Annotated in this window: 37 protein-coding genes and 1 pseudogene; 14 read left to right on the forward strand and 24 right to left on the reverse strand. The window is 71.8% G+C overall.

All coding sequences use genetic code 11. From position 1 onward, the window contains the following. Positions 1–85: 85 nt before the first annotated feature. On the reverse strand, positions 86–2,878 hold the full coding sequence (locus Q5530_RS37155) for a BTAD domain-containing putative transcriptional regulator (RefSeq protein WP_415367622.1): 2,793 nt from the start codon (positions 2,876–2,878) through the stop codon (positions 86–88). A gap of 151 nt (positions 2,879–3,029) precedes the next feature. On the opposite strand from Q5530_RS37155, the gene Q5530_RS37160 reads away from it, so the two are divergent. Then, positions 3,030–3,614, forward strand: coding sequence for a nitroreductase family protein (locus Q5530_RS37160; RefSeq protein WP_415367623.1), 585 nt, complete (start codon positions 3,030–3,032; stop codon positions 3,612–3,614). A 10-nt stretch (positions 3,615–3,624) separates the two neighbouring features. On the opposite strand, the gene Q5530_RS37165 is transcribed toward Q5530_RS37160, so the two are convergent. From Q5530_RS37165 to Q5530_RS37210, 10 genes are all read right to left on the reverse strand, one after another. Further along, a complete protein-coding gene (locus tag Q5530_RS37165; RefSeq protein ID WP_415367625.1) occupies positions 3,625–4,281 on the reverse strand; it encodes an HAD family hydrolase in 657 nt (218 codons plus the stop codon). 38 nt (positions 4,282–4,319) lie between these two features. Then, the gene (locus tag Q5530_RS37170; RefSeq protein ID WP_415367659.1) at positions 4,320–5,417 is read right to left on the reverse strand and encodes a M20/M25/M40 family metallo-hydrolase; all 1,098 of its coding nucleotides are present in this window, start codon (positions 5,415–5,417) and stop codon (positions 4,320–4,322) included. Between the two features lie 40 nt (positions 5,418–5,457). Next, a complete protein-coding gene (locus Q5530_RS37175) occupies positions 5,458–8,775 on the reverse strand; it encodes a serine hydrolase (RefSeq protein ID WP_415367626.1) in 3,318 nt (1,105 codons plus the stop codon). A gap of 176 nt (positions 8,776–8,951) precedes the next feature. Then, positions 8,952–10,181 carry a cytochrome P450 gene (locus tag Q5530_RS37180; RefSeq protein ID WP_415367627.1) on the reverse strand — a complete coding sequence of 410 codons (1,230 nt, stop codon included), beginning with the start codon at positions 10,179–10,181 and terminating at the stop codon, positions 8,952–8,954. Continuing rightward, the gene (locus Q5530_RS37185; RefSeq protein WP_415367628.1) at positions 10,178–11,539 is read right to left on the reverse strand and encodes an NAD(P)/FAD-dependent oxidoreductase; all 1,362 of its coding nucleotides are present in this window, start codon (positions 11,537–11,539) and stop codon (positions 10,178–10,180) included. Before Q5530_RS37185 ends, Q5530_RS37180 begins: the two co-directional genes overlap by 4 nt. After that, on the reverse strand, positions 11,536–11,736 hold the full coding sequence (locus Q5530_RS37190) for a ferredoxin (protein WP_380638861.1): 201 nt from the start codon (positions 11,734–11,736) through the stop codon (positions 11,536–11,538). The genes Q5530_RS37185 and Q5530_RS37190 overlap by 4 nt, the downstream gene beginning before the upstream one ends. After that, entirely contained in the window at positions 11,736–12,410 is a 675-nt protein-coding gene (locus Q5530_RS37195; RefSeq protein ID WP_415367629.1) for a TetR/AcrR family transcriptional regulator, read from the reverse strand. The genes Q5530_RS37190 and Q5530_RS37195 overlap by 1 nt, the downstream gene beginning before the upstream one ends. Positions 12,411–12,533: 123 nt before the next feature. Beyond that, positions 12,534–13,202, reverse strand: a complete 669-nt coding sequence (locus Q5530_RS37200) for a TetR/AcrR family transcriptional regulator (RefSeq protein WP_415367630.1) — start codon at positions 13,200–13,202, stop codon at positions 12,534–12,536. Continuing rightward, positions 13,196–14,401: a cytochrome P450 gene (locus Q5530_RS37205; RefSeq protein ID WP_415367631.1), complete on the reverse strand. Its 1,206-nt coding sequence runs from the start codon at positions 14,399–14,401 to the stop codon at positions 13,196–13,198. Before Q5530_RS37205 ends, Q5530_RS37200 begins: the two co-directional genes overlap by 7 nt. A 118-nt stretch (positions 14,402–14,519) precedes the next feature. Beyond that, positions 14,520–15,092: a TetR/AcrR family transcriptional regulator gene (locus tag Q5530_RS37210; RefSeq protein WP_415367632.1), complete on the reverse strand. Its 573-nt coding sequence runs from the start codon at positions 15,090–15,092 to the stop codon at positions 14,520–14,522. Between the two features lie 132 nt (positions 15,093–15,224). Between Q5530_RS37210 and Q5530_RS37215 the strand changes: the two genes are divergently transcribed. After that, on the forward strand, positions 15,225–15,995 hold the full coding sequence (locus Q5530_RS37215) for an SGNH/GDSL hydrolase family protein (RefSeq protein ID WP_415367634.1): 771 nt from the start codon (positions 15,225–15,227) through the stop codon (positions 15,993–15,995). A gap of 169 nt (positions 15,996–16,164) precedes the next feature. On the opposite strand, the gene Q5530_RS37220 is transcribed toward Q5530_RS37215, so the two are convergent. Continuing rightward, the gene (locus tag Q5530_RS37220) at positions 16,165–16,854 is read right to left on the reverse strand and encodes a M15 family metallopeptidase (protein WP_415367635.1); all 690 of its coding nucleotides are present in this window, start codon (positions 16,852–16,854) and stop codon (positions 16,165–16,167) included. A 396-nt stretch (positions 16,855–17,250) separates the two neighbouring features. Next, positions 17,251–18,108, reverse strand: a complete 858-nt coding sequence (locus tag Q5530_RS37225; RefSeq protein WP_415367636.1) for a phosphotransferase family protein — start codon at positions 18,106–18,108, stop codon at positions 17,251–17,253. Between the two features lie 116 nt (positions 18,109–18,224). On the opposite strand from Q5530_RS37225, the gene Q5530_RS37230 reads away from it, so the two are divergent. Together Q5530_RS37230 and Q5530_RS37235 are read left to right on the forward strand one after the other, a co-directional pair. Beyond that, positions 18,225–19,190 carry a GlxA family transcriptional regulator gene (locus tag Q5530_RS37230; protein ID WP_415367637.1) on the forward strand — a complete coding sequence of 322 codons (966 nt, stop codon included), beginning with the start codon at positions 18,225–18,227 and terminating at the stop codon, positions 19,188–19,190. A 73-nt stretch (positions 19,191–19,263) separates the two neighbouring features. Next, on the forward strand, positions 19,264–19,869 hold the full coding sequence (locus Q5530_RS37235; RefSeq protein ID WP_415367638.1) for an HD domain-containing protein: 606 nt from the start codon (positions 19,264–19,266) through the stop codon (positions 19,867–19,869). Positions 19,870–19,939: 70 nt separating this feature from the next. Here Q5530_RS37235 and Q5530_RS37240 read toward each other — a convergent pair whose 3' ends face one another. Together Q5530_RS37240 and Q5530_RS37245 are read right to left on the reverse strand one after the other, a co-directional pair. After that, positions 19,940–20,926, reverse strand: a complete 987-nt coding sequence (locus tag Q5530_RS37240; protein ID WP_415367639.1) for a cellulase family glycosylhydrolase — start codon at positions 20,924–20,926, stop codon at positions 19,940–19,942. Between the two features lie 637 nt (positions 20,927–21,563). Next, positions 21,564–22,742: a serine hydrolase domain-containing protein gene (locus Q5530_RS37245; protein ID WP_415367640.1), complete on the reverse strand. Its 1,179-nt coding sequence runs from the start codon at positions 22,740–22,742 to the stop codon at positions 21,564–21,566. A gap of 257 nt (positions 22,743–22,999) precedes the next feature. Between Q5530_RS37245 and Q5530_RS37250 the strand changes: the two genes are divergently transcribed. The 4 genes from Q5530_RS37250 to Q5530_RS37265 all read left to right on the forward strand — a co-directional run bounded on the left by Q5530_RS37250 (position 23,000) and on the right by Q5530_RS37265 (position 25,891). Continuing rightward, a complete protein-coding gene (locus Q5530_RS37250) occupies positions 23,000–23,443 on the forward strand; it encodes a hypothetical protein (protein WP_415367641.1) in 444 nt (147 codons plus the stop codon). Positions 23,444–23,539: 96 nt separating this feature from the next. Beyond that, a complete protein-coding gene (locus Q5530_RS37255) occupies positions 23,540–23,788 on the forward strand; it encodes an AfsR/SARP family transcriptional regulator (protein ID WP_415367642.1) in 249 nt (82 codons plus the stop codon). Further along, on the forward strand, positions 23,751–24,527 hold the full coding sequence (locus Q5530_RS37260) for a helix-turn-helix transcriptional regulator (protein WP_415367643.1): 777 nt from the start codon (positions 23,751–23,753) through the stop codon (positions 24,525–24,527). Before Q5530_RS37255 ends, Q5530_RS37260 begins: the two co-directional genes overlap by 38 nt. Further along, positions 24,524–25,891 (forward strand): permease prefix domain 1-containing protein, encoded by a 1,368-nt coding sequence (locus Q5530_RS37265; RefSeq protein ID WP_415367644.1) that lies wholly within the window; start codon positions 24,524–24,526, stop codon positions 25,889–25,891. The genes Q5530_RS37260 and Q5530_RS37265 overlap by 4 nt, the downstream gene beginning before the upstream one ends. A gap of 54 nt (positions 25,892–25,945) precedes the next feature. Here Q5530_RS37265 and Q5530_RS37270 read toward each other — a convergent pair whose 3' ends face one another. The 7 genes from Q5530_RS37270 to Q5530_RS37300 all read right to left on the reverse strand — a co-directional run bounded on the left by Q5530_RS37270 (position 25,946) and on the right by Q5530_RS37300 (position 32,252). Next, positions 25,946–26,317 (reverse strand): hypothetical protein, encoded by a 372-nt coding sequence (locus tag Q5530_RS37270; protein ID WP_415367645.1) that lies wholly within the window; start codon positions 26,315–26,317, stop codon positions 25,946–25,948. A 597-nt stretch (positions 26,318–26,914) separates the two neighbouring features. Beyond that, positions 26,915–29,203: a recombinase family protein gene (locus tag Q5530_RS37275; protein WP_415367646.1), complete on the reverse strand. Its 2,289-nt coding sequence runs from the start codon at positions 29,201–29,203 to the stop codon at positions 26,915–26,917. Next, positions 29,155–29,289 carry a hypothetical protein gene (locus tag Q5530_RS37280; protein WP_415367648.1) on the reverse strand — a complete coding sequence of 45 codons (135 nt, stop codon included), beginning with the start codon at positions 29,287–29,289 and terminating at the stop codon, positions 29,155–29,157. The genes Q5530_RS37275 and Q5530_RS37280 overlap by 49 nt, the downstream gene beginning before the upstream one ends. A 588-nt stretch (positions 29,290–29,877) precedes the next feature. Next, on the reverse strand, positions 29,878–30,864 hold the full coding sequence (locus Q5530_RS37285) for a hypothetical protein (protein ID WP_415367649.1): 987 nt from the start codon (positions 30,862–30,864) through the stop codon (positions 29,878–29,880). Next, complete coding sequence (locus Q5530_RS37290; RefSeq protein WP_415367650.1) at positions 30,861–31,106, reverse strand: helix-turn-helix domain-containing protein; 246 nt, start codon at positions 31,104–31,106, stop codon at positions 30,861–30,863. The genes Q5530_RS37285 and Q5530_RS37290 overlap by 4 nt, the downstream gene beginning before the upstream one ends. A 7-nt stretch (positions 31,107–31,113) precedes the next feature. Then, complete coding sequence (locus tag Q5530_RS37295) at positions 31,114–31,380, reverse strand: zinc finger protein (protein ID WP_415367651.1); 267 nt, start codon at positions 31,378–31,380, stop codon at positions 31,114–31,116. Next, complete coding sequence (locus tag Q5530_RS37300) at positions 31,380–32,252, reverse strand: helix-turn-helix domain-containing protein (protein ID WP_415367652.1); 873 nt, start codon at positions 32,250–32,252, stop codon at positions 31,380–31,382. Before Q5530_RS37300 ends, Q5530_RS37295 begins: the two co-directional genes overlap by 1 nt. 124 nt (positions 32,253–32,376) lie before the next feature. On the opposite strand from Q5530_RS37300, the gene Q5530_RS37305 reads away from it, so the two are divergent. The 4 genes and pseudogenes from Q5530_RS37305 to Q5530_RS37320 form a co-directional block, all read left to right on the forward strand. Then, entirely contained in the window at positions 32,377–33,582 is a 1,206-nt protein-coding gene (locus tag Q5530_RS37305) for a helix-turn-helix domain-containing protein (protein WP_415367653.1), read from the forward strand. A gap of 38 nt (positions 33,583–33,620) precedes the next feature. Then, positions 33,621–34,100 carry an NUDIX domain-containing protein gene (locus Q5530_RS37310; RefSeq protein ID WP_415367654.1) on the forward strand — a complete coding sequence of 160 codons (480 nt, stop codon included), beginning with the start codon at positions 33,621–33,623 and terminating at the stop codon, positions 34,098–34,100. Positions 34,101–34,198: 98 nt separating this feature from the next. Further along, positions 34,199–34,480 (forward strand): helix-turn-helix domain-containing protein, encoded by a 282-nt coding sequence (locus Q5530_RS37315; protein WP_415367655.1) that lies wholly within the window; start codon positions 34,199–34,201, stop codon positions 34,478–34,480. Between the two features lie 12 nt (positions 34,481–34,492). Next, positions 34,493–34,699: pseudogene (locus Q5530_RS37320) on the forward strand (hypothetical protein); the annotation flags it as partial. An 84-nt stretch (positions 34,700–34,783) separates the two neighbouring features. Here the strand turns inward: Q5530_RS37320 and Q5530_RS37325 are convergent. Continuing rightward, positions 34,784–35,185 carry an Imm1 family immunity protein gene (locus tag Q5530_RS37325; RefSeq protein WP_415367656.1) on the reverse strand — a complete coding sequence of 134 codons (402 nt, stop codon included), beginning with the start codon at positions 35,183–35,185 and terminating at the stop codon, positions 34,784–34,786. A 2-nt stretch (positions 35,186–35,187) separates the two neighbouring features. Continuing rightward, positions 35,188–35,955 (reverse strand): DddA-like double-stranded DNA deaminase toxin, encoded by a 768-nt coding sequence (locus Q5530_RS37330; protein ID WP_415367657.1) that lies wholly within the window; start codon positions 35,953–35,955, stop codon positions 35,188–35,190. A 609-nt stretch (positions 35,956–36,564) separates the two neighbouring features. On the opposite strand from Q5530_RS37330, the gene drmD reads away from it, so the two are divergent. Then, positions 36,565–39,876: a DISARM system SNF2-like helicase DrmD gene (drmD, locus tag Q5530_RS37335; protein ID WP_415367660.1), complete on the forward strand. Its 3,312-nt coding sequence runs from the start codon at positions 36,565–36,567 to the stop codon at positions 39,874–39,876. After that, positions 39,873–43,182 (forward strand): Eco57I restriction-modification methylase domain-containing protein (locus Q5530_RS37340; protein ID WP_415367658.1); only part of this gene is annotated, 3,310 nt, incomplete at its 3' end. The genes drmD and Q5530_RS37340, both read left to right, overlap by 4 nt.

Here is a 43,182-nt window from a genome sequence, read left to right on the forward strand (position 1 = left end):
CCCGCCCCACACCACCCCCGCTCAGCACCCGCGTCTCCCTGCCGCCCGCATCTCCCTGCCACGTCCCACATCACCCGGTAGCGCGTCACCCAGTCGTGTGCCCGCCCAGCGCGTCGAGCTCCCGCCGAACCCGGTCGGCATCGTCGTCGCGCTCCTGCGCGCGGAACAGCTCCAGCGCCTCCTCCCACGCCGCGCGGGCCTCCTCGTGCTGCCCGAGGGCGGCGTGCGGGTGCCCCAGGTGCTCCAACGTGTCTCCTACCTGGACCGTGTTGCCGATGTCCCGGAACAGCGCCAGGGCCTGCCGGTAGTGCGCCACCGCCTGCCGGTGCCGCCCGGTCCGGTGGTCGATGTAGGCGAGGCTGTCGAGGGTGTCCGCCTCGCCCTCGGGGTTGTCGTGGCGGCGGTGCAGGTCCAGCGCCGCCCGGCAGTGCTCGCGGGCCCGGTCGTGCTCGCCGTTCTGCGCCGCGTACCAGCCGACCATGTTGAGCGCGTTGGCCTCCCACGCCGGGTTGCCGAGGTCGCGGTAGGACTCCAGGGACCGGGTGGCGTGCTCCAGCGCCCGCGCTTCGTCGCCCTGCCGCGACCACGTCCAGGCCAGCACCTGGTGGATGTGCGCCCGCGTGGTCGGCTCGTGCCGCTCGGCCAGCGCGAGCGCCCGGTCCAGGTGCCCGACCGCCTCGTCGTGCTGCCGCAGCGCGGCGTGGGTGCGGCCGAGGAGGCGGTGCACGCGCAGGCGCGCGGAGGGGTCGTCGAGCCGCTCGGCCGCGACCAGCCCGGCCCGGCAGACCGCGAGCTGCTCGGCCAGGTGACCCCTGCGGTTGTGGAAGGTGGTGAGCGTCCAGGCCAGGAGCCACACCGCCCGGTCCCACCCGTGCGCGGCGGCGGTCTGCTGGGCGGCGAGCAGGGCGGCCTGTTCGAGGTCGAGCCAGGCCAGGGCCTCGGCGGTGTCGGCGGGCGCGAGGGGCGCGGCGGCGGCCGGGTCGAGCGGGACGACCTCGCGGTGCGGGTCCAGGCACAGGTCGGCGGCGTGGGCGGTGTGCAGGTAGAAGTCGACCACGCGCCGCAGCGCCGCGGTCCGCACCTCGCGCGGCTGCTCCCGGGCGGTGTCGGCGGCGTAGGCGCGGATGAGGTCGTGCATCGAGTACCGGCCGCGGGCGTCGCGGCTGATCAGTGAAGCCTGCTCCAGCCCGCGCAGCACCTTCCCGACCGCGACCGGCGACAGCCCGGTGAGGGCGGCCGCGGCGGGCAGGCCGGTGTCGGGGCCCGGCGCGGTGGCGAGCAGGCCGAGCACCAGCTGCTGCTCGGCGGTCAGCGCCCGGTAGGACCAGGACAGCACGGCGGGCAGGCTGGCGGCGGGGTCGCTGTCGGCCAGCGCGTCCAGGCCGAGTTCGCGCAGCTCCGCGGCGAAGGTGGCCAGGGGCAGGTCGGCGTGGGTGTGCGCGCGGGCGGCGATGACGCCCAGCGCGAGCGGGAAGCCCTGGCAGGAGGCGATCAGCTCGTCCACCGCGCCCGCCTCCGCCGCCACCCGCGCGGCGCCGAGCCGGCGGGCCAGCAGCACGCGCGCCTCCTCGTCGGTCAGCACGTCGAGGTTGAGGTGGCGGGCGCCGTGCGCGGTCATCAGGCCCAGCAGCCTGCTGCGGCTGGTGACCAGCACGGTGCAGGTGTCGCCGCCGGGCAGCAGCGGCACGACCTGGCCGGTGTCGGCGGCGTTGTCCAGCACCATCAGGAGGCGCTTGTCCACGACCGTGCTGCGCAGCAGGGCGGACTGGGCGTCCGGGTCGGTCGGGATGCGGCCGGGGTCCACCCCGAGCGCGTCGAGGAACCCGCGCACCGCCACGGACGCGGGCATCGGCTCGCTGTCCGGGCTGAACCCGCGCAGGTCCACGAACAGCTGGCCGTCCGGGAACCGGTCCGCGTGCCGGTGCGCCCAGTGCAACGCCAGCCACGTCTTGCCGATGCCGCCCGCGCCGCCGATCGCGGAGATCACCACCGCGCCGGCGGGCACGTCGTCGAGGGCGGTGGTCAGCGCGGACAGCTCGTCGGCGCGGCCGATGAACGACCGGGGCGGGGCGGGCAGCTGCCTCGGCGCCCCGGCGGTCGGCACGGGGGCGGCGGGGGCGGTCGCGGCGGGGCGGCCGGCGAGCACGGCCGGGTCGGCGGCGAGGAGCCGCTGGCGCAGGTCCCGCAGCGCCAGGCCGGGATCGGCGCCCAGCTCGTCCGCCAGCCGCGCGCGGACCTGCTCGTAGTGGCTCAGCGCGGCGGCCTGGCGACCGCTCCGGGCCAGCGCGAGCACGTACTGGGCGGCCAGGCGCTCGTCCAGCGGGTGCTGCCGGGTGCGGGCGGCCAGCTCGGGCAGCAGGTCGGTGTGGCGGCCCAGCTTCAGCGCCAGGTCGGTGCGCTCCAGCTCGGCGGTCCACCGCTCGACGGCCAGGGTCTCGCGCCCGGTGACGGCCCACGGGGTGACCAGGCCGGTGAACGCCTCGCCCCGCCACAGGTCCAGCGCCCGGTCGACCGCCGCCAGCCCGTCGACCGGGTCCGGGGCCGAGCGGGCGCGGGCGAGCAGGCCGCGGAACCGGTGCAGGTCCACTCGGTCCGGGTCGGTCTCCAGCGCCCAGCCGCCCGAGCGGTGCACGATGGCCACGTCACCCAGGTCGGCCAGCGCGGTGCGCAGGCGGGAGACGTAGGAGTGCAGGCCGCCCTTGCCGCGCAGCGGGACCTCCGCGCCCCACACGCGGTCCACCAGCTGGTCGACCGGCACCACCCGGTTCACGTCGACCAGCAGCGCGGCCAGCACGCACCGCTGCCGGGCGTGCCCCACGTCCAGCCGGCGGTCCCCGGCCCACGCCTCGACGGGTCCCAGCACCCTCAGCTCCACCACGACCGACCTCTCCTCGACGGGCACCCGCGCGCGGGGTCAGGGATACCAGGCCCGGCCGCGCTCCGGGGCGGGAACCGGCTGGTCGTGTCCGTGCTCGCGGTCGCCGCCCGGCCCTGGACCGCCGGCCTACGATCGGGGCGGGGGTGGTCGCGTGGAGTTCCAGGACGTGGTGCGGCGCAGGCGGATGGTGCGCCGGTTCACCGACGAGCCCGTGCCCGACGAGAGCGTGCGGCGGATCATGCGCAACGCGCTGCGCGGCCCGTCCGCCGGGTTCACGCAGGGCCAGGCGTTCCTGGTGCTGCGGGGCGCGGAGCTGGCGCGGTTCCACGAGGTGGTCCGGCTCTGGACGCTGGAGTCGGTCCGGACCGCGCCGGTGGTCGTGGTCCCGTTCGCGGTGAAGGACGCCTACCTCGACCGGTACGCGCAGCCCGACAAGGGGTGGACCGACCGCGCCGAGGAGCGGTGGCCGGTGCCGTTCTGGTACGTCGACACCGGCATGGCGGTGCTGCTGATCCTCCAGACCGCGGTCGACGAGGGGCTGGGCGCGGTCTACTTCGGCATCGGCGCGGACGACTTCGACCCGCTGCGCGCGGAGTTCGGCGTGCCCGGGGACCACGTGCCGATCGGGGCGGTCGCGCTCGGGCACGGGGCCGAGGACGACGTGTCCGAGGGCGCCTCGCCGCGGACCCGCGCCCGCCGGCCGTTCGACGAGGTCGTGCGCTTCGGGCGCTGGTAGCCGCCCCGGGTCACCCGCCGGGCCGCTGGTCCAGGGCCCAGCGGATCGCCTCGGACAGCGTCCGGGCCACCGGGACGCCCAGGTCCCGCGCCCCGGTGCGACCGACCGGCACCCGCTCGTCCGGGCGGTGCAGCACCGGCCGCGCGCCGCAGGTCCGGGCCGCGTGCAGGTCGTCCACCCGGTCGCCGATGACGAGCACCTCCCGCGCGTCGACCCCGACTGCGGCGAGGTGGCCGCGCAGGTGGGCCGCCTTGCCCGGGGTCTCGACGGTCCGGAGGCCGTCCACGTGGGAGAAGAAGCGGGCGATGTCGGCGCGCCGGGCGGCCGCGAGCAGGTCGGCGTGCGGGCGGGACGACAGCAGCGACTGGGTGCGGCCGGCGTCCCGCCACGCGGTCAGCGCCCCGACCGCGTCCGCGACGGCGGGCCGCGCCCGGTCGGGGCGGACGTGCTGGTCCGCAGCGGACCGCCCGGCCCCGGTCGAGGTCCACCCCGCCGGCCGGTCGTGGTGGTCGGCGGGCGGCCAGGTGAGCAGGCTCGCCGGGGTCGTCCCATCGGGCCAACCGTCGCGCGCGAACGCCTCGTCGGTGGCGGGTGCCACCGACGGGACGCCGTCGAACAGGGCGCCGTCGAACAGGGCACCGTTCCAGTCCCACACGATGTGGCGCATCCGCATCCGTTCGAACCCCTCCACCGCCGGCGGCCGGGTCAGGGCGCGGGCCGGGCGAGGAGGTCCGCGACCAGCGCCGACACCAGCGCCGCCCGGGGCGCCAGGTGCTCGATCAGCACGTGCTCGTCGTCGGCGTGCGCGCCACCCCCGACCGCGCCCAGGCCGTCGAGGGTCGGGGTGCCCACCCCGGCGGTGAAGTTGCCGTCCGACCCGCCGCCCACGGCCACCCCCGCCAACGGCGGCAGGCCGAGCGAGGCGGCGACCTCCTGGGCGCGCTCGAACAGCACGGCGGACGAGGAGGCGGGCATCGGCGGGCGGTTGGGGCCGCCGACCACCTCCAGCTCCGCGCCGTCGAGCACGGGGCGCAGCCCGCGCATCGCCGCGTCGACCCGCTGCTGCTCGGCGGTGTCGCGAGCGCGGGCGTCCACCGCGAACGCGCCCGCCGCGGGCACCGTGTTCGCGGACGCGCCGGCGGACGCCAGGGTCGGGGTCACGGTGGTGCCGCGCCCCGGATCGCCCAGCCCGGACACCGCGAGCACCTGGTGCGCCAGCTCGACTGCCGCGTTGACGCCGCGCTCGGGCTCCAGGCCCGCGTGGGCGGCCAGGCCGCGGACCCGCACCTCGTAGCGCGACACGCCCTTGCGCTCCAGCTTGAGCGCGCCGCCCGGCGCGGACGCCTCCAGCACCAGGGCGGCCGCGCAGCCCGCCGCCTCGGCCTGGACCAGCTCGCGCGAGGACGGCGACCCGATCTCCTCGTCCCCGGTGACCAGCAGCGCCACGCCGGAGCGGTCGGGCAGCGCGGCGAGGGCGTGCAGGGCCAGGACCAGCCCCGCCTTCATGTCGAAGCAGCCGGGACCGCGCAGCACTCCCCCGGCGGTGGTGAACGGGTGCGTGGCCAGCGAGCCGAGCGGCCACACCGTGTCGTGGTGGCCCAGCAGCAGCACGCGCGTCGGCCCGTCGCCGAACCGCCAGCGCAGGTGCGTCCGGCCGGCCACCACGACCCGGTCCGGGGCCGCGCCCAGGCGTCGCCCGCCGACCCGGGCGACGACGTCCGCGCTCGCGGCCACGGCCGCCAGGTCGCCGGACGGCGACTCGCACGTCACCAGTTCCTCGACGTCGGCCAGCACCGCGGGCAACGCCGACCGCAGGCGCCCCACGAGGTCCAGGGGGTCCACCTCAGCCCACCTCCGGGACGGCGCGCAGCAGGAAGTGCGCGCACCGACGCCCGTCCGGCAGCGCGGAGAACGTCACCGGGACCCAGTCGCGCGACCGCGGTTCCCACACCAGGAACACGTCTTCCTCCCGGGGGATCAACCCGTACTCCCGGACCCGGTCGGGCACCAGGTGGGCCATCGGGCCCGTCATCGTGACGCGCAGCCTCGGGCCGCCGTCCTCGAACACCTCCAGGCGCGTGCCCGCGCGCTCGTAGACGCCCACGTGCCGCCGGGCGTCCACGCGTGCCGGGTCGGCCGCCGGGCGCGGTCCGCGCGGCACGGCGACGTCCGCCAACTCGGCGAAGACCTCCCGGAACAGCTCGTCCGCGAGGGGCTGGGAGCTGTCGCCGTTGGTCAGCAGGACCACCGCCAGCCCCTCGTCGGGCAGCAGCCGCAGGAAGGCCCGCTGGCCCGCGGCAGCGCCGTTGTGGCCGAGGGAACCGCGCCCGTCCCACTCGTCGCGGAACCAGCCCAGCCCGGCGGAGCACCCCGGCTCGACCGCGCCGCGCCGGTCCGCCTGGTGGGCCGCCATGGCGGCGGCGCCCGCCGCGCTCAGCAGCCGGGTGCCGTCGGGCGCCAGGCCGCCGGTCAGGTGCAGGCGGGCGAGGGCCAGCACGTCGGCCGCGGTCGAGTGGACCAGCCCGGCCGGGCCCACCGAGCGGGGCAGGGCCCAGGTGGCGAGGCGTTCGGTCCCGTCGACGTCGAAGTGGCCCACGGCGGTGCGGTGCAGCAGCGCCTCCTCCGGCAGGGTGCCGGTGCGCGCCAGGCCCAGCGGGGTGATCAGCAGGTCCCGCAGCGCGGCGTCCCAGGTGCCGCCGGTCAGCTCCTCCACCAGCCGGCCGGCCAGGACGAAGCCGGAGTTGCAGTAGGACCAGGTGGCGCCCGGCGGGTGGAGCTGGGCGACCTCGGACAGCCGGTCCGCGTACCGCGCCACGCAGTCGTCGCCGCGGCCGGTGTCGGTGAACACGTCGCCGTCGAGGCCGCTGGTGTGGGTGAGCAGGTGCCGCGCGGTGATCCGCGCCCCGGGATCGGGCAGCCGCAGGCCGGGCAGCACGTCGGTGACCGGGGCGTCGAGGTCCAGCAGGCCGTCGTCGGCCAGCCGCGCCACGAGCGTCGCGGTGAACACCTTGGTGATCGAGCCGATCAGGAACACCGAGTCGGCGGTGGCCTCCACGCCGGTGTCCCGGTTGAGCACCCCGTACGCGGCCCGGACCAGCTCGTCCTCGCCGTCCGGGCGCAGCCGCAGGACGCCGAGCACCGCGCCGGGCACGCCGTGCCGCCGGGTCAGCGCGGACAGCCTGCGCCGCCAGTGCGCGGCGTCCAGCGGCGGTCTGACCCGGCCGGTCCCGTTCGGCCGGGACCCGACCGCGTGCCGCCGCACCCAGTCCGCCACGCGCCGGTTGAGGTCGACGCGGTGCGACGGCGTGCCGTCGAGGAAGAACAGGTGGCTGCCGCCCGGGTAGAGCACCAGCCGGGTCGGCACGCCGCGCTCGCGCAGCGCGGTGTGCCACTGCCGGGCCTGCCCGACCGGGCAGCGCAGGTCGTCCAGGCCGTGCAGGAGCAGGGTGGGGGTGCGCACGTGCTCGACGCGGGCCAGCGGCGACATCGCGGCGTAGTCGCGCTCCCAGTGCCGCCCGCGCAGCTCGTGGGTGCCGATGAAGTGGCCGCCGTCGGAGACGCCGACCATGCTGGTGAGGTCGCTGATCGCGCCACCGGCGACGGCGGCGGCGAACCGGTCGTCCCGGCTGGTCAGGTAGCAGGTCATGAAACCGCCGTAGCTGTAGCCGGCCACGGCCAGCCGCTCCGGGTCGGCCAGCCCCTCGGCGACCAGCTCGTCCAGCGGCTCCAGGAAGTCCCGGGCGTCGCCGGTGCCCCACGCGCCGAGCGCGGCGAAGCAGAACTCCTCGCCGTAGCCGTCGCTGCCGCGCGGGTTGAGCAGCAGCACCACCCAGCCCTCGGCGACCAGTTCCTGGTGGTAGAGGTGGTGCTCGTCGGCGGCGCCGCACCAGGCGTTGTGCGGGCCGCCGTGGATGTCCAGCAGCAGCGGTCGAGGCCCCGTGAACGACGGGTCGCGCACCAGCCAGCCCGGCACGACGGTGCCGTCCGAGACGGTGAACTCGCGTTCCTCCCGCGGGTGGGGCTCGGGCGCGCCTGCGCCGTGGTCGGTCAGCACCACCTCGGCGCCGGTGGCCGGGTCGACGCGGACGAGTTCGCCGAAGGAGGTCGGCGTGCCGAGCACCACGACCACCACGCCGCCCGCGACGGCCATCCCGGACACCGACCGGCCGGCGCCGGTGAGGACCGGGGCCGGCGCGCCGCCGTCGACCGGGACCGCCCAGACGTGGGTGCAGCCGCGGTCGCGGACGCAGAACAGCACCGCGCGGCCGTCGTCGGACAGCGCGGGCGGCGCGCCGGGGTAGTTGGGGCTGCCGGGCATGACGTTGCGGTCCAGGGCCGCGCCCAGGTCGACGGGTGCGCCACCGGCCGACGGCAGGCGCAGCAGGCGGTCGAAGCCCACCGGGCCGTCGGTCGTGCCCACGGCCAGCAGCGCGGTCCCGTCCGCGGTCCACCCGACGCGCAGCACCGTGCCGCCGGGTGGGCCGACCTGCTCCGGCGGGGACGTGCCGAGGACGTCCACGACGTGCGCGGGGGTCCGCTCGACCAGGTCGGCGTCGGGGGCGGTGGCCGCGGCGAAGGCGAGCCGGGTGCCGTCCGGGCTCCACGCCGGCGCGCCCGCGTGCCAGTCGCCGTCGGTGACCTGGCGGCACTCGCCGGAGGCCGCGTCGACCACGTGCAGGTGCCGGCGCACAGTGCGCAGCAGGCCCACGCCGTCGACCTGGGAGTCCAGCCGGTCGACCACCACGGGCGCGGTCGCCCGGTCGTCCCCCGCGTGCCGGTCGACCGGGGCGCTGAACGCGAGCCGCGTGCCGTCCGGGCTCCACTGCGGCGGGCCCGCGCCCAGCGGCAGCGAGGTCAGCGGCGTGGCCTCGCCACCGGCCGCCGGGAGCAGCCAGACCTGGGCGGGGCCGTCCTCGGCGCGCAGGAACGCCACGTGCCGCCCGTCCGGCGACCAGGCGGGCGAGGTGTCCGACCGGCCGCGGGTGAGCCGCTCGGGCCGACCGCCCCCGGTGCCGACCCGCCACAGGCAGCGGGTGGTCACGTCGGCGTCGACGTCGCTGGTGCGCAGCACGTACGCGGCGTGGGCGCCGTCGGGCGACAGCGCCGGCTGCTCGGGCACGGCGAGCGAGGTCAGGTCGTCGATGCGCGCGCGTCGGGTCAACGGTCGCTCCCGGGGTCCGGTGGTGGGCGGAGTGGCGCTCGCCACTGTCTACCGGCTCGGGAGGGCCGGGACCGCCGGATTGACCGGAGTTCCGGGATGCTCGTTCGGGGTCACCCCGTCGTGTCCGTCGGACGGCGACGCCGGGCGGTGGGCCGGCACGACCCCCCGGACCCGCGTCACCAGGTCACGGGCAGCTCGTACACCCCGTAGACGAAACCGTCGTGCTTGAAGGGGATCTCGGCGAGGTCCGCGGCCAACCGGAGGCCGGGCAGCCGCCGGTACAGGGTGCGGTAGACGACCTCCAGCTCCAGCCTGGCCAGGGGCTGGCCCAGGCACTGGTGCACGCCGAACCCGAAGGCGACGTGGTGGCGCGCCTCGCGGGTGAGGTCCAGCCGGTCGGGGTCGGGGAACGCCCCGGGGTCGCGGTTGGCGATCTCGTTCGGCAGCACGAAGCCCTCGCCCGCGCGGACCGGGCAGCCGGCGACCTCCATGTCCTCCCGGGCGAAGCGCCGGCGACCGCCGTGGGTGATGTTGAGGTAGCGCAACAGCTCCTCGACCGCGCGGGTGGCCACCGCCGGGTCGTCGGAGTCGCGCAGCAGCGCGAGCTGGTCCGGGTGGCGCAGCAGCACCAGGGTGCTCAGCGCGATCATGTTGGCGGTCGTCTCGTGCCCGGCGATCAGCAGCAGCACGCCCATCTGGGTGGCCTGCTCGACGGTCAGCTCGCCCGCCCGGATCTTCTCGCCCAGCCGGGACAGCAGGTCGTCACCCGGGTGGTCGAGCTTCGCCACGACCAGGCGACCCAGGTACTCCCCGAGGCTGCCCATCGCCTCGCCGCGCTGGGCCGGCGTGGAGCCGCGGTTGATGAGGGTGCTGCTGTTGCGCTGGAAGAACTCGTGGTCGGCGTAGGGCACGTCGAGCAGTTCGCAGATCACCAGCGACGGGACCGGCAGCGCGAACGCCTCCACCAGGTCGACCGGCTTCGGCCCGGCCAGCAGGCCCTCCACCGCCTCGTCGACGATCCGCCGCACCATCGGCCGCAGGGCCTCGACCTTCTTCACCGCGAACGCCGCGCCGACCATGCGCCGCAGCCGGGCGTGCTCGGGGTCGTCCATGCCGATGAAGCTCAGCGTCCCGCCGTTGCGCTCGGCCTGGCCGGGGTAGTCGGGGTGCGTCATGTCCGCGCTGACCCGCCGGTCGGTGAGCACGGCGCGCTGGTCGGCGTAGCGGGTGACCAGCCACGGGGTGCTGCCGTCCCAGAGCCGGACCCGCGTCAGCGGCGTGGCCGCCTGGAGGTCGCGCAGCGGCGGTGGCGGGTCGAACGGGCAGCCCTCCGCCCGGGGCATCGGGTAGTCGGGGATGTCGTGCCCGGAGATGTCGTGCCCGGGGGTCTCGGTGGTGCCGGTCATCGCGTTCCTCCGGTCAGGAGCCGGGGCTCCAGGAGCTCTTGGCGGTGGTGGCGGGCCTGCTTGGGCATGTTCCAGCCGAGGACGCCGACGGTCTCGCCGCCGCGGCGGTGGGCGACGACGAAGCGGCGCGCGGCCGGGTCGCCCGCCAGCACCTCGGCCTCGTCGGTCGGCACGCCGTGGACGTGCAGCCTGGCGTCGAACTGGTCGGTCCAGAAGTAGGGCACGGGCGCGTACGCGCGGTCCGCGCCCAGCACGTTGTCGGCCACGACGGCGGCCTGCTCGGTGGCGTTGGTGCGGTTCTCCAGCCGCAGCAGCACGTCCAGCCGCTCGTGGCGCCAGCGCGCGACGTCGCCGACGGCGTAGACCCCGTCGGCGGCGCGGCACCGGGCGTCGCACACCACGCCGTTGTCCAGGGTCAACCCGCTGCCCGCCAGCCACTCGGTGTTGGGGACCGCGCCGAGCGCCACCAGCACGACGTCGGCGGGCAGCACCTCGCCGCCCGCCAGCCGCACGCCGGTCACCCGGTTGTCGCGCGAGTCCAGGCCGAGCACGGCGGAACCGAGCCGCAGCCGCACGCCGCGTTCGGCGTGCAGGTCCGCGAGCAGGCCCGCGACGAGGGGGCCGAGCTGGGCGGCCAGGGGTGCGGCCTGGGGGCCGGCCAGGGTGACGTCCAGGCCGAGGACGCGCGCGGTCGCGGCCACCTCGGCGCCGAGCACGCCGTCGCCGACGACCACGAGCCGCGTCCCGCCCGGCGGGGCGGGGCGGAGCGGGTGGGAACGCAGCAGGTCGGAACGCAGGGCCAGGGCGTCGTCGAGGGTGCGCAGCACGTGCACGCCGGCCAGGGCTCCTCGGCCGGACTGGTTCCGGCCCGGCTGATCTTGGCCGGGCTGATCTTGGCCCGGCCAGCCCTGGCCCGGCTGGTCCTGGCCCGGCCAGCCCTGGCCCGGCTGGTCCTGGCCCGGCCAGCCCTGGCCCGGCTGGTCCTGGCCAGGACCAGCCCGGCCGGGCAGCGTCCGGGGTCTCACACCGGTCGCCACCACGATCGCGTCGGCCCGCAGGACGAGCCCGCCGGCGGTGGTCACCGCGCGGGCGTCGAGGTCCAGGGCCACGGCCCGGTCGCCCAGCACGAGCCGCGCGCCCAGCGCCTCCAGCACCTCGTCACCGCGCAGCCGGGCCCGCTCGGGCCCCCACGCGCCGGCGAGGACCTGCTTGGACAGCGGCGGCCGGTCGTAGGGCGGGTGCGGCTCGTCGCCGAGCAGGGTCAGCCCGCCCGTGTAACCCTTGCGGCGCAACGCCTCCGCCGTGGCCAGGCCGGCGGCCGAGGCCCCGACGACCAGCACCTGGTCCGGCGTCGTCACGCCCGCTCGCCGAGCGTGATCGCCGCCGCCGGGCACACGTCGGCGGCCTCGCGCACCGCGGTGTGCAGGTGCTCGGCCGGTTCGGGGTCGAGCAGCACCACCACGCCGTCCTCGTCGCGCTGGTCGAACACGTCCGGCGCGGCCAGCACGCACGAACCCGCGCCGCAGCACTTCTCCTCGTCCACGAAAACCTTCATCACCCGTGCTCCTCACTCGTTCGCTCGCCGGTCGCGGTGACCGGCGCCAGCCACAGGCCGGCCACCGCCGAGACCAGGCCGGTGGCCGCGTCGTCCCAGGACGCCCGCGCCGTCGGGACCCCCGCGGCCAGCGCCCGCTCCCGTTCCGCGCAGGTGTGCGTCACCAGGTGGCGGGTCATGGCGCTGCGCTCCAGGTAGACCGGCAGCGGCAGGGCGGGCAGGCACCGGTTGAGCCCGTCGAGGACGCGCCGCACCGATTCGGCGCCCAACGCGTCCTCGACCACGACCCGCCGCAGCGCCGGGTCGGTCATCACCCGGGCGCCGAACCGGGCGTACCAGGAGGGGCTGCCCAGCGCCGCCAGGTGCTCGGTGAACGGGCGCACCAGGCACGCCACCCAGTCCCACACCCGGGCGCCGCCCCCGACCTGGGCCAGCATCCGCACCCGCGCCCGCTCCACCGGCCCGGCGTGGCGGCGCACCACCGCGCGCACCAGCTCGGCCCGGGAGCCGAAGTGGTGGCCCACCGCGAAGTTGTTGCCCTGGCCCGCTTCCTCACCGACCTGCCGGTTGGACACGGCGTGGACGCCGCGTTCGGCGAACAGCCTCTCGGCCGTCGCCAGGATCAGCTCCCGCGTCTCGGAGGACCGCTCGGCCCCCGCTGCCCTGCCGCTCATCACCACCCAGCCAAGCAAGCCCGAGCAGTTCAGTCAAGCGACTGACTTAAAACCGCTGGTAACCGGTCCGTGACGGTATGTCGCGGGTCGGGCAGGGACACGACCACCCCGGCCCGGCCACCCTCAGGCGCGGCGCGAGATCGGCGCCAGCAACAACCCGGTGATCGCGTCGACCAGCCCGCCAGCCGCCTCGTCCCACGTGGACCGCACCACGACCGCGTTCTCCGCGACGGCGCGTTCCCGCTCCGCGCACACGTGCACCACGAGGTCCCGGATCATGTCCCCGCGCTCCGCCCGCACGTCGGCCGGGAGGTCGGGCAGGCACCGGTCCAACCCGTCCAGCACGTCCCGCAGCGAGGACGTCGCCAGCGCCTCGTCGACCATGATCGCCCGGAACGCCGGATCGGTCATGGCCTGCGCGCCGAACCGGGCGAACCACGTGGGGTCGCCCAGCGAGGCCAGGTGGGTGGTGAAGGGCCGCACCAGGCAGTCGACCCAGTCCCGCACGTCCGCCGACCCCTCGGCGGCGGTCACCAGCTCCCGCCGCAGCGGTTCGATCCGCTCCACGTGCCGGCGCACGATCGCCCGCACCAGGTCGGCCTTGGTGCCGAAGTGGTAACCGACGGCGGCGTTGTTCCCCTGGCCCGCGGCCGCGCTGATCTGGCGGTTCGAGACCGCGTAGAGCCCCTGCTCGGCGAACAGCCGCTCCGCCGTGGCCAGGATGTGCAGGCGGGTGGCGCCGACCTGGTCCGCGCGCGGGGTCCTGCCGACGTCGGTCACCACGGTCACCACCGTACCGGCACGTCGCGCAGCCCCCCGACCACCAGCCCCTCGACCCGGCGGAGCTCCTCCGGCGCGATCGCCAGCTCCAGCCCGGGGAGCCTGCGCACCAACACCTCCAGCACCACCTGGAGCTCGGTGCGCGCCAGCGCCTGCCCCAGGCACGAGTGCGAGCCCGCGCCGAACGCCAGGTGCGGGTTGGGGCGGCGCGCGAGGTCCATCTCGGACGCCCGCTCGAACGCGGTCTCGTCGCGGTTGGCCGCGCCCATGCTGCACATGACGGTGGTGCCGGCCGGCACGGTCTCGCCCGCGACCTCGGTGTCCTCCGGGATGTAGCGCGGCATCCCCAGGCCCGGGTTGGCGTCGAAGCGCAGCACCTCCTCCACCGCGGGGCGCACCAGCGACGGGTCCGCGACCAGGCGTTCCCACCGGGTGCGGTCGGCCAGCAGCATCCCGACCATCTTGCCGATCATGTTCGCGGTGGTCTCGTGCCCGGCGACGAGCAGCGCCTGACCCGTGGCGACGAGCTGCGCGTCCGACAGCTCGCCACCCGCGATCAGCGCGCTGAGCAGGTCGTCCCTCGGCTCGGCGCGCTTGGCCGCGACGTGCTCGCCCAGGTAGGCCACGAACTCCGCCTGGGCCGCGCCGATCTCGGCCTCGGTGTAGCGGGTCAGGTTGAGCAGGGTGTCCGACCAGTGGGCGAACCGGTCCCGGTCGGTGTCCGGCACGCCGAGCAGGTCGCAGATCACCCACACCGGCAGCGGGAAGCCCAGCGCCGCCTTGAGGTCCGCGGGCTGCTCCCCCGCCGCCATCTCGTCGACCAGCCGGTCCGCCATGGCCTCGATCGCGGGCCGCAGGGCGTTGAGGCGCTTGACCGTGAACCAGCGGCCGACCTGCTGCCGCCACCGCTGGTGCGCGGTCCCGGAGTCCGGGAGCACCACGGCCATCTCGTTGTTGAACACGCCGCCGGACTCGCTGTCGGAGATCCGGGCCGCGTCGGGCGCGTTGAGCTGCCGGGTGAAGCGCGGGTCGGACAGCACCTGCCTCACGTCGGCGTAGCGGGTGAGCACCACGGCCCGGTCGCCGCTGGGCAGGCGCACGGGCGCGACCGGGCACCCCCGCCGCAGCTCGGCCCACTCGGCGGGCGGCTCCAGCGCCGTCGGGTTGGGGATCGGGTAGTTCGGCAGCGACTCGCCCACCTCGTGCGCCACGGGACGCCTCCTCGTTGATCGACGTTCGGTGCCCACAGTGAAGCGAGGCCGATATGGTAAGTCAAGCGACTGATTTAAATGCTGATCCGGCCGACCCGCTCGAAGCCCGAGCCACCGCTCAAGCTCCCGGCACCGCGTCGCCCTCCTCCACCCCGGCGCGGAACAACCCGTCCAGCAGCACCGGGATCACCCGCCGGGCCGCCTCCGGCGTGGGCGTGGCCTCGACCGCGCCCTGGAGCATGGCCAGCACCACCGCCACGTCGTCGAGCACGACGTGCCGCCGGAGGTGCCCCGCCGCCCGGGAGCGGGCGAACGGCACGCGCAGCGCGTCGAGCAGCCGGCGGACGCACCCGCGCTGGTCGGCCACCGGGAACCCGCGCAGCTCCTCCACCAGCGGCCGCATCAGCACCTGGTGGACCATCACCTCCCGCAGCAGCGCGGGGAACGCGGCGGGGTCGTCGGCACCGCGCGTGGCCGCCTGCCGCAGCAGGTCCAGCTGCTCGTCGGTCACCGCGAGCAGGAGGCTGCGCCGGTCGGGGAAGTGCCGGTAGACCGTCGCCTGGCCCAGGCCGGTGAGGTGCGCGATCCGCGTGGCGGAGGGCATCCGCAGGCCGTGGCGCACCGAGTCGCCCACCACCGCCAGGATGGCCGCCCGGTTGCGCCGGGCGTCGCTGCGTCGCGGACCTGCCATGCCGCCACCCCGGCAACCAACCGATGTTACCCGTAGGTAATGAGAGTAGCACCCGGTGTGATCCCTCGGTACCCGTCCGTAACCTGCCGGACTTGACGCCCTTCCGTGGGCGACATCGAGGAAGGAGCGGGCGTGCGCAAACGTCTTCTCGGGGCCCTGTGCGCGGTGCTGGCGGCCGTGGTCACCGCCCCGACCGCGCGAGCCGAGGCACCCGTCGACTACGTCGCCCTCGGCGACTCGTACTCCTCCGGCACCGGGGCCCCGCCCTACACCGGCGGCACGTGCTTCCGCAGCCCCCGCGGGTACGCCCAGCTGTGGGCCGACAGCCACGAGGTGTCCTCGTTCCGGTACGCGGCCTGCGGCGGCGCGACCACCCAGAGCATGACCAACCAGTTCGCCTCGCTCGACGCGGGCACCGACCTGGTCTCCCTCACCATCGGCGGCAACGACGTCGGCTTCGCGAACACGATGATCACCTGCGTGACCGCGAGCGACAGCGCGTGCCTCAACGCGGTCGACGAGGGCGTGGACGAGGCCAACACCGTCCTGCCCGCCAGGCTCGACACCACCTACGCGACCATCCGCAACCGCGCCCCGAACGCCACCGTGGTCGTCCTGGGCTACCCGCGCCTGGTCGAGCCCAACGGCAGCTGCCTCAACGCCACCAAGCGCGCCGCGCTCAACCGGGGCGCGGACGCCCTGCACGCGGTCATCTCGGCCCGCGCCGCGGCCGCCGGCGTCCGCTACGTCGACGCCCGAGCCCACTTCGCGGGCCACGGCGCGTGCGGTTCGTCGCCGTGGATCAACCAGTTCTCGCTGCTGCGGCTGGTGGAGTCCTTCCACCCCAACACGACCGGGTACCGGTCGGGCTACCTGGCGCTGCTCAACAGCGTCACCGGCTGACCGGTCGGGAGTGCCCCGCGTCCGCAGGCCGGGCGCGGGGCACTCCGCGGCCTGGAGCCGAACGACCGCATGACGCAGGCGGGTCGGGACGCCGCCACTCCTCCGGCGGCGATCGCGGGCGCTGTTCGTACTGCTCGGTGCGGCGCGTCGAGGACCTCTCGGGCCGGTGTCAGGGCTTCTCGAAGTGCTGGTAGTCGATCGGCGTGTCCCAGAAGCCGCCCCAGGTCCAGCCGCGTGTGGTGAATGCCCGCTCGGTGGCGTCGCCCGCGTGGATCATGCCGGGCACGTTCTGGGTGCGGTCGACGTAGGGCGCGCCGTTGGGCGGGTAGACCGTGCCGCTGCGGGAGATGTAGGGGTTCTGCACGGTGTTGATGTCGATGGCCCGTCCGTAGGAGTGGTTGGACCAGGCGGTGCCGCCGGTGATCGCCCGGCAGTTGAACGCCGAGGTGTTGTTGGCCGCCATCGACGCGTCGTCGTCGGAGTCGTACTTCTCGATCGTCTCCATCCGCTGGATGGGGAACCGGGCGAAGTACAGGTCGGCGAAGACGCGGGCGACCTCGACCGCGAGATCGGCGTTGACCACCAGTTCGCCGCGGTGCACCGCACCGTCGAAGCCCACGAAGTTCAGGCTGATCAGCCGTAGCCGATCAGGCCCGACGGGGCAGCCTTCGCGCCAGCTGGAAGCGAGCCGCTCCGCGGTGACCGGCTTGATGACGGCGACGTAGGGCGGGAGGCCACTGCCGGCCGGTGCGGCGAGTTCCACGGTCCGGGCAGCGGTGGCGGACGCCGGCGTGGTACCGACCAGGAACACGGACACGGTGAACGCGATGAGCGCGAAAACTCGGGTTCTCGACTTCACAGAACTTCCTCTCGATCTTCGCTGCGACGGAGTGGAATTCGTTGTCGGACTCGCGCACCGGCCGGACTGCGTGCAAACCCGGAGAACGGTGCGCTGACGAGACGATCAAACCACGGGGACGCGCACGAGCAGAACGCCCCGGCCGCCGCACATCGGGCCGACAGGTCCCGGTGGGGCAGGCCGTGTCCTGGTCGGGAGCTGCCGGGAACGCATACAGGTTCTACACCCGGGACGGGGAGCGACCCCGCACCCGCTCTTCCAACGCTCGAGCCGCCGCCGCCTCGAGTTCACCGACCTGCCAGCACGCCGCGCTGAATCGGGTGGCGCCGACAACTCGCCCGGTTGACCGTCCTGACCACGTCGATCATCGCACTCAGCGGCATGTGGGTGCGTTCGCTACTCGGTGACGAGAGCACCGAGTGCGGGCCACGGCGGACCCTTGCGGAGCAGGGACAGGATGTTCCGGCCGTGCCGACGCCCATCCGGGAATTCGTCGCGGACGTCCCAACGCCAGGCGGCGACCAGCGCGAGCACGAGCCGCCGACATTCCGCGAGCAGGACGTGGTCGAGGGCCGGATAACGCGCGCCGACCTCCTCCGGCACGTGGGCCACGTCGAATTCGACAGGTCCGCGGCAGCACGTCTCGAAGTCGATGAACAGCAGGCCGTCACGGGTGCTGAGGAGGTTGCCGGGATGCGGTTCGCCGTGCAGCAGCTGCTCGGCGGCACCGCGGCCGCGGATCCGTTCACGAGCACTCCGCAGCGTGCCGAGGAGGAGATGCCGGTCGGTCTCGGTGAGCGCGGGGGTGTCATCCCGGTGCGCGACCAGCCGTTCGGCCTCCGCGACCCGGTCCAGGAAGTGCGGGGTTGCGATCTCGACGCCCCGCATGCCGGCGTGCAGGCGTTGGAGCGCGTCCGCGTACGCGCCCGGGAAGTCCGGGCCGGGCGTCACGACGTCGTAGTAGGTCCACAGGGTCACGGCGAAGCCGTCGCGTTCGTGGACCCGCGGCTCAACCCGGGGCTCCAGCGCTGCGACGGGGCTCGCGGTTGCGGCGAGTCGACCGGCGAGCTCGACCTCGAACGCGGCCACCTCCCGCCCCACCAGTGCCACTCGGGCGAAGACGCCGCACGGCAGCAGACGCAGGGCGAGCATGTTCGAATCTTGGATCACGACCGCGTCGTCCACCCGCAGGTGCAGCTCTCCGGCCAGTGCTGTCGCCGCGGCCACCGCACGCGACACCATCTCCGCCTCCACAGCGTGATCCTCGCACCACGCCACCGGCGTGGCGAAGCCGGGGGGCGAAGGACGACCTCACCGGAAGTGGCCGGATTCCCATCCTCCACCGGGTTCCGGCCGGGTACGGTTCCGCTATGCACACGGTGGCCGTTCTCGCGTTGGACAAGGTGGTCCCGTTCGACCTGTCCACCCCGATCGAGGTGTTCACCCGCACCCGCCTGCCCGACGGCAGGACCGCCTACCGGGTGAAGGTCTGCGGGCCCGAGCCCGTCGTGGACGCGGGCGCGTTCACCCTGCGCCCGCCGTGGGGGCTGGAGGCGCTGGCCGAGGCGGACACGATCGTCGTGCCCGGCCGTTCCGACCTCGGGCCCGTGCCCGAGGAGGTCCTGGACGCCCTGCGGCGGGCCGCCGCGCGGGGCACCCGGATCGCCTCGATCTGCACCGGCGCGTTCACCCTGGCCGCCACCGGGCTGCTCGACGGGCTGCGCGCCACCACGCACTGGGTCGCCGCCGCCGAGCTGGCCGCCCGCCACCCCCTGGTCCTGGTCGACCCGGACGTGCTCTACGTCGACAACGGCCCGCTGCTCACCTCGGCCGGGGCCGCGGCGGGACTGGACCTGTGCCTGCACCTGATCCGCCGCGACCACGGCTCCGCGGTGGCCGCCGACGCCGCCCGGCTGTCGGTCATGCCCCTGGAGCGCGAGGGCGGGCAGGCGCAGTTCATCGCGCACGACCTCCCGCCCGCGCCGCGCGGCTCGGAACTGGAGCCTCTGCTGCGGTGGCTGGAGGACAACTGCGCGGACGAGCTCACCCTCGACGACATCGCCGCTCGGGCGGGCACGAGCATCCGCACGCTCAACCGCCGCTTCCGGGAGCAGACCGGCACCACCCCGCTCCAGTGGCTGCTGCGCACGCGGGTCCGCCGGGCCCAGCACCTGCTGGAGACCACGGACCACCCGGTCGACCGCATCGCCACCCAGGTCGGGTTCGGCTCCCCCACCGCCTTCCGCGACCGGTTCAAGCGCGTGGCGGGCACCAGTCCCCAGTCCTACCGGACCGCGTTCCGCGCCCCGCGGCGGGAGTTGGCCGGAACCCGTTGAGGGTTGGCGTTCCAGCCACTGTTCCGCGCTGCCCGGCGGCGTCAGGATCGACGTCGTGATCACCACTCCGCCCTTGCTGGCAGAACCCTTCGCCCGGGACACGCTGGACTTCCTGCGCTCCTCGGTCTCCCCGGCCGTGGCCAACCACAGCATCCGCGCCTACGCCTACGCGGAGTTCCTGGTCGACCAGTGGGACGCGCGCGGGCACGAGGAGTACGACCCGCGGGCCGTGTTCTTCGCCGCGACCCTGCACGACCTGGGCCTGAGCGCCCCCGGCGCCCGGCGGCCGGACCGGTTCGAGGTGGCGGGCGCCGACCTGGCCGTGGACCACCTGCGCGGCCACGGGGTCGACGCCGGCACGGCGGACCGGGTGTGGGAGGCCATCGCCCTGCACACCTCCACCGGGATCGCGCAGCGCCGCGGCCTGCTGTGCCAACTGGTCGCCGCCGGCACGGCCCTGGACTTCGGCGCGGGCTCCGAGCGCGTCACCGACGAGATGGCCGCCGACCTCCACGCCCGCTACCCGCGCCTGAACACCTCTTCGGCGCTCTTCAGCGAGATCGTCGGGCAGGCCAGGACGACGCCCGCCAAGGCCCCGGTCGGCTCGCTGGCCCGGTACCTGGTGAAGACCGACGAGCTGGGCGCGTCGGCGGACATCCCGGCGCGGTGGGGCGACTGACCACCGCCGGCCGGGTGCGCCGCGCGGGGCCGGCCGTCGCCGTTGGCGGCCGGCCCCGCGCTCGCCGTCCTCAGTAGACCGTGGCCTGCCGGGACGTCGCCCTGATGCCGTTGGAGCCGTTGAAGATGCGGTTGCCCCAGTTGGTGAGGCCAGCGCGGTTGAAGCCGGAGACCATGTCCAGGTACTCGACCCCGCCGCCGTTGCCGCTCCACGACCAGCCCAGGTAGCCGATGCGCTGGGACTGGGCCGTGGCCATGATGGCGTTCTCGTCCGGGTTGCCGTCGGAGTGGTTGTCGCCGAACTCGCCCACCACGATCGGCAGCCGGTTGTTGACGAAGGTGTTCAGGTAGGACGTGACCTCGGCGGCCGTGTCGTACACGCCGTACATGTGGATCGAGAACACGGTGTTGCGCTGGGGGTCGGCGTTGAACACCGAGGACGCGTTGTCGCGCATGGTGTTCGACCAGTCCTGGCCCCAGTTGGGCGCGTCGACCACCAGGGTGTGGGTGAAGCCGTTGGACCGCAGCCGGGAGATGGCGTTGCGGGTGTCGTTGGCCCAGTTGCCGTAGTTGTTGTTGCCGTACGGCTCGTTGCCGATGTTGACGATGACGTAGCGCTCCTGGCCCACCAGGGCGCTCTTCACGCCCAGCCAGTAGTCGACCGCCTTGTTGAGGTCGACCGCGCCGCTCTGCTCGCCGTAACCGGTGGTGTCGTGCGCCTCCAGCACGCAGACCAGCTTGCTCGACCGGCACTGCGAGACGATCGTGGACACCGCCGAGGTGCTGGTCCAGGTCCAGCGGGCGCCGGTGCTCAGCACGACGCGGACGGTGTTCGCGCCGAGCGCCTTGATGTCCTTGAGCGCCTGGGCGGTGCGGTCGGGGTACCAGGCGTGCGCGTGGTTGACCCCGCGCATCACGAACTCGCTGCCGTTCGCGTCGTAGAGCCGGCCGTTGCTGACGTAGAAGCCGTTCGCGGCCGACGCCGCGGGTGCGCTCAGCAGCGGTGCGAGCGCCGCGAGCAGGGTCGCCACCGCGACCAGGGCCCATCGTTTGACCACGTCTACCTCACCATGTCGTCGTTGACATCGTTGACATCCGATCCGCCGGGCGGGCGGCGGGACTCGGCCTGTTCTCGGATACAACCAGTTAACCGGTTAAGCGTCAACAGATGAGGGCGGCGTATTGGTTGGTCGTGTCAGGGCTTAAGCGGTAAATATCCACCTGGACCGCTTGGGTGCCTGAGTGGTCCGGACGGACAGGTGGTTCGGGGTGGACTGGGCGGCAGGGCGGGCGGAGCGGCCAGGTGTTCGGGGCGAGCCGGGCGGCCAGGTGTCCGGGCGGTCCGGGATGGGCGGGCAGGCCGGCGGCGGGACAGGCCGGGCGGCCGGGCGGCAGGGTGGCGGGGACGGCCGGCTCGTCCAGGCGGCAGGCGCGCCCGGCCGGCGCGCTAGGCGGCCGGGGCGGGGCGCCAAGGGAAGGCGGCCCCGGTCAGCTCCTCGGAGATCTCCCACAGCCGGCACCACCTCGGCCTCGGTGAGGTCGGGCGCCCGGTGGGTCCGTGCACCCGAACCGCCCTCACCGGCGAGGCGGAGCCGATCACCGGTGCCCGACACCGCCGCCGGGGATCTTCGCGCTGTCGTGCGCGGAACGCCCGCCGCGCGGTGTGGACCACCACCGCGCGGCGAGCCCCTCGCGCTACGGCAGCGTCGGACCGAGGTACGGGATCTCGGTGCCGGTCGACGCCACCGCCGCCGGCGCCTCGCCGCACAGCGCCGCCGGGACCACGGTGAGCAGCACGTGCTGGTGCGCCGCGACCGGGGCGGTGATGTCCTGGTTCATGCCGGCCGACACCTGGCCGCTGAGGTCGGTCGTGTGCAGGCTCCACGTGTTGTAGCCCGGCAGGTCGCCGCCGTGGCCCCACAGGTCCGGGCCGCCGCAGGGGCTGGGCAGGTGCATCAGGCCCAGGCCGTAGCCGATCGGGCCCAGCGCACCCTCGCGGAACTCCTTCATCCGCGCCAGCTGCTCGGCCGGCAGCAGGCGCCCGCCGAGCAGCGCGCGGAAGAAGCGGTTCAGGTCGTCCGGGGAGCTGATCACGTTCCCGGACGCCCACAGCCGCGACCACACGTACGTCGTCACGTCGGTGAGCGGGGCCTGCTCGCCGTAGAGCCGCTCGTAGCCGCGCGCCGCCGGGCGCGGCAGGAACGGCTGGTGGCTCGGGAAGGACGTGTCCCGCAGGTGCAGGGGGCGGAAGACGCGCCGCTCCAGCTCGCCGGCGAGCGAGCGGCCCGTGACCCGCTCGACCAGCAGGCCGAGCACGGTGTAGCCGGTGTTGGAGTAGGAGAAACCGGTGCCGGGCGGGAACAGCAGCGGCACGCCGTCGGTCGCCCGCCGCACCAGCTCGGCCGGCTCGAAGCCCTCCCAGCGCTTGGTGTCGACCTCTTCGAGGGTCTGCCAGTGCGCGATGTCGCGCGGCACGCCGGAGGTGTGCCCGAGCAGCTGGCGGACGGTGATCGGCTCGGCGTAGGGCAGCAGGCCCGGCAGGTGGTCGGCGATCGGGTCGTCGAGCCCGAGCCGGCCCTCGCCGACGAGTTGCAGCACCACCACGGCGACGAACGTCTTGGTCACGCTCGCGACGCGCACCCGGCCGCGCGGGTCGGGCGCCCGCCCGGTCCGCAGGTCCCCGACACCGGCCGAACCGCGCCAGGTGGCGCCCCCGTCGACGACGGCCGCGTAGGAACCGGGCACACCGGCCGCGACCACCTGCTCCAGCGCGTCCCGCACCGGCGAGCCGGGGCTCGCCTGAACCCCGGGCGCCGGACCGGCGACGAGCGCCGCCACCGCCCCGACCACCACGACCGCACGCTTGATCCCCATGGGGACAGCCTGCCTGACGGGCCTCGGGTAGGCCACTCGCGCCCCCTGCGACGTCCACGACCCCGGTGGCCCCGCGGCGAACCTGGTCGACGTGGTGGAGGTCGCGGCGCACGTGCCGCCGTGCGCGCGACGTCTGCGAAACGCAAGATTTTCGTTACCGCCCAAGCGATCCGCGCCCGATCGGCTTACAGCCGGACCGCGCACCCGCGTGCGAAGGTGGGCGCTGAAACCCCGGTTCCCCGATGAGGAGTGGACGCATGAGGTCAAGCACGCTGTTACGCCTGGGCGGGGTGGTCGGCGCCGCGCTGTTCTGCGCCGCGGTGACCACGGCTCCCGCGCAGGCCGCCCTCGGTCCCGCCCAACCTGTCGACATCCAGCTCCGCGGCTACTCGTCGACCGGTGCGGAGACGCAGGTGGGGCGCCTGACCGGCACGATCCGGTTCGACGACGGCAATTCGCTCTACCGGCTGGACGTGACGATGAACCGGCAGTCGAGCTACGTGGACACCAAGCTCCAGATCGACGTGAACGGGACGGCGCACCAGGCCATCTACCAGTCCGGCTCCCTGTACCAGGACTTCCCGTACCCGGGCACGGTGCAGAACGTGCGGCTGACCTACGAGGGCGTGTACTTCGACGGCGCGACCAACACCGCGAAGATCGTCAAGCGCAGCGCCTTCTACGACAACCCGTTCAACTGACGTCGTCCGGTCGGCGCCGGCGGCAGCACGGGCGGTGAGCACCAGGAGGGCCTCGACCGCGCGGCGGTGGGGTTCCGCCTGCCGGGCGGAACAGCCGTGCCGGCCGGTGGGGTCCCGCTCGACGCGGGACCCCACCGGCAGCGGTGCGTGCCGGCCGCGTTGGCGGTGGACGTCGGTCGCGTGGTGCCGGTCGACCGGCTGGTGGACCGGGTGTGGGGCGAGGACCCGCCGTCCCGGGCGCGGGACGCGCTGATGAGCTACCTGTCCCGCCTGCGCCGGGTGGCGGCGGGCCTGGACGGGGTTGGCCGTGAGCCGGCTACCCGGCGGGTACTCGCTGGAGGTTGAGCGCTCGGCGGTCGACCTCCACCAATTCCGCGACCTGTGCGCCGAGGCCCGTGGTGGTCTCGACGACCGGCGGGCGGCGCTGCTGGAGCAGGCGCTGGGGCTGTGGCAGGGGGAAGCGCTGACCGGGATCGGCGGCGGGTGGGCCTCGGCCGAGCGCGAGCGGCCGCACCGGGAGCGCCTGGACGCCGAGTGCGGCCTCACCGACGCCCTGGTCCACTACCGCCGCCTCCGCGACCGGTTGGTGGACGAACTGAGCACCGAGCCCGGCGGCACCAGCGAAGTCCCGAGCCCGGAGGTCCCGACCCCCGCTGCTTGCCGCACCGAATACCTAGCTCTACTATGCCTCGCAGTTCTAGGGTATGGAGAGCGCGTGAAACTCACCAAGGACCTCGTGGCCGCCTCGGCGACCCCGATGGTGCTGGGCATCCTGGCCGAGGCCGACAGCTACGGCTACGCCATCCTCAAGCGGATCAACGAGCTGTCCGGCGGCGAGCTGGACTGGACCGAGGGCCTGCTCTACCCGCTGCTGCACCGGCTGGAGCGCCTGGGGCACGTGGAGTCCGGCTGGCGGGCGGTCGCCGGCGAGCGGCGGCGCAGGTACTACCGCATCACCGACAGCGGCCTGGCCGAGCTGGCCGAGCAGCGCCGCCAGTGGACCGCGGTCGTGGCCGCGCTCAAGGAGGTCTGGCGGGAACCCGGGCCGTTCACCGCGAACTTCCCGCTGGGGGGTCACGCGTGACGGGCGACCAGGACGAGCTGGAGGGTCAGTTCGCCCAGTGGCGCCACTACGTGCAGCGCCGCCGCGCGCTGCGGTCGACCGACGTCGAGGAGCTGGAGGACCACCTCCGGGGCTCCGTGGACGAGCTGGTCGCCGCCGGGCTCCGCGCCGACGAGGCGTTCCTGGTCGCGGTCAAGCGCATGGGCAGCCTCGACGAGCTGTCCCGCGAGTTCGCCCGGGAGCACTCGGAACGGCTGTGGAAGCAGCTGGTGCTCACCGGCGGGGACGACGACCCGGCCTCGGGCGGGCGGGCGCGGCGGGACCTGCGCGCGATGGTCCTCTGCGCGGCGGGCGCGGCGGTGTCGGTCAAGGCGCCGGAGCTGTTCGGCCTGGACCTCGACCGGGACGAGGCGTTCTACGCGCTCAACGCCGGGCTGCTGACGCTGCCCTGGCTGGCCGGGTTCCTGGCCTGGCGCCGCCGGGCCGGCAGGGCGCTGGTCGGTCTGCTGGTGGCGTGGTTCGCGCTCGGCGCGGTGGCGGCCAACGCCTACCCGCTCGCGGACGACTCCCAGTCGCTGGTCGTGACCTGCGTCCACCTGCCCCTCGCGCTGTGGTTCGCGGTCGGCCTGGCGTACGTGGCCGACGACCCGCGCTCACCGCGGCGGCGCATGGACTTCATCCGCTTCACCGGCGAGTGGTTCGTCTACTCCGTGCTCATCGCGCTGGGCGGCGGGGTGCTCACGGCCTTCACGTTCGGCACGTTCGAGGCCATCGGTATCTCCCCCGAGGGCTTCGTCAGCCGGTGGCTCCTCCCCTGCGGCGCGGCGGCCGCGGTGGTGGTGGCCGGGTGGCTCGTCGAGGTCAAGCAGGGCGTGGTGGAGAACATCGCCCCGGTGCTGACCCGGCTGTTCACCCCGCTGTTCACCGCGGCGCTGCTGGCCTTCCTCGTCGCCCTCGTGGTGACCGGCGACGGCATCGACGTCGAGCGGGAGGTGCTGATCCTGTTCGACCTGCTGCTGGTCGTGGTGCTGGGCCTGCTGCTCTACTCGACCTCGGCCCGCGACCCGCTGGCCCCGCCCGGCCCGTTCGACCGGCTGCAACTCGCGCTCGTGGCGGCCGCGCTGGCGATCGACGTGGTGGTGCTGGTGGAGATCACCGGGCGCATCACCGAGTACGGCACCACGCCCAACAAGGCGGCGGCGCTCGGGGAGAACGCCGTCCTGCTGGTCAACCTCGCCTGGTCGGCCTGGCTGGTGCTGGGCCTGGTCCGGCGGCGCGTGCCGTTCGCGGCGCTGGAGCGCTGGCAGACGAACTACCTGCCGGTGTACGCGGTGTGGGCGTGGGTCGTGGTGCTGGTCTTCCCGCCGGTGTTCGGCTACCTCTGACCGGCTGCCCCTGACCCGGGGAGCGCGGGGCGGGTGGCCGGCAGGCCGCCCGCCTCAGCACAGCGGCCGCATCCAGCGGGGATCGGGGTCCACCCAGCCCCGCTTCCCGCCGGAGCCGGAGACGTACCAGTACCTGTTGCCCGCCGAGCCGTTGCGGCGCAGCACCTCCAGGCGCTCGTCCCGGACGAACTGGTCGATCACCTGGCCCTCGGCGTCCCGCCGGAAGAGGGTCTTCGCGGTGACCTCGTACCGGTCGCAGGCCGGGTCGACGGGGGGCAGCGCGTCCTCGGGGTCGTCCCGGTAGAGGGTGAACAGCACGCCCGCCAGGCAGAGCAGGCCGGTGACGCCGCCGAGCGCGACCTTCCGCCGCTCGCGCGCCCACCACGACCTCCGGGGCGGAGGCTCCGGTGCATTCCCCTCCGGCACCTCCCGGGGTGATGGCGGTGTTTCCTCCGCGCCCGAACCGTTCGCGCCGTTGGTGCCGTGGTGAGTGTTCGACCCGTTCGGGGAATCGCCGCCACGCCTCCTGCGTTCGTCATCGGCCCTTCGGCGGAGCGCGCGGATCCGGTCCCACTCCTTCGCCGGAACCCCGCCGTTCCGCAAAATCACGTCGAGGTTCTCAACATTCGGCAATCCGTCACCGGCCATCCACCGCGAAAAGCTCTGCGGTTTCACGCCGAGCGCGTCGGCCTGCTGCCCCCGGGTCGGTTTGCCGGTCCGCCGTGCGAGTTCGCGGAGCAGGACGTGGAACGCCTCGCCCTCGGACCGCGAAACCCGCCCGGCGTGCCGCGGCGGTTCGGGCGCCTCTCCCACGCTGTCTCACCCCATCCCAGCCGATGTATGGGAACCCGCAGGTCAGGCCCGTCTCGCCGTACCACGTCCCGTGGAGCCTTCCTCAGGGTCGGTGCACGGACCACTGTCTCAACAGCCGCACGGTCGTGCGGCTCACGACCGGGTGCGTTCCCGTAGCGATGGCGGGCGTTCCCGAAGCGATGGGAGAGAAATTTTATGCGGAAGCTGATTTCACGAGCCGCGCTCGTCTCCGGCGCGGTGCTGGGTGTTCTCGCCCTCGGGGGCGGGGTCGCCGCAGCGGCGCCGGCGGCCGGGGCGACCACGGATGTGGCGGCTTTCGCGACGTGCACCTACGCCGTGCGCTACGACGGTCTCGCGGTCCGGGAGAACCCCAGCCCCGATTCCGTGGCCAGGAAGACCAAGGCTTACGGCTCGATCGTGGTCGGCCCGTGCGTGAGCAGCCAGCACTCCAGCGGCGAGTGGTACACCGCCGTGTTCTGCGACTGCGCCACCGACGGGGAAGGCTGGATGCGGACCTCCTACCTGGACCGCATCTCCTAGACCGCGCCTCCTGGTCCGGGGGCTCCGGTACCGGGGACTCCTGGTCCGGGGCTCTCCGGCGAGGCGTCCGACGCGCGGTCGGACGCCTCGCCGCCGTTCCGGGGGCACATCAAGGGTGGGACCAGGGATTCGTTCCTGGTCCTTCTTCCGTTTCAGGGCCTGGTCGGCCGCTTGTCGGGCGGCCTCGGCGGTCTGTCCCGCGAGTGTGACCTTGCAGGTCGCCGTGTTGGTGTCGCGGTTATAGTGGATCTCCAATCTGAGGGATTCGAACATCCGGCGGGCCAGTTCCCCGGGCAGTTCGTCGACCCGGAACTTGGCCACCGGCAGCGCGTCGAGCAGGTCGGGGTTGGGCACCTGGCGGACGCGGTCCTCGGCTTCGGCCAGTTCGGCTTCCAGGCGTTGCTTCTGGGCGCGCAGTTCGACGCGGCGCTGGTTGATGTCGCGGATGAGGTCCGGGTCGGGGTTGTCGATCAGTTCGAGGTTGCGCAGGGTCCGCCGGATGCGGGCGTCGGTATCGGTGATGGCGTGGCGCAGGGCCTTAGTGCGCTCCTCTCGGTCCTGCTGGGCCGATTTGTCGACACTGCGGGCATCGGCGTCGAGCAGGGCGCGGCGGTAGGGGCCGAAGACGTGGTCGTTGAGGAAGGAGTTGAGGCGGTCGAGCAGGGCGTCTTCGCGGACGAAGAACGTGCCGGAGCCGTGGTCGCCGGGCGGGACGTAGTCCTTCTTGGGGGCACAGACGTAGTAGGCGTTGCCGTGGCGGGTCTTGCCGTACATGCGTCGGCCGCAGAGCCGGCAGAACAGGTACGTGCGCAGCAGGTAGGACCGCTTGGTCTGCGGGTGGCGCGAAGGCCCGTGGGCGCTGCGGGAACCGAACCGGTGAGAGGCGATCTGCTGGATCCGGAGGAAGGTGTCCAGGTCGATGAGTGCCTCGTGGACCGGTTCGGGTGACCAGACCCATTCGATTACGGGGTTGAGCCGGGCGTTGGCGCTCTTGCGGGCGCGCCGGTTCCAGACCATGTAGCCGGTGTACTTGGGGTTGGTCAGGACGTGGCGCACGCTGGAGGCGCTCCAGCAGCCGGCCGCCCGGTCCGGGTCGACCGGCACCGGTGGCGGGTTGGCGGTCAGGTCGAGGTTCAGGCGGTCGGCGATGACCTGGTAGCCCGCCCGCTCCTCCAACCTCCACCGGAAGATCCGCTTCACCACCGGAGCCCGCATCGGGTCGGGCTCCAGGAACGTCTTCTTCTGCCCCTTGGCCCGCTTGGCAGGCACCGGGTGCGGCACGCGTTTGGCCTGGTAGCCGTAGCAGGGCTTGCCGATGTTGAAGCCGCTCTCGGTGTGCACGGCGAACCCGTCCCACGCCTTCTCCAGCATCTCCACGACGTAGTACTCGGAGATGCCCTGCTTCACCCGTCGGGTGAGGAGTTGGGTGGCGACCTTGGCCTTGCGACCGCTGCCCGCGGTGAGCTGGAACGGCTCGTCCGCAGCCAGCAGCCGGACGCCGGCGCGCTCCAGGCGGTGTTCGATCTCGGTGCCGATGTAGGTGCGCCGGGCGATGCGGTCGATGGACTCGCAGATCACGTAGTCGAAGCGGCGATCGGGTCGCTCGGCCTCGGCCAGCAGGTCCTGGATGCCGCCGTCGCGCGGGATGGGAATGGCGAACTGCTCGTGCGCCCCGCTCTTGCCGCGAGCGGCGAGCTCCTTGCGCCCGGACTCGATGTCGTAGAAGTGGGCGACGATGAGCGCGTCCTCGGGCAGCACGAGCTGCGAGGCCCGCAACTGCCGGGGCAGCGACAATGTCGGGTCCTGCTGGTCGTAGGTCGACGTGCGCCCGACCCAGGCCACCCGAAGCAGGGAGGGCACCGGCTCAGCGGTACCCGGCTCCTCATGCCGGTAAGGGCTGCGCAGGCGCCCTACGCGGCCCGCTCCCGCCCACGCTCGGACCTGTTCCGGACCAGCCACTCGGTGACCTCCCGCAGCACCCGCGCCTGCCGCCGGACGAGCTCCTCCCCTTCTCGGCCGTCCACGAAGCGGATCTCCACAACCATCTCCACCTCACCCGACCGCCCTGGAACGGGTCCTTCGCCGCAGCCGGCCGAGGGCGTCATCGGCGGCCACTTCCCTTGCAGCACTTGACATCTGGGCCATGGCAATCGGATTCGCATGGACACATCCACGCTCCGTACGGCCCGCCGGTCAAGCCAGGGGCACGCGAGCCTTCGCCTGCCCGCGTGCCGCCCGTGGCACGTTCGCCGGGTGTCCGTGCCCGGCGGTGACCGGCACAGGCCGCAGCGACGCCGTCAGCGGCCGGCACCACATCGGGCAGGACCGGTAGGTGAGCCATCGAAGTCCTCCAGGGCACCGAGGAGGCACGTTGCACTCCTGCACCCCTGAACTCCGAAAATCAGCCCCTCGGGGGACACACGGACCCCGACTTTTTGCACCGCCGCCCGATCCGATGTTCCTCATGGGCATGTACGCCTGTGAGTCTGGGATACCAGCGGATCCCCCTACAGCCCTACTGAGCTGCTCTTACCTCCGCCGCAGGGGGTGGCGTTCTAACAGGATCCCCAACCTGATCCCCAATGTGATCCCCCGTGTGAACCCCCAACGGAAGTGACCGTACGGAGACCTGATCAAGCTTCTGCCGGTGGCGCCGTGTCCCAGACGTGGACTCTCGTCTTCACCTTGAGCGGCTTGTCGACCGGCCCTTTGACGTGGGCGGGCACGATCCGCTCCTCGTGCTCGCAGCCGCCCTCGGCGTGAAGCCTGGAGTTGAGGCAGGTGTTGCGCCGGTAGGGGCGGACGGGCCAGCGGCTGCTCCACCGTGGCGCCTCGGGCCCGCCCGGTGCGGCGTCCCGCTGTCGGGCATGGACGCGGACCAACCGGACAGTACCTGCGTCCTCGACACCTGCACGCTGGTCGCGCTTGCGCCCGGGCCGGGAACGAGGAAGTCCTTCAAGTTCGGCGAGCCGGGCGCTGCTGCTCTGCGTCATCAACTGCCAGGCGGTGTGGACGACGTGCTCCCACCTCTTACCGAACACTGACCGCAGAGGTACCAAAGGCTGACCGAACGGCAACACCGACTCCGCCAGCGGGACGAGTTGCGGTGACCAGCAGGTCAGCCACACACCCTCGAAACCGGGGTGCAGCGGCACCTCACCACCGGGTGTGTTCAGCCGCCAGGTGATCAAACCGGACCCGTCGTCGAGATCGAGGTGCTGCGGAATCCAGCGGGACCAGGACACGGCCACGACCTGCTCACCGTCTTGATCGTTGATCGGCTCGGCGAACACCACCAGTCCGGCCTCGGCGGGCATCCGACGCGCCGCGACCGGTTCCCTCGACGGGCAGTCCGCAGCGGCCAGCGTCAGCGCGGTCATGTCCCGGTCGACCCAGTAGAGCTGCGCTTCACCCAAGCGGCGTGCCTCACGGCGGGCCATCAGCAGCGCACCCGTCACGGCACTGGCCCGCCGAATCTCCGGCGGCCCGGTCAGCCGGGGTACGACCGCGCTCTTATTGGCCGTGAGGCGGCGCACGACCTCGCAGCCGCACTCGACGGTCATGACCTGCTCGCGCATCCGCAACCGCAGGTCGGGCAACTCCGTAGGGCCGGTGATCACGAACCGTCCCCCTGCGGTCGGGCAACACGGACGACCTCGAAGAGGTCGTCGAACTGCTTGCCCAACGCGGCCAACGCCCCACCGACGAACGCAGGCCCTGGCTGGAGTTCACCTTTGAGCACGCGGGTCACGGTGGAGCGGTTGACGTCCATCTCCCGTGCCAGGGCGTAGTCGGAGTGCAGGCGAGCCGAGCGCGCCGCCTGGACGAACGCGCAGGCACGAAGCCTGATGGTGTAGGGCATCGCAGACCTACACCTGGTGTTGCAGGGTCGTCGAACGAGCACATCGGAACCCGGACCTCTGACGGGGGAACGGCGAGATGCCCTCAACAGCCCGCCACGCCGCATCGCACTCGGCACAGGTGGGCCAGCACCACTCCCGCTTCGTCGCCGGAGCAGCCGGGATGACGAGTTCCTCACCGCACAACGTGGTGGCCCGGTCGTGCGCCACCAGGTCGACATCAACAGCGTGGCGTCCACCGTCATGGGGTAGCCACCGGAACGGACGCAGCGCCATCAGCGAACCTCCCGGTCGTAGACATCCGCCCACCGGGCGAAGACCGCCCGCGACCGCTCGACGCTCAAGGCCAACTCCCCCAGCCGGCGCATCTTGGCCTCACAGGCGGCCACGACCTGCGGATCGTCGTGAAAGACGGTGGCCGTGTCGGTCTCGGCACAAGCCACCGGCCTGACCGGCACCGGAAAGGTCAGCAGCCCAGCCGACCCCCGCAGCTCAGCACCCACCACAGCCGAGAACGGCACAACACGCGGGCTCATCCGCTCCCAGCCGCACATCAGCGTCAGCCGCAGCATCTGATCGCGCATGACCTTCCGGCCACCCACCACCAGCCGAAGAGCGGCCTCGTGGAGGTAGAGAACCGTCTCCGGCCCACCCGGCCGACGCAGCACCTCCTGCCGCGCCAGCCGCGCCTCGACCACCACCTCATCACCACCCAGTGCGCGGGCGTAGTCCTCGGTCTGCGCCAAACCGGGGATGATCAGCGGCTCATACGCGGCTACCGTCAAGGCCATCTGCTCGTGCAAGGACAGCGCCAACAACGAGTCGGGGGAGCCGTCGTGCAGGCGCAAGAAGCTGCCGATGTCCGACTCCTGAGCGATGGCCATGACCCGCTCCCGCGTGGCCTTGTCCGCACCACAGCGCCCCAACAACGTGCCGATCTCCCACGCACTCGTCCCGCGGCTACTGGTCTCCAACTTGCTCAGCTTGCCCAACGACCAGCCCAACGCCTCGGACACGAACCCCGACGACATCCGCGCCCGATGACGCACCCGGCGCAGCTCCTCCCCCAGCTCCCGACTGCGGGCCGTGCTCGATCGGACCGAAGACTTCTCCTCAACAACGCTTTCAGCTACCCCTTGCGACACCACTAACCTCCCGGCACCATCCCAATACAGGCAATGTCGGTAGCGTCGAGCGAAACGTCCAACTCACCCCGGAAAAATCTTCCGGGGTAAATGGACGACCACCCGAGAGGCTGAAACGATGCGCGGGATGACGAACTCCCTGACCATCGGTGAACGCATCGCCTGGTACCGCCGCCGCAGAGGCGTACCGCAGGAGGTCCTGGCCGGACGGGTCGGTCGCACCACCGACTGGCTGAGCAAGGTGGAGAACAACCGAATCGACCTCGACCGCCTCTCGGTCATCCGAAACGTCGCAGACGCCCTGGACATCTCGGTCGGTGACCTGATCGGCGAGCCCACGCTGCTCGACTGGAGCTCGGAGGGCGGAATGAAGACCGTTTCCGCCCTCCGAGCCACACTCATGGACTACCGCCAACTCAGTCCACTGCTGGCCACGCCGAACCACGACGCCGAACCGATCAATCTGGAAGCCCTGCGCCGTGAGGTCGAAGCGGTCTTCGACGCCTACCAGGCATCCAGGTACGGGTTCGTCGCCGGCCGAGTCCCACTCCTGCTCGCCGACGCCGTCCAGGCAGTGCAGATCCACGGCGCCCAGGCTCAAGGGCTGTTGGCTCTCAGCTACCAGGCCGCGACGTCCCTGCTCACCAAGCTCGGAGAATCAGACCTCGCCTGGATCGCCGCGGAACGCGGTCTCGCCGCAGCCCAGCAGACAGGTGACCCCGTAATTCTCGGCTCGCTGTTCCGCTCAGTCGTGCACGCCCTGCTCTCCACCGGCCGCTACGCACCAGCCGTGCAGCTCACCGAAGCAGCAGTCGGTGTTCTCCACCCCAAGCTGCCTCACGGCAACCGCACCATGCTCTCGATCTACGGCAGCCTGTTCCTCACCGGCGCGATCGCAGCAGCACGCACCAACGACCGCCAACGCACCCACGACTTCCTACGAGAAGCACACGGCATGGCTCAACGTCTGGGCACCGACGCCAACCACATGTGGACCGCCTTTGGCCCGACCAATGTCAAGATCCACCAGGTGGCCACGGCGATGGAACTCGGAGACGTCCAAGTCGCCGTGGACCTCGGCCCCACAGTCGACACGTCCGGCCTCCCCATCGAGCGCCAAGTACGACACTCCTTGGAAGTAGCCCGCGCGCTGAGCGCCTGGAACAAGACCGACCAAGCGCTCGCAGTCGTGCTCGACGCCGAACAACGAGCCCGCGAACAGGTCCGACACCACTACCTCAGCCGCCAACTGGTGCTCACGTGGATGCGCCGCCAACGCACCAAGCCCAGCCACACCCTCGCAAGCCTGGCCCAACGCCTGAACCTGGAGTGACACACCCGCCCGACGATCTCCCTCCGTAGGCTCAGCGCATGGCAGCAGACGCCAACCGCTTCGCCACACCCCGCATGGCCGCCGGAGCGCTGTTCCTCGACGACCAGGACCGAGTCCTTCTGGTGCACAAGACCTACGGCAACGGCTGGGACATCCCCGGCGGCTACGTGGACATCGGCGAGTCCCCGGCAGCGGCCTGCCGCCGCGAACTGCGCGAAGAACTGGGCCTCGACCGCGAACCGCAACGCCTGCTCGTCGTGGACTGGGCACCCAACGACGGCGAAGGCGACAAGGTGCTCTGGCTGTTCGACTGCGGAACGCTCGGCGACGACGAACAGCGGATCGTCCTGGACGCCACCGAATTGGACCGCTGGCAATGGGCTCCGATGAGCAAAGTCGATGACTACGTCATCTCACGGCTCGCTCGCAGGCTGACTCACGCCCATACTGCCCGCGCCAACAGGAATACGGTTTACCTGGAGCACGGTCAACTGCCCGGCCGAGGACACCCCCCGTGACATCCCGGGAAGAGCCCTTGCGTGATCCAGGTATCGTCACCATCGAAACACGATCAATTATTGAGTCAAAAGTGATCGGCTGCCTACAGACTGACTGGGTGGCCGAGGTCGAGGGTGCGTACCGGTTGTCGCCTGCCGAGCGTGAGGTGCTGCGGTTGCGGGTGGTGGCGGCGTTGGAGTCCCGGCGGGTCGAGGGTTATCGACAGGCTGCGGAGGTGTTCGGGGTCTCCGAACGCTCGGTGGACACCTGGTGGCGTGCCTACCGACGAGACGGTCGCGACGGCCTGGCGACCCGCAAGGGACGCCCCGGTCCTGGCGAACTGATCCGGCTGGTCGTCGGCGTGGACATGACTGAGCAGGGCGTGGGGTTGTGGCTGTGAAGGCACGGGTTCACCCCGCAGCGCCCGGCCCGCCGCGCCTACGAACAGCAGCCCGCCGCGGTGCGCACGTGGCTGGACGAGGACTATCCGGCGATCGAGGCACGCGCGAAGACCGATGGTGCGGCAATCACCTGGGTCGACCAGTGCGGACTACGCTCGAACGTGGGCCACCCGGCCAATCCTGGGCGCCAAAGGGTCGCACGCCGATCGTGCGGGTGACCGGGAAGCGACTGCGGGTCAACGTCATGTCCGCGGTCGCCTCAAGCGGCGCCTTGTGGTTCACAGTGAGATGCTCACTGTCGTCTACGGCGCGTCTTGCCACTGAACGCAGGTAGGACGTGCCCCGTTTGACTTCAAGAATTCTTTTACAGCCTGCCGGATAACGTCGATCGGCACTTCCGAGTTGGAAGGAAACTCGCGCTCGTGACTCATGTAGAAGTACAACCGCGATTCGCCGTCTACTGACCCCTCGCCGGCGCTGACGACACCGCGCGGCCATTCCCGTCCTGAGTACCGAATCACGCCGTGATCAACCGCAATGCCGACGTCCAACCCTTGCGCATACGGATCGCCGGACAGGTGAACGTCCATCAGGATGGGCGCTGCCGACGGAGATTCGGCGCGAACACGGTCGACCAAGTCGTCCACTTCGTCCACTGTGGACACGGTGATGGGAGTGTCGCCATGCTCGTACAGGTAGTACACGTCTAGGGCACCCACTTCGAGGTCCCGCCTCCCTTGTATTCCTGCCTGAACCCGTCAGGACCATAGACCGTCATCGTGAAGCCGGGCGGGAGAACCACCGGAACCAGCGCGTCACACCCCATCGGACCGCGACAGGGGAAGTTGTTCAATACCAGCGTAGCCGACTGAATCCCGTTCTTCCGCATGTGTGCCGCAAGCTTGATCTCCACGTCCACCACCGTGACCGGGACACGGCGTGACTTGATCTCCTCCTCGAAAAATCGGAGAGCTTCCTCCGACTTCTCATCCTTACCGCTTACTTCCTCGTGAACCCTGCCGCTCGGGTCGATCCACCGCCCGTGTGTCTTCTGCCCAACGCCCGACACCACCGAGGGCGGCAGTTCCCGCCGCAGTTCTTCGATCCGCTCGGGCATCACGGGAACCGGGACGGTCGGAGGTGCCCCGGACGACGGCGACCGACCCCCCTGCGGACTGGTGACGCCCGCCGTGGGACCGGTCACGGTCGAGTCGCCCGCCAGCGTCGTCCGATAGGCCCGTATGGCGTCCTCAGCGGCTTTCAGCGCCACGAACGGGGACCGTGTGCCCTGTTGTGCTTCTCTGAACCACGCCAACCCCTGTAGCGCGCCAGGGTCGGTCGTACCGGACACGGCCGCCCCCAGCAGCGTGGTTGCGTCGTCGATCAAGCCCGCCACCACGTTCAGCAACTCCCGCGCGGCGTCGATCTTGTCCAACACCGCGCCAAGTTGCGCGGCCACGTCCTTGATCGACACCCCGTCATCATACGGCGACGATCAGCAACCACATCCGCCACCACGACCGCAACGCACAACACCCACCATCGCCGAAATCCGCAGTTCACGACGGCTACGGGTTCGTGTGGATGCTGTACGAGTCGCGCTGGAGGCGCTCCAGTTGCCAGATCCGGGTCGACCGGCACCGGTGACCGGCCGGTGGCCGGATTTAGGTTCAGCCGGTCGACGATGCCCCGGCGGCCCGCTCGGCCTGGCAGCCGTAGCAGGACCTACCGGCGCTATCGCACCCATCACCGACCGCCTCTCAAATACCATTCAATTGGCGCGACGTGGCCAGCTGGACATCCAGACCAAAATCAGCACCGCAATCCCGTTTCACCAGTTGGCCGAAAATCGGATCACGAGGAGAAGATCATCGCATTTGACACCTATGCACCGAAGTGTCGCTTCCGCAGGTGACCGCAATGACGAAACCAAGTCAACGGGCATCTTTTCTGGTACCGTACGGCCGCTACACAAGGCAGTTGCCCCGTAGACCCGCACAGCTCCCGGCAAGGGCACTCACACGTCCTTGTCGCGCACATCAGCAGGGCTCAGAGGCGCTGTGGCGAACGAAGGGTGGAACTCGTGACAGGGACACGGACAGCACGGCGCAGGCGGAGGAAGTTAACCGTCGAAGGGCTCCCCGCAGAGGGCGACTTAGTCGAGGTGCGCGGGCAGAACTGGATCGTCTCCCACGTCGCCCCCGCATGGGAGTCCGACGAACCCGCTGCAACGAGTGGACCGATCGGGCCCGGCACGATCGCCCCTGCTGCCACCATCGTCCACCTCCAGTCCGTCGCCGATGGGCGCTATGGTGAAACCCTCAGCGTTGCGTGGGAGGTCGAGCCCGGCCGACGCGTCCTGCCCGCCAGTTCCCTCCCGGACGTTTCCGCCGGGAAGTACGATCCGCCCGAGCGCCTCGCCGCCTTCCTCGACGCCATCCGCTGGTCCGCCGTCGCCTCGGCCGATGTGAAGAACCTCCAGGCGCCCTTCCGCTCCGGCATCGCGATTGAGCCCTATCAGCTGGAGCCGGTATCCCGGGCCGTTGGGGCTCCCCGAGTCAATCTTCTGCTGGCAGATGATGTAGGACTCGGCAAAACCGTTGAAGCAGGGCTCGTCGCCCAAGAACTCCTGCTGCGCGGACGCGCCCACCGAATCATGGTGGTTTCCCCGGCCGGGCTCACCGTCAAATGGCGCGACGAACTCGCCGAGAAGTTCGGCCTGGACTTCACCGTCGTCGATTCCGCCCGGTGCGCCGAACTGCGCCGTACCCACGGCACCACGGCCAACCCATTCCGGGTCCACCCGCTCACCATCGTCTCGCTGCCCTGGCTGCGCGGTGCCAAGGCCCAACGGCTGCTCGACGAGGTCATCCCGTCCGTGGAGGCGACCGGCGACCAGGTGCCCGAACGTTTCTTCGACCTGCTGATCCTCGACGAAGCCCACCACGTGGCCCCGTCCGCCCCCAAACAGGTCTACGCGGTCGACAGTCAGCAGACCAAGCTCATCCGCCGCATGGTCCCTCACTTCGAACACCGACTGTTCCTGTCGGCCACCCCGCACAACGGCTATCGCGAGTCCTACACCGCGCTGCTCGAACTCATCGACAACCAGCGCTTCGCGCGCGGCGTCAACCCGGATGAAAAGGCAGTCAAGGAAACCGTCGTACGCCGTCTCAAGAGCAGCATCACCCGCCCCGACGGCACACCGTACTTCCGCCGCCGCGAAACTCGTGAGATGCCTGTCCGGTACACGAACGAAGAACGTCGCATCCACGAACTCCTCACCGCGTACGCCGATCTGCGCCGCGCGCGGATGGCCCCCGGCGCGAAGGGTGGGCGCAAGGCCACCGACCTCGTCGTCCTGCTGCTCAAGAAACGGCTTTTCTCCTCACCTGCCGCCTTCGGTCGCACTGTTCAGATTTACCTGGAGAACATCGCGACGGCCTCCAATACCGTCCGGCCGCGCGCTGCTGCGGAAGACGTACCCGACTGGCTGGACGACTTCGCCGATGAAATAGCCGACCTCGACGACATCGATCTTGCCGAAGCCGAGGACGATGCACTCGGCCGCACCACGCGCCTGACCCCGGGTCCCACCGAGGACGAGGCCGGTCTGCTCCGCGAGATGCTGCGCTGGGCCGAGACGCACGAGGCACGAGCCGATTCCAAGGCCGCCGCACTGATTAATTACCTGAAAGCTGTCGTCCGCGCAGGCGGCAAGCACTGGTCCAACGAACGCGTAGTGGTCTTCACCGAGTACCGCGATACCCAGGACTGGTTGCTCGCACTGCTGCGACAGGAAGGCATGGCCGAAAGAGGTCGTATCGAGCTCCTGCACGGCGGCCTGAACGTCGACGAACGCGAACGCATTCGTCTCGGTTTCCAGGCGCATCCCGCCGAAGTCGAGGGTGTGGTGCGCGTACTCATCGCCACCGATGCCGCCAGCGAGGGTATCGACCTGCAAAAGCACTGTCACCGACTCGTCAACTACGACATTCCTTTCAACCCCAACAAGCTTGAACAGCGGATCGGTCGCATCGATCGTTGGGGCCAGCGTCACGACCCCGAGGTTCGCCACTTCGTCGGAGAGGACTGGCAGAAAGCCAAAGCGGGATCCTTCGAAGCCGACCTTGAATTCCTCTCCCGGATCGCCAAGAAGGTCGCGCTCATGGAGGAGGACCTCGGCGAGGTCAACGCCGTGCTCGCCGACGCCGTCCTGCGTCGCATGTCCGGCGACCAGCGCCACGTCGACATCGAGAACGCCAGAGCGAAGAAGATCAACGGTCGAAGCACCGGCGGCACGGTCGAAGCCGAGCAGAACGTCACCGGTCAGGTCAAACGACTCAGCGCCGGCCACGACCGCACCGTTGACGAGCTCGGCATCACGCCGGCGAACATCGCCCGCGTGGTCACCACCGCCCTGGCACTCGATCGCCAGCAACCGCTGCGCCCCGTGCACGACGTGCACCACCTGCACGGCAACACGAATGACGAGAGCAGTGGCATCGACCTCGACAAATCCCTCTTCGAGGTCCCCCAGCTGGGCGACTACTGGGAGCGGGCGACCCGCGGTCTCGCCCACAAGCTTCGCCCGCGGGAGCGACGTCCCATCACCTTCGACCCGCGCGTAGCCGGTCTCGGACGGGACGACATCGTGCTCGCCCACCTCAAGCACCCCCTCGTCGACCTCTCCACCCGGCTGTTGCGGGCTGCCGCCTGGAACGCCGAGCAGATCGACCTGCACCGCGTCAGTGCCGTCGTCAGCGACGACCCGCACCTCGAGACCACGCTCGTCAGCGCATACGCCCGCTACGTCCTCGTCGGCGCCGACGGAGTACGCCTCCACGAGGAGGTGCTGCACGCCGGCGGTTGGCTCAACGAAGCCGGCTGGCACCGCCGTTGGGACAGCGTCAACACCCAGGGCGAGACCCTCCGCAAGGCCCTCAACCACGGCATCGCCGCGGCGGAGTACCTGCGCACCCGACTCACCAAGAGCTGGCCGAAGGTCCAGAACCGACTCATGGCCTCGCTCGAGGCCCGGGCCAAGGAACGCCGCGAATCCCTGGACAGGGTCCTGCACCAGCGCCGTGAGGAGGAGGAGCACCGGGTCAAGGCCAACCTGGACCGCTTCGAGTCCACCCTGCGCGCCAAGGTCGACGAGAACGCCGCCGAAGACGACGCGCAACTCGCCCTCTGGGAAGCCGGCCGGATGACCCCCGCTGAACGGCGGCAGTACCAACTCGACCGCGAACACCTGCAACGGCGCCTGGACGTCCTCGGGGGAGAACGTCGCCTGGAACTCGCCGCCATCGACGCCCGCTACAGCGACCTCACGTCACACCTCTTCCCCGCGGCCGTCGTCTTCGTCATCCCCCGGAAAGAGGCTGTCCGATGAGCCCCGCCCCCCGCAACGCCGCTTCCCGCCGCGGCATGAACGCCGGACAGGCCGCCGCGCTCGCCCGCGCCACCGACGGCAGGCGCCAGCACAAGGACTGGCTCAACCTCGTCGAGATCACCGGCCCGTTCCTCACCCTGCCCGTCCTCGTCGAAACCTGGCCCACCCTCGACCCGCTCGAAAGAGAACAGCGCGCACCTTTACGCCTCCAGCACGGCTTGTGGTCCGACGATCCGTCCGCCGGCCGTGACGAGTGGGTCGCCTACCTGCTCCACGACCTCCTCGAGTGGGACGACGCGCTCCACTTACCCATCGGCGACGCGGACGCACTCCTCGATCGCCTCGCCTTACCCGTCCCCGAGCACGACACCACGCTGCGCCCCGACTTCGTCCTCATCGAGCCGGACAGCGATCCTGCCCACGACTCCGGCGACATCACCAAGAGCATCCCGCTGCTCGGCATGACCATCCCGGCAGGCAGCCCTCCCACTTCCCGTCTCCGGGATGGTGACGGCTGGGCCGCGACCCCCGCCGATCGCATGGCGCGCCTGCTGCGACACCACCGCATCGAACTCGGCCTCGTCACCGACGGCCGCTGGTGGTGCCTCGTCTGGGCGCCGGCGGGCGGCGTCACCGCCACGGTGCAGTTCGACACCGTGGGCTGGAACGAAGCCGCCGAGCGAGAGGTCGTTCGCGCGTTCATCTCCCTGCTGCGCCGGTTCCGCTTCTTCAGCGTCCTCGACGACCAGACCCTGCCGCAACTACTGCGCAAGAGCCTCGGCAAGCAGGAGGACGTCACCGAAGCCCTCGGCGTGCAGGTCCGCCAGGCCGTCGAACTGCTCGTCGACGCCATCGGCCGGGCCGATACCCGTGCCGTGGAACGCGGCGAGCCGGGCCTCGACGCCCAAGGCGTCCAAGCCTCGCAGGTCTACCGGGGTGCGGTCGCGGTCATGATGCGCGTGGTCTTCCTGCTCTTCGCCGAGGAGCGCGGTCTGCTCCCGGCGGACAACGAGGTCTACGCCAAGGCGTACTCGGCGGGCGGCCTGTGCGCCGAACTCGAAGCCCGAGCGGCGATGGGCACCACAGCGGAGCTGGAGCAGAGCACGGCGGCCTGGCACCGGCTGATCGCCCTCTTCCACGCGGTCTACGGGGGCGTGGCCCACCCGGAGTTCCAGCTGCACGCCTACGACGGCTCGATCTTCGACCCGAAGACCTACTGGTGGCTTGAAGGGCTGCCCGCACCGGGTGCGCGGGAAGTGCCGGCCGGTCACACGCCGCTTCTGCCCATCAACGACCTGACCGTGCTCCACATGCTCCAAGCCGTTCAGCACGTCACCATCGGCACCGGCAAGAACGCCGAGCGCCGAACGCTCACCTTCCGCACCCTCGACGTCGAGCAGATCGGCTACGTCTACGAGGGCCTGCTCTCGTATGACGGTCGACGTGCCGAAGACACCGTGGTCGGGCTCGTCGGCAAGAGCGGCCTGGAGGACGAGGTCCTGCTGACCTACCTCGAACAGCTCGCCGGTCCATACGGGATCGGCGCGCGGGCCGGCGGCCCGGTAGACGTGAAAGGTCTTGCGAAACGGCTCGCCGAAGTGCACAAGGACTCCGGCATCGGTTCGGCAGCCGCCCTGGAGAAGAAGCTCGCACCGCTGTCCGAGGTCGACAAGGTGGAAGCCGAGCGGCTGCTCCACGTGGTTACCGGGGACACGGCTCTGGTCCCCAGGCTGCTGCCGTTCTTCTCGCTCATCCGCCGTGACCTGCGCGATCTCCCGCTGGTCATCGGGGCGGGCTCGCTGTACGTCACGGACTCCGCCACGCGCAAGAACACCGGTACCCACTACACGCCGCGCTTCCTCGCGGAGAAGGTGGTGAAAGGCGCCCTGCAACCGCTGGTCTACGCGCCAGGGCCGCTGGAGACGGCCGATGAAGCGGCCTGGGTGCTGCGGTCTGCGGAGGAGATCCTGTCGCTGAAGGTGGCGGACATCGCCATGGGCTCGGCGGCGTTCCTCGTCGCGGCCTGTCGCTACCTCGCGGAGAAGTTGATCGACGCCTGGGTGAAGGAAGGGCACGAAGGTGCTACCGCCTTCCGCGCAGGGCCCCTCCAGGCAGGATCCGGGATGGAGATCGACGCCGACCCGGTGGTGATCGAGGCAAAGCGCCAGATCATCGAACACTGCCTGTACGGGGTGGACATCAACCCGATGGCGGTGGAGATGGCCAAGCTCTCGCTGTGGCTGGTCTCCATGGACCCGCATCGGCCGTTCACCTTCCTCGACGACCGGCTGGTGGTGGGTGACTCGCTGCTGGGCGTCACCTCGTTGGACCAGGTGGAGGTCGTCCACCTGGACGCGAAGGTCGGTCGCAAGCTGCACAGGGACCGTCTTTGGGACTGGACGTCCGGTGTGCGCGCCCGGGTGGGGGACGTCGCGGGAGAGAGGCGGGCCATCACGAAGATCAAGGGGACCGACCTCGCGAGCCTGGATCGCAAGCGCCAACTGCTGGACACAGCGCGCGAGCACATGGGACAGCTGACCCTCGTTGGCGACTTGGCGGCCGGCGCGGCGCTGGTCACGGCCGGGACGTCCCGCGACGCCGAGCATGAAGAAGCCGCTTTGTTGGCGGAGAAGGTCGCCTCGCCGCGCACCGCTGATGACGCGGAGGTCGTGCACAAGGCTCGCCTTCGTGCGATGGAGTGGCTGGCCAAGGACCGACCGGACGACGGCTTGGTGCGCGAGCCGGTGCACTGGCCGCTCGTGTTCCCGGAGGTGTTCGATCAGGGCGGCTTCGACGCGATCGTGGGCAACCCGCCGTTCCTTGGGGGTCAGAAGCTGACGGGAACCTTGGGCCAGGCGTACCGCGAGTACCTCGTACTGGCGCTCGGGCGTGGTCGGCGAGGTAGCGCGGACCTGGTGGCGTACTTCGCGTTGCGCGCGCACCAGCTGTTGAACGCGCGTGGACAGACGGGGCTCATCGCGACCAACACCCTGGCCCAGGGCGATACCAGGGAGGTCGGGCTTGACCAGCTGACAGCGGACGGCATCGAGATCCGCGGAGCGGTGAAGAGCGCCCCGTGGCCGTCCAAGTCCGCGACGCTGGAGTACTGCGCCGTGTGGTCCAGCGCTGCTCCGGTCGCGCCGGAGGCGTCGCGGGTACTGGATGACGTGGTGGTTCGTGGTATCACGCCCTCACTGGACGCGAAGTCGCGAGTCTCGGGTAAGCCGTACCGCCTGGTATCCAATCGAGGACGATCGTTCCAAGGCTCCAACGTCCTGGGCAAGGGCTTCATCCTCACTCCCGACC

Source organism: Saccharothrix sp. BKS2, from assembly GCF_047689505.1.
Taxonomy (GTDB): Bacteria; Actinomycetota; Actinomycetes; order Mycobacteriales; family Pseudonocardiaceae; genus Actinosynnema; species Actinosynnema lopnurensis.

What these genes read in the sequence shown, in the direction of transcription:
- Q5530_RS37305 (WP_415367653.1), top strand. Translation starts at nt 32,377, where the DNA reads ATGACGAACTCCCTGACCATCGGTGAACGCATCGCCTGGTACCGCCGC.
- Q5530_RS37180 (WP_415367627.1), bottom strand. Translation starts at nt 10,181, where the DNA reads ATGACCGGCACCACCGAGACCCCCGGGCACGACATCTCCGGGCACGAC.
- Q5530_RS37250 (WP_415367641.1), top strand. Translation starts at nt 23,000, where the DNA reads ATGAGGTCAAGCACGCTGTTACGCCTGGGCGGGGTGGTCGGCGCCGCG.
- Q5530_RS37245 (WP_415367640.1), bottom strand. Translation starts at nt 22,742, where the DNA reads ATGGGGATCAAGCGTGCGGTCGTGGTGGTCGGGGCGGTGGCGGCGCTC.
- Q5530_RS37230 (WP_415367637.1), top strand. Translation starts at nt 18,225, where the DNA reads ATGCACACGGTGGCCGTTCTCGCGTTGGACAAGGTGGTCCCGTTCGAC.
- Q5530_RS37195 (WP_415367629.1), bottom strand. Translation starts at nt 12,410, where the DNA reads ATGAGCGGCAGGGCAGCGGGGGCCGAGCGGTCCTCCGAGACGCGGGAG.
- Q5530_RS37310 (WP_415367654.1), top strand. Translation starts at nt 33,621, where the DNA reads ATGGCAGCAGACGCCAACCGCTTCGCCACACCCCGCATGGCCGCCGGA.
- Q5530_RS37210 (WP_415367632.1), bottom strand. Translation starts at nt 15,092, where the DNA reads ATGGCAGGTCCGCGACGCAGCGACGCCCGGCGCAACCGGGCGGCCATC.
- Q5530_RS37165 (WP_415367625.1), bottom strand. Translation starts at nt 4,281, where the DNA reads ATGCGCCACATCGTGTGGGACTGGAACGGTGCCCTGTTCGACGGCGCC.
- Q5530_RS37190 (WP_380638861.1), bottom strand. Translation starts at nt 11,736, where the DNA reads ATGAAGGTTTTCGTGGACGAGGAGAAGTGCTGCGGCGCGGGTTCGTGC.
- Q5530_RS37295 (WP_415367651.1), bottom strand. Translation starts at nt 31,380, where the DNA reads ATGGCGCTGCGTCCGTTCCGGTGGCTACCCCATGACGGTGGACGCCAC.
- Q5530_RS37290 (WP_415367650.1), bottom strand. Translation starts at nt 31,106, where the DNA reads ATGCCCTACACCATCAGGCTTCGTGCCTGCGCGTTCGTCCAGGCGGCG.
- Q5530_RS37280 (WP_415367648.1), bottom strand. Translation starts at nt 29,289, where the DNA reads ATGGTTGTGGAGATCCGCTTCGTGGACGGCCGAGAAGGGGAGGAGCTC.